This window comes from Shewanella sp. SP2S2-6, from assembly GCF_031931965.1.
Lineage (GTDB): Bacteria > Pseudomonadota > Gammaproteobacteria > Enterobacterales > Shewanellaceae > Shewanella > Shewanella baltica.
Window position 1 is genome coordinate 57,672 of record NZ_JAUOEQ010000015.1, and the last position, 52,705, is coordinate 110,376.

Annotated in this window: 51 protein-coding genes and 1 pseudogene (1 of these 52 running past the window's edge); 26 read left to right on the plus strand and 26 right to left on the minus strand. The window is 46.1% G+C overall.

Features of this window, described 5'->3' with window-relative positions; genetic code table 11:
• The 8 genes from Q4Q57_RS12085 to Q4Q57_RS12120 all read right to left on the minus strand — a co-directional run.
• Positions 1–558: the 5' portion of an ABC transporter ATP-binding protein gene (locus tag Q4Q57_RS12085; protein WP_311890959.1), read on the minus strand. 381 nt of this gene lie to the left of the window's left edge; only the first 558 of its 939 coding nucleotides appear in the window; it begins with the start codon at positions 556–558; the stop codon falls past the left edge of the window.
• A gap of 206 nt (positions 559–764) precedes the next feature.
• Positions 765–1,295: a hypoxanthine phosphoribosyltransferase gene (hpt, locus tag Q4Q57_RS12090; protein ID WP_011845844.1), complete on the minus strand. Its 531-nt coding sequence runs from the start codon at positions 1,293–1,295 to the stop codon at positions 765–767.
• Positions 1,296–1,302: 7 nt separating this feature from the next.
• Positions 1,303–1,962: a flavin prenyltransferase UbiX gene (locus tag Q4Q57_RS12095; protein WP_006080284.1), complete on the minus strand. Its 660-nt coding sequence runs from the start codon at positions 1,960–1,962 to the stop codon at positions 1,303–1,305.
• Between the two features lies 1 nt (position 1,963).
• Positions 1,964–3,355: a UDP-N-acetylmuramate:L-alanyl-gamma-D-glutamyl-meso-diaminopimelate ligase gene (mpl, locus tag Q4Q57_RS12100; RefSeq protein ID WP_311890960.1), complete on the minus strand. Its 1,392-nt coding sequence runs from the start codon at positions 3,353–3,355 to the stop codon at positions 1,964–1,966.
• Positions 3,356–3,802: 447 nt separating this feature from the next.
• Positions 3,803–4,441: a hypothetical protein gene (locus tag Q4Q57_RS12105; RefSeq protein WP_107949065.1), complete on the minus strand. Its 639-nt coding sequence runs from the start codon at positions 4,439–4,441 to the stop codon at positions 3,803–3,805.
• A 169-nt stretch (positions 4,442–4,610) separates the two neighbouring features.
• Positions 4,611–5,477: a sterol desaturase family protein gene (locus Q4Q57_RS12110; protein WP_107949067.1), complete on the minus strand. Its 867-nt coding sequence runs from the start codon at positions 5,475–5,477 to the stop codon at positions 4,611–4,613.
• Between the two features lie 142 nt (positions 5,478–5,619).
• Positions 5,620–6,651: a DUF2804 domain-containing protein gene (locus tag Q4Q57_RS12115; RefSeq protein WP_311890961.1), complete on the minus strand. Its 1,032-nt coding sequence runs from the start codon at positions 6,649–6,651 to the stop codon at positions 5,620–5,622.
• Between the two features lie 222 nt (positions 6,652–6,873).
• Positions 6,874–7,437: a porin family protein gene (locus Q4Q57_RS12120; RefSeq protein ID WP_107949071.1), complete on the minus strand. Its 564-nt coding sequence runs from the start codon at positions 7,435–7,437 to the stop codon at positions 6,874–6,876.
• A 146-nt stretch (positions 7,438–7,583) separates the two neighbouring features.
• On the opposite strand from Q4Q57_RS12120, the gene Q4Q57_RS12125 reads away from it, so the two are divergent.
• From Q4Q57_RS12125 to Q4Q57_RS12140, 4 genes are all read left to right on the plus strand, one after another.
• Positions 7,584–8,150: a YajG family lipoprotein gene (locus Q4Q57_RS12125; protein WP_107949073.1), complete on the plus strand. Its 567-nt coding sequence runs from the start codon at positions 7,584–7,586 to the stop codon at positions 8,148–8,150.
• 29 nt (positions 8,151–8,179) lie between these two features.
• Positions 8,180–8,764: a peptidylprolyl isomerase gene (locus Q4Q57_RS12130; RefSeq protein ID WP_261272263.1), complete on the plus strand. Its 585-nt coding sequence runs from the start codon at positions 8,180–8,182 to the stop codon at positions 8,762–8,764.
• A gap of 73 nt (positions 8,765–8,837) precedes the next feature.
• Entirely contained in the window at positions 8,838–9,158 is a 321-nt protein-coding gene (locus Q4Q57_RS12135) for a hypothetical protein (RefSeq protein ID WP_006080276.1), read from the plus strand.
• 316 nt (positions 9,159–9,474) lie between these two features.
• Positions 9,475–10,890 carry an AmpG family muropeptide MFS transporter gene (locus Q4Q57_RS12140; RefSeq protein WP_311890962.1) on the plus strand — a complete coding sequence of 472 codons (1,416 nt, stop codon included), beginning with the start codon at positions 9,475–9,477 and terminating at the stop codon, positions 10,888–10,890.
• Between the two features lie 121 nt (positions 10,891–11,011).
• On the opposite strand, the gene Q4Q57_RS12145 is transcribed toward Q4Q57_RS12140, so the two are convergent.
• Positions 11,012–11,497: a YajQ family cyclic di-GMP-binding protein gene (locus tag Q4Q57_RS12145; RefSeq protein WP_006080274.1), complete on the minus strand. Its 486-nt coding sequence runs from the start codon at positions 11,495–11,497 to the stop codon at positions 11,012–11,014.
• Between the two features lie 155 nt (positions 11,498–11,652).
• On the opposite strand from Q4Q57_RS12145, the gene Q4Q57_RS12150 reads away from it, so the two are divergent.
• The 4 genes from Q4Q57_RS12150 to Q4Q57_RS12165 all read left to right on the plus strand — a co-directional run bounded on the left by Q4Q57_RS12150 (position 11,653) and on the right by Q4Q57_RS12165 (position 15,003).
• Positions 11,653–12,015 (plus strand): VanZ family protein, encoded by a 363-nt coding sequence (locus tag Q4Q57_RS12150; RefSeq protein WP_006080272.1) that lies wholly within the window; start codon positions 11,653–11,655, stop codon positions 12,013–12,015.
• A gap of 49 nt (positions 12,016–12,064) precedes the next feature.
• Positions 12,065–13,003, plus strand: a complete 939-nt coding sequence (locus tag Q4Q57_RS12155) for a ketopantoate reductase family protein (protein ID WP_006084070.1) — start codon at positions 12,065–12,067, stop codon at positions 13,001–13,003.
• Between the two features lie 351 nt (positions 13,004–13,354).
• Entirely contained in the window at positions 13,355–13,693 is a 339-nt protein-coding gene (locus Q4Q57_RS12160) for a P-II family nitrogen regulator (protein WP_311890963.1), read from the plus strand.
• On the plus strand, positions 13,690–15,003 hold the full coding sequence (locus tag Q4Q57_RS12165) for an ammonium transporter (RefSeq protein WP_006084071.1): 1,314 nt from the start codon (positions 13,690–13,692) through the stop codon (positions 15,001–15,003). Before Q4Q57_RS12160 ends, Q4Q57_RS12165 begins: the two co-directional genes overlap by 4 nt.
• A 117-nt stretch (positions 15,004–15,120) precedes the next feature.
• Here Q4Q57_RS12165 and Q4Q57_RS12170 read toward each other — a convergent pair whose 3' ends face one another.
• From Q4Q57_RS12170 to Q4Q57_RS12195, 6 genes are all read right to left on the minus strand, one after another.
• Positions 15,121–16,641 carry an EAL domain-containing protein gene (locus Q4Q57_RS12170; protein ID WP_311890964.1) on the minus strand — a complete coding sequence of 507 codons (1,521 nt, stop codon included), beginning with the start codon at positions 16,639–16,641 and terminating at the stop codon, positions 15,121–15,123.
• A 173-nt stretch (positions 16,642–16,814) separates the two neighbouring features.
• Entirely contained in the window at positions 16,815–17,687 is an 873-nt protein-coding gene (locus Q4Q57_RS12175) for a DMT family transporter (RefSeq protein WP_311890965.1), read from the minus strand.
• 194 nt (positions 17,688–17,881) lie between these two features.
• Entirely contained in the window at positions 17,882–18,730 is an 849-nt protein-coding gene (gene kdsA, locus Q4Q57_RS12180) for a 3-deoxy-8-phosphooctulonate synthase (protein WP_311890966.1), read from the minus strand.
• Between the two features lie 64 nt (positions 18,731–18,794).
• Positions 18,795–20,042 carry a DUF819 family protein gene (locus Q4Q57_RS12185; RefSeq protein WP_311890967.1) on the minus strand — a complete coding sequence of 416 codons (1,248 nt, stop codon included), beginning with the start codon at positions 20,040–20,042 and terminating at the stop codon, positions 18,795–18,797.
• A gap of 154 nt (positions 20,043–20,196) precedes the next feature.
• The gene (locus Q4Q57_RS12190; protein ID WP_259567604.1) at positions 20,197–20,985 is read right to left on the minus strand and encodes a SirB1 family protein; all 789 of its coding nucleotides are present in this window, start codon (positions 20,983–20,985) and stop codon (positions 20,197–20,199) included.
• Positions 20,985–21,380, minus strand: a complete 396-nt coding sequence (locus tag Q4Q57_RS12195; RefSeq protein ID WP_006080263.1) for a SirB2 family protein — start codon at positions 21,378–21,380, stop codon at positions 20,985–20,987. Before Q4Q57_RS12195 ends, Q4Q57_RS12190 begins: the two co-directional genes overlap by 1 nt.
• Positions 21,381–21,498: 118 nt before the next feature.
• Between Q4Q57_RS12195 and Q4Q57_RS12200 the strand changes: the two genes are divergently transcribed.
• Positions 21,499–21,912 (plus strand): GNAT family N-acetyltransferase, encoded by a 414-nt coding sequence (locus tag Q4Q57_RS12200; RefSeq protein WP_311890968.1) that lies wholly within the window; start codon positions 21,499–21,501, stop codon positions 21,910–21,912.
• A 134-nt stretch (positions 21,913–22,046) separates the two neighbouring features.
• On the opposite strand, the gene prmC is transcribed toward Q4Q57_RS12200, so the two are convergent.
• Genes prmC through hemA form a run of 3 tightly spaced genes read right to left on the minus strand, consistent with a single transcriptional unit; the run spans position 22,047 to position 25,254 of the window.
• A complete protein-coding gene (gene prmC, locus Q4Q57_RS12205; RefSeq protein ID WP_107403806.1) occupies positions 22,047–22,895 on the minus strand; it encodes a peptide chain release factor N(5)-glutamine methyltransferase in 849 nt (282 codons plus the stop codon).
• Positions 22,896–22,897: 2 nt separating this feature from the next.
• Positions 22,898–23,989, minus strand: a complete 1,092-nt coding sequence (prfA, locus tag Q4Q57_RS12210; RefSeq protein ID WP_012090152.1) for a peptide chain release factor 1 — start codon at positions 23,987–23,989, stop codon at positions 22,898–22,900.
• A gap of 14 nt (positions 23,990–24,003) precedes the next feature.
• Positions 24,004–25,254, minus strand: coding sequence for a glutamyl-tRNA reductase (gene hemA / locus Q4Q57_RS12215; RefSeq protein WP_012090153.1), 1,251 nt, complete (start codon positions 25,252–25,254; stop codon positions 24,004–24,006).
• A gap of 253 nt (positions 25,255–25,507) precedes the next feature.
• Here hemA and lolB point away from each other — a divergent pair, with 253 nt between their 5' ends.
• From lolB to Q4Q57_RS12230, 3 genes are all read left to right on the plus strand, one after another.
• Positions 25,508–26,152 (plus strand): lipoprotein insertase outer membrane protein LolB, encoded by a 645-nt coding sequence (gene lolB / locus Q4Q57_RS12220; RefSeq protein ID WP_006080257.1) that lies wholly within the window; start codon positions 25,508–25,510, stop codon positions 26,150–26,152.
• A gap of 1 nt (position 26,153) precedes the next feature.
• On the plus strand, positions 26,154–27,008 hold the full coding sequence (ispE, locus tag Q4Q57_RS12225) for a 4-(cytidine 5'-diphospho)-2-C-methyl-D-erythritol kinase (RefSeq protein ID WP_259541389.1): 855 nt from the start codon (positions 26,154–26,156) through the stop codon (positions 27,006–27,008).
• A 112-nt stretch (positions 27,009–27,120) separates the two neighbouring features.
• Positions 27,121–28,068: a ribose-phosphate pyrophosphokinase gene (locus Q4Q57_RS12230; RefSeq protein WP_006080255.1), complete on the plus strand. Its 948-nt coding sequence runs from the start codon at positions 27,121–27,123 to the stop codon at positions 28,066–28,068.
• 198 nt (positions 28,069–28,266) lie between these two features.
• Here Q4Q57_RS12230 and Q4Q57_RS12235 read toward each other — a convergent pair whose 3' ends face one another.
• Positions 28,267–30,129, minus strand: a complete 1,863-nt coding sequence (locus Q4Q57_RS12235) for a methyl-accepting chemotaxis protein (protein WP_311890969.1) — start codon at positions 30,127–30,129, stop codon at positions 28,267–28,269.
• A 438-nt stretch (positions 30,130–30,567) separates the two neighbouring features.
• On the opposite strand from Q4Q57_RS12235, the gene Q4Q57_RS12240 reads away from it, so the two are divergent.
• Genes Q4Q57_RS12240 through Q4Q57_RS12250 form a run of 3 tightly spaced genes read left to right on the plus strand, consistent with a single transcriptional unit; the run spans position 30,568 to position 32,638 of the window.
• Positions 30,568–31,101, plus strand: coding sequence for an RNA polymerase sigma factor (locus Q4Q57_RS12240; RefSeq protein ID WP_311890970.1), 534 nt, complete (start codon positions 30,568–30,570; stop codon positions 31,099–31,101).
• Positions 31,101–31,685: an anti-sigma factor gene (locus tag Q4Q57_RS12245; RefSeq protein WP_311890971.1), complete on the plus strand. Its 585-nt coding sequence runs from the start codon at positions 31,101–31,103 to the stop codon at positions 31,683–31,685. Before Q4Q57_RS12240 ends, Q4Q57_RS12245 begins: the two co-directional genes overlap by 1 nt.
• Positions 31,682–32,638 carry a DUF4097 family beta strand repeat-containing protein gene (locus tag Q4Q57_RS12250; protein WP_311890972.1) on the plus strand — a complete coding sequence of 319 codons (957 nt, stop codon included), beginning with the start codon at positions 31,682–31,684 and terminating at the stop codon, positions 32,636–32,638. The genes Q4Q57_RS12245 and Q4Q57_RS12250 overlap by 4 nt, the downstream gene beginning before the upstream one ends.
• A gap of 72 nt (positions 32,639–32,710) precedes the next feature.
• Here Q4Q57_RS12250 and rsuA read toward each other — a convergent pair whose 3' ends face one another.
• Positions 32,711–33,463 (minus strand): 16S rRNA pseudouridine(516) synthase RsuA, encoded by a 753-nt coding sequence (gene rsuA, locus Q4Q57_RS12255; protein WP_311890983.1) that lies wholly within the window; start codon positions 33,461–33,463, stop codon positions 32,711–32,713.
• A 77-nt stretch (positions 33,464–33,540) separates the two neighbouring features.
• Between rsuA and Q4Q57_RS12260 the strand changes: the two genes are divergently transcribed.
• The 5 genes from Q4Q57_RS12260 to Q4Q57_RS12280 all read left to right on the plus strand — a co-directional run bounded on the left by Q4Q57_RS12260 (position 33,541) and on the right by Q4Q57_RS12280 (position 38,568).
• Positions 33,541–34,095, plus strand: a complete 555-nt coding sequence (locus Q4Q57_RS12260; RefSeq protein WP_311890973.1) for a sugar O-acetyltransferase — start codon at positions 33,541–33,543, stop codon at positions 34,093–34,095.
• A gap of 262 nt (positions 34,096–34,357) precedes the next feature.
• On the plus strand, positions 34,358–36,442 hold the full coding sequence (locus tag Q4Q57_RS12265; protein ID WP_311890974.1) for a M13-type metalloendopeptidase: 2,085 nt from the start codon (positions 34,358–34,360) through the stop codon (positions 36,440–36,442).
• A gap of 226 nt (positions 36,443–36,668) precedes the next feature.
• Positions 36,669–37,454, plus strand: coding sequence for a RelA/SpoT domain-containing protein (locus Q4Q57_RS12270; protein ID WP_311890975.1), 786 nt, complete (start codon positions 36,669–36,671; stop codon positions 37,452–37,454).
• 175 nt (positions 37,455–37,629) lie between these two features.
• Positions 37,630–38,037, plus strand: a complete 408-nt coding sequence (locus Q4Q57_RS12275) for an SMI1/KNR4 family protein (RefSeq protein ID WP_011845817.1) — start codon at positions 37,630–37,632, stop codon at positions 38,035–38,037.
• Between the two features lie 30 nt (positions 38,038–38,067).
• Positions 38,068–38,568: a DUF4447 family protein gene (locus Q4Q57_RS12280; RefSeq protein ID WP_259541398.1), complete on the plus strand. Its 501-nt coding sequence runs from the start codon at positions 38,068–38,070 to the stop codon at positions 38,566–38,568.
• Positions 38,569–38,678: 110 nt separating this feature from the next.
• Here Q4Q57_RS12280 and Q4Q57_RS12285 read toward each other — a convergent pair whose 3' ends face one another.
• Together Q4Q57_RS12285 and Q4Q57_RS12290 are read right to left on the minus strand one after the other, a co-directional pair.
• Entirely contained in the window at positions 38,679–39,311 is a 633-nt protein-coding gene (locus Q4Q57_RS12285) for a glutathione S-transferase family protein (protein WP_311890976.1), read from the minus strand.
• 159 nt (positions 39,312–39,470) lie between these two features.
• Entirely contained in the window at positions 39,471–42,029 is a 2,559-nt protein-coding gene (locus tag Q4Q57_RS12290) for a TonB-dependent receptor (RefSeq protein ID WP_311890977.1), read from the minus strand.
• Between the two features lie 243 nt (positions 42,030–42,272).
• Between Q4Q57_RS12290 and Q4Q57_RS12295 the strand changes: the two genes are divergently transcribed.
• From Q4Q57_RS12295 to Q4Q57_RS12310, 4 genes are all read left to right on the plus strand, one after another.
• Entirely contained in the window at positions 42,273–42,812 is a 540-nt protein-coding gene (locus Q4Q57_RS12295) for a PH domain-containing protein (RefSeq protein ID WP_311890978.1), read from the plus strand.
• Between the two features lie 151 nt (positions 42,813–42,963).
• Entirely contained in the window at positions 42,964–44,238 is a 1,275-nt protein-coding gene (locus Q4Q57_RS12300; RefSeq protein WP_311890979.1) for an Nramp family divalent metal transporter, read from the plus strand.
• Between the two features lie 152 nt (positions 44,239–44,390).
• Positions 44,391–44,855 (plus strand): DUF1456 family protein, encoded by a 465-nt coding sequence (locus Q4Q57_RS12305; protein ID WP_006080239.1) that lies wholly within the window; start codon positions 44,391–44,393, stop codon positions 44,853–44,855.
• Positions 44,856–45,128: 273 nt separating this feature from the next.
• Positions 45,129–46,817, plus strand: coding sequence for an NAD-dependent malic enzyme (locus Q4Q57_RS12310; RefSeq protein ID WP_006084095.1), 1,689 nt, complete (start codon positions 45,129–45,131; stop codon positions 46,815–46,817).
• A gap of 128 nt (positions 46,818–46,945) precedes the next feature.
• Here the strand turns inward: Q4Q57_RS12310 and Q4Q57_RS12315 are convergent, their stop codons facing one another.
• Positions 46,946–47,380 carry a DUF3069 domain-containing protein gene (locus Q4Q57_RS12315; RefSeq protein WP_006084096.1) on the minus strand — a complete coding sequence of 145 codons (435 nt, stop codon included), beginning with the start codon at positions 47,378–47,380 and terminating at the stop codon, positions 46,946–46,948.
• A 36-nt stretch (positions 47,381–47,416) separates the two neighbouring features.
• Complete coding sequence (locus Q4Q57_RS12320) at positions 47,417–47,941, minus strand: phosphatase PAP2 family protein (protein WP_311890980.1); 525 nt, start codon at positions 47,939–47,941, stop codon at positions 47,417–47,419.
• Positions 47,942–48,096: 155 nt separating this feature from the next.
• On the opposite strand from Q4Q57_RS12320, the gene Q4Q57_RS12325 reads away from it, so the two are divergent.
• The gene (locus tag Q4Q57_RS12325; protein WP_311890981.1) at positions 48,097–50,019 is read left to right on the plus strand and encodes a diguanylate cyclase; all 1,923 of its coding nucleotides are present in this window, start codon (positions 48,097–48,099) and stop codon (positions 50,017–50,019) included.
• Here the strand turns inward: Q4Q57_RS12325 and Q4Q57_RS12330 are convergent.
• The gene (locus Q4Q57_RS12330; protein ID WP_220776630.1) at positions 50,016–50,813 is read right to left on the minus strand and encodes an ABC transporter substrate-binding protein; all 798 of its coding nucleotides are present in this window, start codon (positions 50,811–50,813) and stop codon (positions 50,016–50,018) included. The genes Q4Q57_RS12325 and Q4Q57_RS12330 overlap by 4 nt on opposite strands.
• 176 nt (positions 50,814–50,989) lie before the next feature.
• On the opposite strand from Q4Q57_RS12330, the gene queG reads away from it, so the two are divergent.
• Positions 50,990–52,192, plus strand: a complete 1,203-nt coding sequence (gene queG, locus Q4Q57_RS12335; RefSeq protein ID WP_311890982.1) for a tRNA epoxyqueuosine(34) reductase QueG — start codon at positions 50,990–50,992, stop codon at positions 52,190–52,192.
• Between the two features lie 225 nt (positions 52,193–52,417).
• On the opposite strand, the pseudogene Q4Q57_RS12340 reads toward queG, so the two are convergent.
• A pseudogene (locus Q4Q57_RS12340) lies at positions 52,418–52,705 on the minus strand (5-methyltetrahydropteroyltriglutamate--homocysteine S-methyltransferase); the annotation flags it as partial.

The window sequence follows — 52,705 nt, forward strand, 5'->3', positions numbered from 1 at the left end:
ATTAATTTGTTTGAGAAACTCCCACATAGAGCGGCGTAGTTCAATATCCACACCTGCGGTAGGTTCATCTAAAATCAATAATTTAGGTTCGTGCATCAGGGCGCGAGCAATCATTAACCGTCGCTTCATGCCACCAGATAATTCCCGCGAAGGGCTATTGCGCTTTTCCCACAAATCCAGTTGGCTTAAATATTTTTTGGCACGCTCAAGGGCAACCGGTTTTGGCACACCATAGTAACCCGCTTGATTCACCACGATTTGCAGCACAGTTTCAAACTGGTTGAAGTTAAACTCTTGCGGCACTAAACCAATGCAGAGCTTGGCGTGTTCTAGCTGCTTATCAATATCATAATCAAAGACTTTGACCGAACCTGAACTCTTCTGCACTAAGGAGCTGATAATACCAATCGTGGTGGATTTACCCGCACCATTGGGGCCGAGCAAGGCAAAGAAATCCCCTTGATTGACGGTGAGGCTGATGCCTTTGACCGCTTCGACACCGCCTTTATAGGTTTTTTTAAGCCCTTCGAGTACCAGAGCATGGGTAATATTCGCCATATTTGTACCGATCCTTACACATTAGGAAGTAATAAGATGGTGCTAAAAAACACAATTACAATGATGGGTTGCAGAACTAAAGCAAAAAATTAGCTAATCAATTGAAAAACCAATCTTTAATGGTTCAATTATTTATACTATTTTTTATATAACCGTAAAAAGCAAAACTCCCGCCTGTTGCGGGAGTTTTAAACGATATCGGACACTTAATCGAGTGGCACGACTTTCGCGATGTAAGGCAGATTGCGATATTGCTCTGCATAATCAATACCATAACCCACGATAAACTCATCAGGGATAGTGAAACCGATAAAATCGACCTTCACATCCACTTCACGACGTTCAGGTTTATCCAGCAGGGTGCACAGTGCAAGGCTCTTAGGCTCGCGCAGTAACAGCATCTCGCGCACTTTGCTTAAGGTGTTACCTGAGTCAATCAAGTCTTCCACAATCAATACATCGCGACCGGCGATATCTGATTGCACATCTTTCAGCACTTTCACATCCCGTGAGCTGGTCATAGCATTGCCATAACTGGAAACCGACATAAAATCGATTTCAACATGGCCTTTAATTCGGCGACACAGGTCAGCCATAAAGACCACTGAGCCTTTTAACAAGCCTACCATCAGCAGACGTTCGCTGTGGGCATAATGGGCATTGATTAGCTCGGCCATTTGATCCAATTTCTGGCTTATCTCTTCCGCAGAGATCATCACTTCGGTGGTGTGTTTCATATAAGTCTCAATTGTCGAGGTCGCGGTTAGACTGTTTGTCATAACCCCAGCGACTCGTTAATGCATGGTCAACGCCCAAATGATCGAGAATTCGAGCGACCATAAAGTCTACCAGATCTTCAACCGATTTGGGATTGTGATAAAAACCGGGGGCGGCGGGCATAATGGTCGCGCCGAGGCGAGAAAGGCTCAACATATGCTCTAAGTGTATGGCACTAAAAGGAGTTTCCCTCGGCACTAGGATAAGTTGGCCGCGCTCTTTAATCACCACATCGGCGGCGCGTTCGAGTAAATTATTACTCATTCCGGTAGCCACAGCCGCTAACGTCCCCGTCGAGCAAGGGCAAATCACCATCTGTTTAGGTGCGGCGCTGCCCGATGCGGGCGGTGAAAACCACTCATCTTTGCCTAACACCACTAACTCGCCAGTGATAATCACGCCTTTTTCGTGCAGCAAAGCCAACAGCTGGGCATGGGCTTTGTCGCTGTTGGCGCTTAACTGCAAACCGTGTTCAGTCGCTAATACTACCCGAGCGGCACTGGAGATCATCAAAAACACTTGATAACCCGATACCAATAGACACTCGAGTAACTTAAGCCCATAAGGTGCACCCGAGGCACCTGTCCAAGCTAAGCTAATCGCCTTTGTCGACTTTGTGTAGCTCATCTTAAACCTGCTCTACAGTTGAACGCAGCTCTAATGCGGCCAGCAGCTTCTTATGTAAACCGCCAAAACCGCCGTTACTCATCACCACTATGGTGTCGCCCGCTTTGGCCGTTGCCGTTACTTTGGCGACCACATCATCAATTTGATGTAACACAGTCACAGGTATCACCGCCGCTTCCATGGCTTCTTTCATATTCCAGTCGATGGTATCGGCTTGATATAAAAAGGCTTCGTCGGCTTGCATCATAGAAAAAGCTAAAGTGTCTTTATGGACACCGCTCTTCATGGTATTTGAGCGCGGCTCGAGTACCACAGTAATCTTGCTCTGGCCGACCTTAGCCCGCATGCCTTTTAACGTGGTCGCAATGGCCGTTGGATGGTGGGCAAAGTCATCGTAAACGCTCACGCCGTTAACGATTCCGAGTAATTCGAGTCGACGTTTAGGTGGCATAAACTTAGCTAAGGCTTCAATTGCAGCGCTCGGCTTAACGCCCACGTGACGCGCGGCTGCAATGGCCATCATGGCATTTTCAATATTGTGCTGACCAATCAAATCCCATTCGAGAATGCCTTGGGACTTGCCATCAAAAAACACTTCAAAGCGATGGCAATCATCACTTAAGGCTTTGCCATACCAACCGCTGGTCGATTCGGCTAAATGATAGGTTTCTTGCTCGCTCCAGCACCCCATATCAATCGTCTGCTTAACAGCATGGGAATCGGCGGGCCAAACGATCTTTCCTTCGCCAGGTACAGTGCGAACTAAATGATTAAACTGTTTTTGAATCGCAGCCAGATCGGCAAAAATATCGGCATGATCGAACTCAAGATTGTTGATCACTAAGGTACGTGGATGATAATGCACGAATTTCGAACGTTTATCGAAGAAGGCACTGTCGTATTCATCGGCCTCAACCACAAAAAAAGCCGTCTTGCCTAAACGCGCCGACACACCAAAGTTTTGCGGTACGCCACCGATTAAGAACCCTGGCTCATAACCGCAATCCTCTAAAATCCAAGCTAACATACTAGAAGTCGAGGTTTTACCGTGAGTACCAGACACTGCCAGTACCCAACGCTCAGGCAAAATATGATCGGCTAAAAACTGCGGGCCAGAGGTATAAGGGATGCCAATGTTCAACACGGCTTCCACGCAAGGATTACCACGGCTCATGGCATTACCAATGACAACTAAGTCAGGATAATGCCCTGCTTCACCCAGCTGGCTGGGATCAAAACCTTGAATAAGCTCAATGCCTTGGTCCTCTAGTTGCGTGCTCATTGGAGGATAGACATTGGCATCCGAGCCCGTCACTCTGTGCCCTTTTGCCCTAGCCAATAACGCTAGACCACCCATGAAGGTTCCACAAATTCCTAAAATATGTACGTGCATACCGCTCGCTCTGATGTGTTGAATTCAATGCCATTCTAATCCATCGGGCGACAGATTGGCAGGTAACAATCGGGGAAAAGCACTGCAATCGCAAATGACAGTTTTTAAATCCGTGGATTTCACATTCGAGTTGCAGAACTGAGATTTCTAGATAACAGGTAAACTAACACAAGGCCGAAAACTGTTGCAATGCAGGGTACTATACCCAAACAACCTGAAGATGCAGGATTCAGCGGGAGTTTAACGCACTTTAGGCAAGGCGGTTATTTGCAGACCTAGCGGGCTAAGTTAAAAATAACCAACGCAGCATAAAGTGCGTTAAAACCCGCCGGGACGGAGCGCCTAGGGTGCTTCACTTCCGTGTTGCATCAATTCAAAAGGTGGCCGACATTCTGTCATTGATGCGCCTTGAATTGAAGCAGCCTAGGCGCTCTGAAACTCGTATCTTCAGGTTGCTTGGGTATAGCGTAAGTCTCGATAGAGTTGAGCATGCTGAGAGCGGTGACGACTAAATAAGAATTGACGTAACGCTTCACGTTCTTCGGTTTCGGCCTGAAACTTAACAAAGGCCAAACCTTTCTCACTACGGATAGGCTCAATATCGATACGTAAAGTCTCGCCATTAGGCAATTGTAATTGCAGCTCTTTACTGCCTAGCAATTGCTTAAATTGCTGCTGTGATTTAGCGCGAATAGCCATACCAGAACTGGATAACGAGACAACAGACCATTGCTCACCTTGGTCGTGGTCGAATATCCACACGTCATCGGCTTGGGTTAACCGCCAACTGCGTTCCACTCCCGAGGCATCGAGCACTTCAGGCACACCTAAAGTAGGTTGAAACTGTCCAAAGTCATCCACTTTCATCAGTAGCGGAAACCAGAGTTTATAGGGCCCGACTTCGGCCAATAACGTGAGTTTTGCCTTACCCAAAATCGAAGCGATAACTTGCGGCACTTCAGTTGTGACTGTGAGTACATGATTGACTAGGGGATCGTTGGTCAAGGCAGTGCCCACACGAGTCGGCGAAAAAAGTTCACTAAAACAAGCAAGCTCCTCCGCGGATAATCGAGGTTCATCCATCATGATAAGTCCTCCCAAGTTAAATGCCTTCCCCCAAAAAGTACCACCAAAGTATGATGTTGTACATTTTTACACCAAAATACTGGCAAAAAAGGGAATATAGGCTAGCAAGGCTAAATTCAAGAGGCTATTAGCCATTTGCGCTATTTAACTTGGAAAATACAGTGGATTGTTATTCCTCACTTTTTAAACTGCTGTTAGGCGGAGCAAACAAGATACGTAAGCGTTGTTTAACACTCAAGCCTGCCGCGGTAACCTCAGCAAACATGTCTCGCCATTCGCTAAACGTCACTTTAAGGGGATTAAAACTATTCACAGGCTTAGTGATACCGTAGATCACTGTCTCCACTTCGGGCTCAAAAGTACCAAACAGCTTGTCCCAAATAATCAACACACCCGCATAGTTTTTATCGATATATTGGGGATTGCGACCGTGGTGCACCCTGTGATGCGATGGAGTATTAAAGACCCATTCCAGCGGTCCGAGTGATTTAACCGCTTGGGTATGCACAAAAAATTGTAATCCCAGATTGAGTAATACCACAAACACCACCCAGTTTGGATCGAAACCTATGACCACCAGCGGTAACCAAAATACCCACATTCCCGCCAATGGATACATTAAACTCTGACGAAAAGCCGTACTAAAATTCATATTCTCAGAGCTATGGTGCACCACGTGAGCCGCCCACATCCAGCGCACTCTGTGGCTCGCCCTGTGGAACCAGTAATAACAAAAGTCCTGCGCAACCATCAAGGCAATAAAGCTTAATGGGCCCATTTCAATATCGAATAACTTCCAACCAAACACCGCTAGATACAGCTTAGCGATCAACAAGCCAGTGAGCAGATCAGCGCCTTGATGCATGGCCGCGAGGCTGAAATTACACAGCACTTCTTGGCCGCGATAACGTGCACTCAAAGGTAGTTTTTGTCTTTTATCGCCAAAATACCATTCCAGTAAAATACACACGAAAAACAACGGCGCGAGTACGAGCAGTAACACTTCGGGGTGCTGGATCAGCGAGGCGATATCCATATAAGGTCGTCCTGTTTTCTTGTTGTTTTATGATTATTTTTAGTGTTTTTATATCAATTCTGAGCGAGTGTTATAAACCGCATTAAACGCCACAACACAGGCAACAGTGGTCGGTTAGTCGCGTTTGACAACCCGCATTTGGTTACCAGCGGGCATAATGATCTTCGGCGAGTCCCAGCACATTATTCAATTGGTAACTGCGCCCTTGATTATCGGTAATCGTGCCGCTGAAATGACCGATGAATTGACGAAAATTACTCTTAAGCAAGAGCAAATTACGCTTTTCACTGCGGCAATTGCGCGCCGCAAACTGCAAATCCACTTGACCATTTTGACTGTAAACTCGCCAAACCTCGGCGCCGAGCGTGGCGTGTCGATCAAACTCAAACTGCACTGGTCCGAGTAAATGACGCTCGCCATTAATCCAAAAGACATTTTCAGTAGCGCCGGTTTCATTGACACCCGCCGCTAAATTAAGCCCCATTATGCCCTCATGGATCCGCGCGTTGATCGACGCCCAGCGCCAACTCGTATCGCGGCGCATGTAACCCGCCGAAAAGTCATAGCCAGCTAAAGCGTGATTCAGCGGCTGCGGTTCATGGTCTACAGTCAAACTACCTTTAACCGTCAAACCATTATGCTTTTGTGTGTAAGTCCAGCCGTTGTATCCAGTAGGACTACACATGGCCATAGGCAAACTTAAGGGAGCTGAGTGCAAAGTCACATCGGCTTGAATGTTTTTAGTATCAATCATTAACCGCCAACCGCCCTCTACGATCTCAAAACTTAACTGCGCTCCTTTACGGCCAATACGACTTTTACCCTCAGCGGGTGATGGTGTCATCTGATAGCCAAACCTCAAAGGTTTTAGCCAATCAAGCTGGGTGAGAGTGTTGGTTTTTATGTCGTATAAATAACAAAACGCACTGCCGACGTAAGCAATATCGGCAAGTGCGATACCAAGGACATAACGCGGTGTGACCAAAGAGACAAACTGAAATTGTTTATAATCGAAATGCTTGGCCCACGCTGAAGCGGGTTTATCCATAGTATCGAAGTAGGCAAAGTCCACTAAACCTAAGGTTTTAACTATGCCATCAAAATGGCCGAAATGGGGTAAGCCCTTGGGATTGATCAGGCTATCTGGGGCGATTTGCGTTGCTATCGTTAACATGACTAAGCCTTACAGAAAGGACGCGGGAGCATTTGTGCTCTCTCATTCTAAACATCGAATTTTTACTCTAACCTGTCCCCCTTTGCATTAAAAGAGTGCAAGGCTAAAATGTTGTCACTTTGTTGCGGGCGAGTATTCTGTTTACAGCTCTAATATCCAAGGTTCTAAAACGAAAAAAGCGCCAAGGGCGCTTAATTGAGGCTAATTGATAATATTTGCGAGTTAGAATCGATAACTCACGCCAAAGTTGACCCCTTGCAGCTCTAACTCTTTCATTGGCACATATTGGTACTCAAGATTGAGTCCAAAGCCAGAGCGAAAACGATATTGCCAACCTACAGCGCCGTAAAATCCTACATCATCCGAATCCATCTCTTGCTTATCCATCTCATAACTCACTTTGGTATAAGCGGCGCCGAGCTTGGCGTACAGACTATTACCACGAGACAACGCATATTCGCCATAAGCAGTGGTTCTGATACCTTGGTAATGTAAATCTTTGATTTCACTGATACCACTAATAAGTGCACTCGCCACTCCACCCGTCCCCGTTAAATACCCCGCTTCAAAACCAAAATGCTCATTAAGCATAAAGCGATAATACAAGTCACTGGTGAAGGTATCACCTGCATCATATTTACCGCTGTTGGTTTCAAATTCTTGAGTACCGTAGCCTAAACTGCCGCCGAGTATATGGGCGGAATCCCCCGCGAATGCATTGGTGCTAATGATGCTTGACGCCATTGTCAGACCCACAACAATCGAAATTAACGACAGTTTTGACATGTTTTGCTCCAGATGAAATGAACTAACCCATAGTGAACACTGGATGTTATCACTGTAAGCTGTACTCCAACTGAATCGAGGTGTTCTGTGGCATCAAAAGTGATTTCTGGTATGCTGTAGCCACTTTTACTTGTACGAGAGATCCCATGAAACGGCTATTACTGACTTTGACTTTTCCCCTGCTGTTTGCGGGCTGTGCCAGCCAAAACCCGACTCATATGGCTTTCAGTCCCCAAGTGCCCAATATCAGTCAACAAACGGCGCAATCTGTACCTATCTCTCTTGAAACCGTCGATACGCGCACCGTCGATTATGTTGCTCGTTTTATTGAAGAAGGGACAAAAACACGTTTGGTCGGCCCAAGTGAACCGCCTAAGTTGCTGCTCGATGAAGTGTTCCGCGCAGGCTTTAACCAAGCCGGTTATCAAATCGATCCTAGTGCAACCAATTCAGTGCAAATTCAATTAGAAGAATTGCAAATGGATGTCACTAAAAAGACTTTTGGCTATGAGGCAAAACACAGTGTATTAATCGCAGTGCAAGCCAAAAACTCAACCCAAGAACTGGTTAAACGTTATAAGGCAAAAGGCACCTTGAAAGGCCCTTTAACACCCGATTTTGCGACCTTGGAGCTGGATATGAATAAATTACTCGGCCAACTCACAGGCGAAATTCTCAATGATCCTGAGCTTAATCAGTTTCTACAACAATAACAGCGTCAGTTTATTATAAGGAAATCAATATGCTCCGTTGGATATCAGCCCTCTTATTTCTCTTTATGAGTCACAATAGCTTCGCACTCGACATTCAGGCCGATACCTTGTATCCCAGAGTCGAGTTTGACACTAGCTTAGGCAAAATAGTGATCGAACTAGATAGAACACGCGCACCTATCACTGTCGATAACTTTTTAACTTATGTCGTCAAAGGCGAATACGACAACACGATATTTCACCGTGTGATCAGTGACTTTGTGGTGCAAGGCGGTGGACTCACCCCTAAGTATGAAGAGCTGCCAGACGGCAAACCGATAGTCAACGAATCGGGGAATGGGCTCACCAACAGCATAGGCACTATCGCCATGGCGCGGGAAAATGAACCGCACTCAGCCACACGCCAGTTCTACTTCAACGTGGCCGACAATACTAAACTCGACCCATCCAAACGCCGTTGGGGTTATGCGGTATTTGGTGAAGTGATTGAAGGTAAAACTGTCCTCGAAGCTATGGCTGTCGTTGAGACAGGCACGAACGCTAAGCTCAATTGGCCCGATGTTCCTGTGACACCTATCATATTGAAAACCGCTAAATTATTACCAAAACAGTAATCCAAAAATATTTTCGAGCAAAAGCGCTAATTTTGCATCTATACTGTGATAGCAAACAGAAAGGAGGCAAACGATGACAGCAACTGAGTTCATCGATAATAAAGCGCCCCAACTCGCCTTTTATGGAAAAGCGTTTTTGAGTGAAGAACTCGACTTCCATGAAGTGCAACTTTACTTATGGGACACGTTAGAAGAATGGCAGCAATTGAATTCGACTGGCGAAGCGCAAACGGAAACTGAAAAAGTGTTTTGGCACTTGCTTCACAGCTTTAACAGGTGGCCTGACTGTGTGATCCGCGGTAATCAATATCTGCGTAAGCAAGTAAATGATTGCTGTGACTATCTGAGTTTAGGCGGCCGAGTGCCGCAGGGATGCGTCGGGATAAGACCTTAAGTTCTGCATGCCTATCAATAGAAAATGGCCCTGTTATCAGGGCCTTTTTATATCGCGTAATTGATTCCTCCCCCTTCATTTTTGTCATTTTTTCTATTCATACAGGCAATCAATCCCGATGATTAATCCTGACGCTTAACACTGACGATATAAACCCGCGGCTCACGCTTAGCAACAGAAGATTAACGCTTAAGCCATATTCAATCACCAAAATGCGCCAAAACGAGAGCTCAATATAAAAGGAATGCCATTAGCCCTTGAACCCTATGGCACCTTACCCGTAAGCTAGGCGGATTAAATACCTAGACTCATACCTATGTCCGCAACAGGTTTTATTCAACGTACACTCGATGCACTCAGTGTCTATTATCATAAGCGGGTTTTGATCCTGTTATTACTGGGTTTTTCCGCCGGCCTACCATTAATGTTGGTATTTTCAACGCTATCCTTTTGGTTGCGTGAAGCCGGTGTTGATCGCACTTCAATCGGTTATTTCAGCTGGATAGCCTTGGCCTATGCGTTTAAATGGGCTTGGTCGCCCTTAGTCGATCGACTCTCGCTACCACTGCTAACTCGCTTTCTTGGCCGCCGCCGTAGCTGGATGCTGTTCGCTCAGTTGTTATTGGTCGGCGCTATCTTAGGTATGTCATTCAGCGATCCGCTCAAGGATCTCGAACGCTTAGCGCTATTCGCATTAATGGTCGCCTTTGCTTCCGCCACCCAAGATATTGTGATTGATGCCTTTCGAATTGAATCCGCCCCAGAAAAGATGCAAGCCGCATTAGCCGCCGCCTATCAAGTGGGTTACCGCAGCGCCATGATAGTCGCCACCGCAGGTGCGCTCACGATAGCGGCTTGGGTCGAACCCGGTAACACAGCATACAACTTAGTGGCCTGGCAAACCTCTTACCTGATTATGGCGGGCTTGATGTCGGTGGGGATTTTGACCACGCTTTTTAGCCGAGAGCCCAAAGTCGATACCCGCGCCGCCGATGCCACCGAATTAGTGCTAAAACAACGTTTAAGCGCCACTTATCCAAGCGTTATCGCCGCTGGCATGTCTTGGGTTTACACGGCCAGTATTTTGCCTTTTATTGATTTTTTCAAACGCTATGGCCGCAGCGCTATCCTCATCCTATTGCTGATTTCTTGCTACCGGATCTCAGATATTGTGATGGGCATTATGGCGAACGTCTTTTATGTGGATATGGGCTTCACTAAGGAAGAAATTGCCTATTTGAGTAAGATCTATGGCCTGATCATGACCTTAGTCGGCGCAGCCTTCGGCGGTATTTTGTTAGCGCGTTATGGCACGATGAAGATCCTTTTCCTTGGCGCTTTGTTGGTTGCCGTAACCAATCTGTTATTCGCGTGGCAGGCAGTGATTGGCTACAACGTACCCTTTTTAACCTTTGCCATTTCCGTAGACAACTTTAGTGCCGGAATCGCCACGGCGGCTTTTATAGCCTATCTATCGAGTCTCACCAGCAGCGGCTACAGTGCAACGCAATATGCCTTACTGTCTTCGATTATGTTGCTGTTCCCTAAGTTTATCGCGGGCTTCTCGGGGGCCTATGTCGACGCATTTGGCTATGTGAACTTCTTTGTCGCCGCCAGTGTGATTGGTTTTCCTGTGTTGTTTTTGGTTATCTTAGTCAACAAGTATGCGCCGCACCCCAGCACATCATTAATGGATGATTCGTCAAAAAGTGCAGCAGCAAAATCGGATTAAGGTCTCATAGCACTTATGTCATCAATATAAAAAAGCCCTCACACCTTAGTGTGAGGGCTTTTACATTTAAAGACGAAATTACAAACGCGATACTGCATCACGTTAAACCAAATTTGCTCGATTAATCTTTAAAGTTATCAAATTGGAAAGGCTGGCCTAACTCAGACTCACGTGCCAACGCCATGACAGCTTGTAAATCGTCACGTTTTTTACCTGTAACTCGTACTTTCTCGCCCTGAATAGACGCTTGCACTTTAAGTTTGCTGTCTTTAATTAGCTTGACCAGTTTTTTAGCGATTAAGGTTTCTATACCTTCTTTAAACTTCACTTTTAGGGAGAAGGTTTTACCGCTGTGGATGGCTTTCTCATCGACTTCCATCGAAGACGGATCCACATTACGTTTGCTCAGTTGCATACGTAAAATGTCCACTAATTGTTGGCATTGGAAGTCATCTTCAGCGGTTAACGTGACCACATGATCCTTATATTCCACGTCAGCCGTTTTACCGCGAAAATCGAAACGTGTGGCCAGCTCACGCTTGGTATTATCAACCGCATTACGCAGTTCAACTTCATTCACTTCTGACACAATATCCATTGAAGGCATAGTTTTTATGTCCCATATCAAATTAATATGCAGCTAGTTTACCCACACACAGGCCTAAGTTGAAGGTAAAGCCTAGAATAAAAGCGTAATCATGGATGACTTTAGTGGTGGATTTTCCTATCATTGCCCCACTCTAAGCTAATGCAAACATATTTGTGATAACTAAAAATACCCTATTTAAGCTGGCTTTAGCCGTAGCCTTTGTCGTGATCAGTTATCTGGTATTTTCCAGACCAACCTATTCGCAAAGTATTCCGAATATCGACAAGGTAGGCCATCTTGGGAGCTTTTTTTGCCTCTCCTATCTCTCCTACCTCGCTTTCAAACCTAAGTGGTATTGGCTATCGCTCACATTGGCAAGCTATGCCATTTTAATTGAGCTAGTGCAATCGCGTTTGCCCTACCGTAGCGCCTCTGTGGCGGATGTCATTGCCGACTTTGCGGGCATAGCGCTGTTCTACTTTTGTAATTGGGCCTATGGCAAATACTTTCGTGCGGCTCAGTTGCGGGAAGATTAGTTCGAACGCTTTAAATGGGCGCTGATACAGAAATCTTAAGGCTGCGAATATGACTCATGCTGTGGATATTGCCATTTTAGGTGCAGGTGCCGTTGGACAACTGATCTGTCGCCAATTAACAGTTGCGGGCATGAATATCGGTTTTATCGGCCGTAATGCCCTCGAAGCTAGCCAGCAGGTCCTGAGTTTCACCCCATTAGCGTCTGCCGATGACAAGCAACAGCAGATACACGCTATCCCGTATTCGGTGCCTATCTTAACTGCCGATACGCTCGACAATATCCGTCTGGTGATTGTCTGCGTTAAAGCCTATCAAGTGCTTGATGCGCTTTCTCCCTTACTCAAGCAACTGCCTAATCAATGTCATATTTTGTTATTACACAATGGCATGGGACCTCATTTAGCACTAGCACCGCTCATTGATGCACAAGCCAATGGCAGAGGGCTAAGCTTAGGGACAACGTCTCAAGGGGTGTTACGCCAAGCCCCTTGGCAGATTAAGCAAACCGGACAAGGGCTGACTCAGCTGGGGCATTTCACAGGCGCTGAACTGACGGAGCATTATCGCAACGCTTTGCTGGCTGCCATTCCGAGCAGTGAATGGGTCGATGCGATTGTGCCTTGCCTGTGGCAAAAACTCGCAGTCAATGCCGCCATTAATCCGCTCACGGCGTTATATCAATGCCCCAATGGCAAACTGGCTGAGCCAGATTTTAGTGGCATGATAAATAGTATTCTCGATGAGTTAGTCATGGTTGCCGCACATGATGGTGTGTCGCTTGATAAATCATTTTTGCACGATAGGGTCTACCAAGTGATCCGTCTCACTGCGGGGAACTTCTCGTCGATGCACCAAGATATTGCGCATCAAAGGCGAACCGAGATTGACCAAATTAACGGCTATATCTGTGAGCGCGCACAAGCGCACGGTTTAAGTGCGCCAGTCAATGCCGAGCTTTGGGCGCGAGTCAAACAGCTAGTAGTTTAACCGAGTACAACTAGCCTAGTACAACCAAAGTTAAAATATTGTTTAATCATGATAATCTGTAAATAACGATTTAATTTCCCGCACTCATGCAGCGTATTAAAACGCTGATTCCCCTCGCTCTATATCTGCTCGAGACTATCTGCACTGATACTTGTCAGCAACACTTAGCTTGCACCAATAAAACGCACCAAATCAGGGCGATTAAATTCTGTCTTGCACCGTTTTGCATCAACCTTTCATGCAATTTCGGTGCGACTGAATGTTAACACAATGATAATAAATGCTTTGTTTATATGGCCTGATTCCTGCTTTATTCCAATAAATTGAGCCTGAAGTTTGTTGGAGAGAAAATTGAAACTGGTCACTGCAATCATTAAACCGTTCAAATTAGACGATGTACGTGAAGCCTTAACTCAGCTGAACGTCCATGGCATGACTGTTACTGAAGTGCGCGGCTTTGGCCGCCAAAAGGGCCATACAGAATTGTATCGTGGCGCCGAATACGCAGTGGACTTTTTGCCTAAGATGAAGCTCGAAGTCGCCATTCACTCAGATCAAGAAGAAGCCGTTATCGAAGCCATTATTACCGCTGCCCATACGGGTAAAGTGGGCGATGGCAAAATCTTTGTGACCGAACTCCAACAAGTCGTGCGCATTCGCACTTCGGAAGAAGGAGTGGATGCCCTATGATGCTAGCGAACTTCAGACTCATTTTTAAATATCTATTGATATTATTCAGTATGTTGGCGACCAATGCTGTCGCCGATGAGAGTCAGTTCAGCGGCGCAAATACCGCGTGGATCTTAAGCTCATCCGCGCTGGTGTTGTTGATGACCTTACCCGGATTAGCCTTGTTTTACGGCGGCTTAGTGCGCAGCAAGAACGTGCTCTCGATCTTGATGCAATGCTTCTCGATCGCCGCCCTTGTCTCAGTTTTATGGTTTGCCATAGGTTATTCACTCGCCTTCGATACAGGTAATGGATTTATCGGTGGCTTAGGTAAAGCATTACTGTCGGGCATTGGCCGAGATAGTCTCAGCGGGGATATTCCTGAGCCCCTGTTTATGCTATTTCAAATGACCTTTGCCATTATAACGCCAGCATTGATCATCGGTGGCTTTGCCGAGCGAATGAAATTTTCGGCCGTGCTCATCTTTTCTGGAGCTTGGTTATTATTGGTTTATGCGCCGATCACCCACTGGGTGTGGGGCGGTGGCTGGTTAGCACAGCTAGGACTGTACGATTTCGCGGGCGGAACCGTAGTACATATTACCGCCGGGGTTGCAGCGCTCGTGGCGGCTAAAGTGCTAGGTCCGCGCAAAGGATTTTTAAACTCGGCGATTATGCCGCACAACCTGACCATGACAGTCACAGGTGCGGGCATGCTGTGGGTCGGTTGGTTCGGTTTTAATGGTGGCAGCGCGCTCGGCGCCAATGGCACCGCAGCCATGGCGATTTTAGCAACTCATCTCGCCGCTTCTATGGGCGCGATGACCTGGGCAGCAATCGAGTGGATTAAGTTTGGTAAACCCAGCGCCCTCGGTATAGTCACTGGTATGGTAGCAGGCTTAGGCACTATCACGCCGGCGTCAGGTTATGTTGGCCCAGCGGGCGCATTAGTGATTGGTTTACTCGGCGGGATCGTGTGTTTTTACTCAACGGTTTATATCAAACAGAAACTTAAGATCGATGACTCCTTAGACGTTTTCCCCGTACACGGGGTTGGCGGTATTCTCGGAACTCTTTTGGCCGGCGTGTTTAGCTCGACCCAATTAGGCGTCTTTAGCGGCTACGGTTTTGCAGCCGTGAACGAAACCATGATAGACCAACTTGGGGTACAGATTATCGGGGTCGCGGCAACATTCACTTATACAGCTGTGGTCACTTGGTTGCTATTCGTGATCATCCGTAAGCTAGTTGGCGGCCTTCGTGTCAGCACAGAACAAGAAGTTAACGGCTTAGATTTATCGGAACACGAAGAAACTGGCTACAGTCTTTAAATGCTATAGTCTTTAAGCGCTATAGTCTTTAAACGCTTTAGGCTACAACTTGAGCTATAACGCCTGAGCAGCAATAAGGGCACCTAAGTGCCCTTATTGCTGACTAGTTTGATGATGCTAACGTTTAAAATGCTCGACTAACCATAACTTTAAATCAGCCAGCTTCATCGGCTTAGCAAAAAGATATCCTTGTAAAAAATGCACTTGGCGACTGGTTAAATAATCCGCCTGCTCCTGCGTCTCAACCCCTTCTGCCACCACGACATAATTCATCTTATGGGAAAGTTCAATAATAGTATCAAGCACATGGGAAGTGACAGAATCTTGTCCTATGGTATCGATAAAGCATTTATCAATTTTCAGATAGTCTAACGGCATCGTTTGCAGCAGGGATAAAGTGGTTTGCCCAGTACCAAAGTCATCAATTGCCACTAGAATCCCTAACTGTCGCAAGCTTTCAATACACTGGCAAATATCCGGCGTTAGCAATTGCCGTTCGGTGATTTCAATCAAGGGCTTAACCCCAATACGCTCCAGTGAATCCCGCAGATGAATAAATTTCGACTCAATATCATCCTGCGTAAAGTGTTCTGGCGCCACGTTAAACGCAATTCTAAAGCCCAGTTCGACCTTCATATCGGCAAAATCTTTTAATGCCCGCTCAAAAATATAGTTGGTCAATGGGACAATTAACTTGCCCTCTTCGGCAATGGGAATAAACAAATCAGGCCGCACTAAGCCCATTTGTGGGTGCTGCCAACGCACTAATGCCTCAACGCCTTTTGCCTTGCCGTCCTCGGCACAAATCACTGGCTGATAAACTAAGAAAAACTCTTCGTTCTCTATCCCACTGCGAATGTCATCGGCAAGGGAATGGCGAGTAACCCTTGAATAAAGCACAAATAGGATAGTCCCCATAATCAAGACTATGCTAACGGGTAAAGAAATGGCCAAAAATATCCAAAAGAAATGCCAGAAAAAGGCTGGCGACATTTCTAGTAACACTGAAAAATTGTGCTTATCAGAATCGAGCGTCATCACCTCATTTTTCATGAATCCGAGTGACTCTGGAATCGTTTTACCATTTATAGATAAAGCGACATTAATCACTGCGCTAGGGAACACATCGGGCTGTACAAAGGAATCTACTAAATATTTCCCTTCAATAATCACAGCGGCGCCGTGCTGAGATATCGGTTCCCAGTTTGATGCCACTATCGCTGGCACCTCAGGCATAAAAGGCGTGCCGCCAATAATAAACTGGTTAGGTATTTCAAGATTTTCAGTGGCACTGACTATGCCTAAAGGTACGTCGATATCACCTGTTTTAGATGAACAATAAACACGTTGCGAATCAAATATTAAAGCCGAGCGAAAGTAAGGTTGGAACAACATATAGTTGTGTAATTCTCTGCATTCAGTGTCCTTCAGCGCCAATGCATAATGGCTGATTTCATCGGCATGAGAGATCAACGTATCTATGTGATCTACATAAATAGCCCCTACACCTTTGACTTTATCTTCCACAAAATACTGTGCAGAAAGATAACTTGCGACAACAGCAACCCCAATGGGAAACAATATCACTGCCAGCCATTGCCACAATGGCAGATTTAATTTTGCTATTTTTATTCGCATAGTTCTCTGTTTAGTTCCTTAACTCGCACTGCGCTCGGTTAAAAATGGTATCAAAATCTAAGCAGCAAGACGTGTATATGTTTGTATCTCAGTTCATGTCAACTTGATATAAACTGGCTAAATCGCGTTTTATTCTAGTATAAAAAATCAGAATGACATCAAGGAGTTTTAAACTATTCCCACATCACTAAAATGGCGGCCATAGCGATCATGACTAACCCTAGCATATCTTTTATCTGTACTTTTTCCTTCAGCCAAAAGGTGACAATTAAGATCATAAAGAAGACTTCAACTTGGCCTAAGGTTTTAACATAAGGCACAGCCTGCAGCGACATTGCACTAAACCAGCCGATAGAACCTAAACAACTGGCGGTACTAGTGAGTAAGGTTAGCTTAGGTCGCTGCCATAACGCGGCCAGTGTGGATTTATCCTTAAGTAACAGATAACTGACTAACACTAAGGTCTGTAGACTAATCACGAATAACAGCACCCAAGCGGCGCTATGGGGAAAGCCGATATTCAAACACAAACTCGCCTCCCGCACCCAGAGCGATGTCAGCGCAAACGAAGTTCCACAGGCTAAACCAATCAATACCGTATTGAGCGACAGACTTCGAAGACCTTGTTTGGCACTCAACAGAAAAATCGCCACACCACCCAGTAATACACCCGACCAACCTAATGGTGATAAATGAGTGCCAAAAAACACTGTGCCTAATATCGCCGCAACCACAGCTTCACTCTTAGCCAGCCCAGCCCCAATAGCAAAATTCTGTTGTTTGAACAGTTTCACCATCAAGCCCGTCGCGAGGATTTGCATCGCCGAGGCGCCTAAGATAAAACCGATAAAACGGCCGCTAAAATCGGGGATACCGACATCCTGCCAAAGATATAAACCCGCCAGATATATGGCAGCAATCGGCCCAGCCCAAATAAAGCGCGCTAAGGTCACGCCCGCAACACTGACCTCTTTACTCAGCTGGCTTTGAAACGCATTACGCCAAGCCTGCATAAATGCCGCCAGCAAAGTTAATAAGATCCACATGAAGGTATTCCGTTAAGAATGAGTCGGCAATAAAGACGAGAGTTAGGCAAACCTCATCATAAAACATTAATGTTTCAGATAGCTACGGGGTTATAGCCATCGGATTATTTCAGCTGAAAAACAAAAGCCCCGAACGAGTCGAGGCTTTGGGATTAAATCATTAAGTCACTAATTCATTAAGTCTTAGCTTGCGATTACTTGCTAGTATCGATTGGCTCGAAAGATTTAACCAAATCGTCAATTGCTTTCATTTGCTTCAGATAATTTTCTAACTGATGCAAAGGTAAGGCACATGGGCCGTCGCACTTAGCGTTATCAGGATCGGGATGTGCTTCAATGAATAGACCCGCTAAACCTAGCGCCATACCACTTCGCGCTAATTCGCTCGCCTGTGCACGACGTCCGCCCGCTGAATCGGCACGGCCACCAGGGCGTTGCAGCGCATGGGTCGCATCGAAAATGACAGGGTAACCAGATTGTTTCATCTCATCCATGCCCAACATATCAACGACTAAGTTGTTATAACCAAAGCTTGAACCACGTTCACACAGGATGATCTCGTCATTGCCCGCTTCGTTAAACTTAGTGATGATGTGGCGCATTTCGTGCGGCGCTAAAAACTGTGGTTTTTTCACATTGATGATAGCGCCGGTTTTGGCCATAGCGACAACCAAATCTGTCTGGCGGGCTAAGAATGCTGGCAACTGAATGATATCAACCACTTCAGCAACAGGCGCACACTGGTGCACTTCATGCACGTCAGTGATCAAAGGTAAGTTAAAGGTCTTTTTGATTTCTTCAAAAATCTTCAAACCTTCTTCCATGCCAGGGCCACGGTAAGAGTTGATTGAAGAGCGATTCGCCTTATCAAAGGACGCCTTAAACACATAAGGAATACCCAGTTTTTGGGTCACTTCGGCGTAGGTTTCAGCAATCGACATAGCGAGATCGCGAGACTCAAGCACGTTCATGCCACCAAACAACACGAAAGGTTTATCGTTGGCAATCTCGATTGAACCTAGGTTTATGATTTTATTACTCATCGCAACTTCTCTCTAAAATGCTGGAACCTTTCCCAGCGATGAACTGAATATAGGGCTAAGGCCGCTATGCCGCAACTGCTTGTAAAAGCTGACCACAGAGCCACGCCATGTAAGTCCCTAACGCATAACCAAATACGGCTAACAACACACCAACAGGCGCTAAAGCGGGGTGAAATGCCGCAGCAACAACAGGGGCAGATGCCGCACCGCCGACATTTGCTTGACTACCCACGGCCATGTAAAACAGCGGCGCTTTTATCAACTTAGCCACCAATAACATAAAGCCAGCATGCACTATCATCCACACAATACCGATTAAAAAGTACAAAGGTGTGTCGAGCACTTTACTCACATCCATATGCAGACCAATCGTCGCCACTAAGATGTAAAGGAAGGCCGACGCCACTTTCGATGCCCCCGCCGCCTCTAAATGGCGTACTGGGCTGAAGGACATCGCCAAACCAATGGTTGTGACTATCACCACTAACCAGAAGAACTTAGAGGTTAAGCTGTAATCTTCAGTCCAAGGATAGTTCGCTTCAAAAAATGGCCCAAGGAAGTCGGCGGCCATATGGGCGATACCTGTGATACCAAAACCAACGGCGACAATCAGCATAAGATCGCGCAGATTAGGAATGCGGGCATTTTCAGCGTGATACTTCTCAACTTTGTCTTTTAACGCTTCAATTGCTGAAGTATCGGCACCCGTTCTCGCATCAATCTCTTTCGCCTTTGAGGCCATAAATAACAATACGGCCATCCAGATATTGGCGACAATCACATCGACTGTCACCATCACAGAGAAAATATTGCCACCTACCGCATAGATTTCTTTCATCGCTGCTTGGTTTGCGCCGCCGCCAATCCAGCTTCCGGCTAAGGTCGTCATGCCGCGCCATACCGCATCAGGACCATCAACTCCAATTAAAGAGGGCTCGATGATCGACACTAACAGCAAAGCAATCGGGCCACCGATGACGATACCGACAGTGCCGGTTAAAAACATGATTAAGGCTTTCGGCCCTAAACTTAAAATCGCTTTTAAATCAACGCTTAAAATTAATAAGACTAAACAAGCTGGCAGTAAATAACGTGACGCCACAAAATACAGTTGTGAGGTATTACCGTCGATCACCCCAAAGGTATTCAATAAAGAGGGCAAGAAATAACACAATAAAAGGGCGGGAATAAAACGATAAAACTTCTGCCAAAAAGGATGACTACTGCTACTGGTATAAAATACAAAACCTAGAATTGTCGCGAGTATCCCTAACGCCGTGGCATCGTTCGTCACTAAAGCCGTGCTTGTCATGCTAATTTCTCCCTGTTAATACAGTTATTATTTTATTTTTATTAGAGACTTAACCTTTAAGTCCCTGGGTCAAACTTCCATCTGCCCAGTATTATTATTTTTGCTGATTGGATTGAACAGTTGATAAATAAGAAGAGCCCCGAAAGGCTCTGCTTTAATGGTAAATCTCGGCGTGCTCATTTAATTCTTTGAGCTGCATCTTCACGATTTCTATCACGGGATCGTGGGGGCTGTTATCGACAAAGTGCTGCAAATCAGCAGCCGCCACATTAATACAACCTAGCTGCTGGGCGATAAAGGCTCGCTCACGATTGAGGTGCACATCATCACTATGCCATTGCAATAGCAGGCTGCAACATTCCATCGCCGCCTCAAATTGATGCGACACTATGCAACCGGCTTTTAGCTCATGCAGCATGCGCGTCAGCAGTTTTTTCACCGTTGCTGGCTTTAAGTAACTCGCCTTAAGCTCGGCCGCATTGCCTAACTCGCCGCGCACTAACACATGCAACTGGTGACGGTTGAGCTCCTTGCCTGTCAAAGGATCCAGATAACTCACTTCACCGGCAATCTTGCAACGCAGCACAGTATTACCAGGTAGCAATATCGGTTCAAGCTCAAGATCTAACTGCTTCGCCAGTAACATCAAGACAGTTGCCAGCGTAGTGCTATTCCCTTGGCGGCTAATCAAGCAAGTGCCTAAATCCGCCGCCTCAGTACTGAAGTAGTTATCACGGACACAAAAGCCTAAATCCTCGTAAAACCAATGCAACAGCGCATTAAAACGCTGTTGTTGGTCAACCAAGTAATGACTTAATACGGCTCCCGCCATTTCAAACCAAGCCCATTTAGCGGCTTCTAGTTTAGAAAATCCAAGGTGCGCACCTACATCCAATGCCGACTCGGGCAATGAAATGCCATCTTGCAGAGTGTAGTTACCCATTAACCCAATAATACCGCTTGTTTAAAATGAGCCAATTTAGCAGCATAAACCAGCCAGCCTATCGCGCCTAAGTAAGCAAATACTTTGAACAACTTGTTTCTGTTTGCCTTTATGGCAATCGCACCTAGGACAATGTAAGCAACTACAGCACCGATTTTTTCGGTCATCCAAGGATCCACAAAAGGAAATTGTTGGATCATAAAACACAGGGTTAAACCCGACAGCAATAAGAAAGTGTCGATAACATGGGGCGCTATCTTGAGCAGTTTCTTCTCCATCAAAGCCGATTGGCGCAGATGCAGAACAAAGCGCACGGTAAGCAGCAACACGCTCAACGCGATAAAGGTAAAATGCAGATGTTTAACCGCAGGATATAGACTGTAAAAAGTTTCCATTACGATACTTATGGTCAGTGACAAAGGCGCTAGTTTACCCTAATCCGTGACGGCATACCAATGCCTATCAGCCTGATAGTCAGAGCTAACATCATAAAAAATCAAACGAGAATAGACGATGAATTTAAGCTTAATTAACGACGAATCAACCGAGTTCGCCGATGCCGTAAAACAAAAAATTGTCGAGTTTAACCAAGCCCAATGGCAAGGGCTTAGCCGTAAGAATCTCGGCCTCAAATTACAAGATACCGAAGGCAAACTGTTAGCAGGAATAAGCGGTAAAACCTTCGGCAATTGGTTGTTAATTGATTACCTGTGGGTCGATGACGCCCTAAGACACCAAAAAATCGGCACGCGCTTGCTATTAGAGGCAGAAAGCCAAGCAAAAGCGCGCGGCTGCCAATTTGCCCTACTCGATACCTTAGATTTCCAAGCTAAGCCCTTCTATGAGCGCCACGGCTATCGCGTACAGTGGATACAACAAGCCTACCCAGAAACCGGCAGTAAATTCTTTATGGTGAAAGCGTTGTGATGTTTAAGGTTTGCGATTGTCACCCTACATCTGCTTAAGGTGACTCTTTAGAAAACAAAAACGCCATTGGCAATAACCAATGGCGTTCGATAAATCGGTATAACAGGGTAAATACCTTCACTTAAAGCAACGCGTTATTCTGCCCATTTACCCATAGTGCATCTGTCATTGCTGCCAAAGTCTCGCACTGTGGCGACATTTTCATAGCCCAGTTCAATAAGTTTAGCCCTGAGTTTTACCGCCTGTTCAAAACCATGTTCCAGCAGAATATAGCCATTAGGCTTTAAGTAATCTCGGGCAGTGTTGGCAATATAGTAAAGATCGGCAAAGCCTTCCTCGGCGGCGGTTAACGCACTTTGGGGCTCGAAACGCACATCACCTTGGTGCAAATGTTCGTCTGCTTCATCAATATAAGGTGGGTTTGAGACGATTAAGTCAAAGTCACGCGACTTTACCGCGCTAAACCAATCGCTTTGAAGAATGTCGACCTGCGGCAGCTTTAAATTCTCACGGTTCGCGATAGCCAAAGCCACGGCATCATCGACTTTATCGACCGCGGTGATTTGCCATGACTCACGCTCAGACGCTAACGCCAACGCAATAGCCCCAGTGCCAGTACCTAAGTCGAGCACTTTGGCATAGGTTGAAAGCGGCAGGTTCAAAGCGGTTTCGACCAGAATTTCCGTGTCAGGACGCGGGATCAAAGTCGTGTCGTTAACGATAAAAGGCAGCGACCAAAATTCACGCTCACCAACAATATGTGCCACAGGCACGCCCTTTTGGCGTTTCTGTACCATTTGCTGGAAGCGTTTCCACTGCTCAACCGTCAGGGATTTTTCAGGCCAAGTATATAAATAGCTGCGACTTTTATTGAGGCAATATAACAACAAAACCTCTGCATCCAGATGAGCGGATTCAGAGGTTGATGCTAACTGCACATAAGCCCATTGCAGGGCTTCGGCTATGCTAGATTGATCTGACAAAACTATCCCTGCTCGTCAGCCAGTGCGGCTAACTGATCGGCTTGATGCTCTTGCATCAGAGGCAATAAAATAGCATCGAGATCGCCTTCCATTACTTCGTTCAAGCGATATAAGGTCAAGTTGATGCGGTGTTCGCTCACGCGGCCTTGCGGGAAGTTGTAAGTACGTACACGTTCGGAGCGATCACCACTGGCAACCAGACTACGACGGGTCGATTCTTCGGCGCTACGGCGTTTTTCGTCTTCAACAGCTTGAATACGTGCGGCCAGAACACTCATGGCTTGGGCACGGTTCTTATGTTGCGAGCGTTGATCTTGGCATTCCACCACTATCCCTGTTGGAATGTGGGTAATACGAATGGCAGAATCAGTTTTGTTAACGTGCTGACCACCCGCACCCGATGAACGGAAAGTATCGACTTTCAGATCGGCAGGATTGATTGAAATCGCTTCCGCTTCAGGTACTTCATGCAGTACAACCACAGTCACCGCAGAAGTATGCACACGACCTTGGGATTCGGTTTCTGGCACACGTTGTACGCGGTGACCGCCGGATTCAAACTTAAGTTTGCCGTATACGCCTTCACCGCTCACCTTCATGATCACTTCTTTAAAGCCACCATGTTCGCCTTCGTTACAGCTCATAATTTCAATCTGCCAGCGATTTGCTTCGGCATAACGGCTGTACATGCGGAACAAATCGCCCGCGAAAATCGCGGCTTCATCACCGCCTGCACCTGCGCGGATCTCAACGAAGGCGTTTTTATCGTCGTCGGGATCTTTTGGCAGTAAAAGAATTTGCAGTTCATCTTCAAGATGCTCGAGTTTGGCCTTAGCGGCTTTCATCTCTTCCTGCGCCATTTCGCGCATTTCTGCATCGTCTTCTTCCAGCATTTCTTTGGCAGAATCAAGATCAGCCTGCGCTTGCTGATAGGCTTTAAAGCCAGCAACAACGTCTTCTAACTGGGCATATTCTTTCGATAACGCACGAAACCTGTCTTGATCAGAAATGACGCTAGCATCACCCAGCAAAGCCATGACTTCTTCATTGCGCTCGAGCAAGCCTTCCAGCTTGCGGATAACGGATTCCTTCATTTAACTCGCTAACCTTAGTGTTTATCTAATCCAAGCGCTGATCTTAACTGACCGAGAGTATTCAAATCGCCCTGACGACTCGCTGCCGTGAGGGCCTGTGTCGGTGCGTGGATAAGTTTATTGGTCAGGCGATTGGCTAGTTCAATCAATACCTGCTCAGTGTCTGAGCCCTGGGCTAGTTTATTCAGGGCACGTTCTACTAACTCATCTTTTACCGCCATGCTCTGGCTGCGATACTCGCGAATACTGTCGACCGACTCTAAAGAACGGATCCAATCCATAAATAGGAAAGATTGTTCTTCAGTAATTACTTCAGCTTGCTCGGCGGCTTCTTTTCGAGAAGCCATATTCTGTTCAATAATGCTATGCAGGTCGTCCACTGTATACAGAAACGCGTCATCCAAATCGGCGACTTCCGGCTCAATATCCCGGGGAACTGCTATATCAACCAATAACATAGGTTGATGGCGACGCTGCTTTAGCGCTTTTTCGACCATGCCTTTACCTAAGATAGGCAGAGGGCTGGCGGTAGAGGATATCACGATATCGGCTTTTGGGAGATAATCTGGTATCTGTGCCAGTGTAATTGCTGTTGCGCCAAACTCCTCACACATGCCTTGGGCGCGCTCTAACGTCCGGTTTGCTACGACCATAGACGCCACGCCGTTGTCTTTAAGATGTTTAGCAACCAGCTCTATGGTTTCACCAGCACCAATCAACAGCACTTTTGTGGTCGATATCGACGAGAAAATATGTTTCGCCATGCTCACCGCGGCAAATGCCACAGACACTGCGGCGGCGCCGATTTCAGTGTCGGTACGGACTTTTTTGGCGACAGAAAAGGTATTTTGAAAGAGTCTGTCTATTGTTAGTGCAACAGTTCCAGCCTCTTTGGCCTTAACGAATGCTTGTTTTACTTGGCCGAGAATTTGCGGTTCACCCAAGATCAACGAATCGAGCCCAGAGGCCACACGCATCAAATGCCTGACGGCATCCTGACCGTGATAATTATAGAGACAAGGCGCGACGTCCTTATGATCAAGGCCGTGATATTCTTCAAGCCACGCAATAATATCGGCCTCATCGCCGTTGTTGCAATACAACTCAGTGCGGTTACAGGTCGAGACAATAACGGCTTCACCTGAGCGTGTACGACTGGCCAGACTCTTCATAGCGTCATGAATTTTGTCCGGAGAGAAGGCAACTTTCTCACGCAGGTCTACCGTGGCTGTTTTATGGTTAATACCGATTGCTACAAGGCTCATCTGACTCTTTCTAGATTCTTGGCGACTCTCTTAATAAGGGCATTCTACTGAATCGGCCCAACTAAAAACAGAATACGCTTAACAAAACCGAATAAAGGTCTAACTTCTTACCTAAATTTTCTATCAATGATAGGTAAGGCAGGATTTGCCCCGAAGGAGCAAATCTAAGTGACCGCCGATGGAAATTTTACGTTTGGCATTGGTATTCTTTCCAAGCCCTCGTATCATAAGGACTTTGGTATATCAGTCATAGATGAATAATTTGAAGCGCCTCACAAAAACCATTTTCTCTTGTTTTACCTTAAGCGCCCTACTCTTGCTGGCGGGGTGTGAAACCTTGCCGCCGATGACTGACCTAAGCCCAATCACAGTCACGGATGCGCGCCAAGCAACCGCTTGGGAATTACAGGGTAAACTGGCGATAAAAACCCCTGACGATAAGCTCAGCGCTAATATCTACTGGCGCCACAGTGAAGATCGCGACGAACTGACACTCACCACTATGCTAGGTACGACGGTGTTGACGCTTAACTCAACCCCGAACTCGGCCCATTTGCATATCGATGGCAAAGACTTTCGCGACGATAATGCCCAACGTTTACTTGAGCGTGTCAGCGGTTGGTCGATCCCCTTGGCCGATTTACCTTTGTGGATCACAGGCCAAGTTGGCCCCAATGATCAGGTCATCGTACGCGATAGCCAAGGCAAACCTAAACAGCTAACCAATACTCAAACCCCGCCACCTTGGCAGGTCGCATTTTTAAGTTGGCAATCCCAGAGCGGCGCCAGTGTGCCCCATCAATTAAAGCTTGAACGTGGCGATTTACAACTCAAACTACAACTGAATCAATGGCAAGCTCTTGGCAAGCCCGCGATCTTAGTCGGAGAACAACCTTAAGATGCCCGCTGCAATTTCCCGCAATTGGCCTGCGCCAGCCAAGCTCAACTTGTTTTTACACATTAATGGCCGCCGTGCCGACGGTTACCACGAACTGCAAACCTTGTTTCAGTTTATCGATTGCTGCGACATGCTCGATTTTAAGGTCACTGAAACCCCTGAACTGATTTTGCACTCCAATATGTCGGGCGTTGTCGCTGACAGCGATAACTTAATTCTGCGAGCCGCAAAATCATTAAAGCAAACCACGGGCTTTAACGGTGGTGCTGAGATCTGGCTGGATAAACGGCTGCCCATGGGCGGCGGTTTAGGCGGCGGCTCGTCCGATGCAGCGACCACATTAGTGGCGTTGAACAAGTTATGGCATACCCAATTATCGACCGAAGAATTGGCTAAAATCGGCCTTAAATTGGGTGCCGATATTCCTGTTTTTATTCATGGTTTCGCCGCTTTTGCCGAAGGTGTGGGTGAACGCTTACAAGCAGTAAATCCAAGTGAGCCTTGGTACTTAGTCATAGCACCCGATGCCCATGTTTCCACCGCCGACGTATTCCAAGATCCACTTTTACCGCGTGATACCCCGAAACTGGCCATAGATACCTTAATGAGCCAACCTTGGGCAAATGATTGTCAAAAACTAGTCGTTTCTAAATACCCTCAAGTTGCCAAGGCATTAGGCTGGCTGCTAGAATATGCGCCGTCGAGAATGACAGGAACAGGCGCATGCGTGTTCGGGGAATTCACACAACAGCAACAAGCTCTCGCAGCCTTGGCGAAATTACCGTCTGAAATGCAAGGATTTGTTGCACAAGGGATGAATCTTTCGCCGCTCATCACGCGACTCAGTCACCCTTAAACTACTTTCTTCTAGGGTAACCACTTAACGATAACGCCTCGGGTTCCTCCCGTCCCTATATCGTCGTTACTCTAGCCACTAAAATATAAAGCAAACGCCTGAGGTTCATACAGTGCCCGACATCAAGCTCTTTGCTGGGAACGCCACCCCCAGTCTCGCTAAAAAGATAGCCGATCGTCTATTTTGCAAACTCGGAGACGCAGTGGTTGGTCGTTTCAGCGATGGTGAAATCAGTGTCCAAATTAACGAAAATGTACGTGGTGCCGATGTGTTCATCATCCAATCCACTTGCGCACCGACAAACGACAACCTGATGGAACTCATCGTTATGGTTGACGCGCTGCGCCGTGCATCTGCTGGCCGTATCACAGCTGTTATTCCTTACTTTGGTTATGCTCGTCAAGACCGTCGCGTTCGTAGCGCCCGTGTACCTATTACTGCAAAAGTGGTTGCCGATTTCCTGTCTAGCGTGGGTGTTGACCGCGTTCTGACCTGTGACCTGCACGCTGAGCAAATTCAAGGTTTCTTCGACGTTCCTGTTGATAACGTATTTGGTAGCCCAGTGCTACTAGAGGATATGTTAGCGAAGAACTTAGATAATCCAGTCGTTGTTTCTCCAGACATCGGTGGTGTTGTTCGCGCTCGCGCAGTAGCAAAACTGTTGGATGATTCTGATTTAGCGATCATTGATAAACGTCGCCCACAAGCGAACGTTGCGCAAGTTATGCACATCATTGGTGATGTTCAAGGTCGTGACTGCATTATCGTTGACGATATGATCGACACAGGCGGCACTCTGTGTAAAGCGGCTGAAGCCTTAAAAGAACATGGTGCGAACCGCGTATTTGCTTACGCAACTCACCCAGTGTTCTCTGGCAAAGCGGCTGAAAATATCGCTAACTCAGTGATTGATGAAGTGATTGTGACTGACACTGTTCCTTTAAGCCCAGAAATGTTGAAAGTGGCTAAAGTAACTCAGTTAACTATGTCTGCGGTACTGGCTGAGGCAATTCGTCGCGTAAGCAACGAAGAGTCTATTTCTGCCATGTTCCGTCACTAACTGTTCCGTCACTCATAGTAGTCACTGAACGTTCTGACTAATCTGAGTGGTTCCGATGCACAGTGTGCTGTTTTAACGAATAACTAAGCTTGCAGAGCTAATCACTCAGACATAAAAACGCACTCCTCGGAGTGCGTTTTTGTTAGTGTATTTTCTAAGCTAGCTTTTGCTCATCAGATTAGCATTGGCTTTTAAATATTAGATTTTAAAATTACTGACTGCACGGAATAAGAATTCAGCCTGCGCTTTCAGCTCGTCCGATGCCGACGCATTCGCATCTGCCGCATGGGAGGATTCCTCGGCGATATCGCGGATCACTACCACGTTCTTATTCACTTCGGCCGCCACCATGCTTTGCTCTTCAATCGCCGCAGCAATTTGAGTACTCATATCCATGATATTACGCACATCGGTATTGATAAGCTTAAGTAAGGCACCAGCACTTGCCGCTTGCTCCGCACTCTCAACACCTTGTTTTTGGCTCGATTCCATCAATTGCACAATCGAGCGAGTCCGCGTCTGTAAGGTCTGAATAATGTTCGCAATCTCTTGTGTTGACGATTGTGTCCGCATCGCTAAGTTACGCACTTCATCGGCAACCACTGCAAAACCACGGCCCTGTTCACCTGCACGTGCCGCTTCAATCGCGGCATTCAAGGCTAAAAGGTTAGTTTGCTCAGCAATGCCGCGGATCACATCTAACACACTACCAATAGTCTCACTGTCACGCTCCAATTCACCGATGACCGCAGCAGAACTATTGAGCTGCTCAGCAAGCGACTGAATTTTATGAATCGTTTGCTCAACTTCTAATTGACCGCTTTGCGCATTATCATGCGTCTTACCCGCTTTTAACGCCGCTAACTCAGTTGTTTTAGCAATTTCGTCAATGGTTGCGCCCATTTCTGTTATCGCCGTTGCAACCATATCGGTCTCATTGAGCTGTTGGCCCACGCCTTCAGAGGCAAGCATGGCATTTTCAGATACGCGCTTACAGGAAGTGTTAATCGTCGCGACCGACTCAATCACTTGCTCAATCAGTTGCTGGAAGCTACTCACCATACTATTGAAATGCTGTGCAATTTCGCCAAGTTCATCTTGCGTGGACGCATCGCATCTCAAGGTCAGATCTTTACTCACTTCGATGCGAGCAATGATCTGCGTGATACGCTCAACCGGCGCGATGATACTGCGGATAATCAGATAGGTGATGAAAGATAGCAGCAACGTGATAAAGATAAACACAGCAATACCTACATTAACGCTGCTGCTCTCAGCATCATCAATCGCCTTAAGCGCTAGGTTATGTAAGTCATTCGCGCTGCTTTCAATTTGTAGGTTGGCAGCGACAAGACGCGCCATAGTGCCATCTTTCTCGGTTAAACCGAGTTGCTGCTCTTTATTGGTTAAGCTTTTAAAATCTTTCTGATACTGAGTAATAAGCTCTGCAATTTTATTTTGAGTATCAGCATCTAAGCTCGAAGAACGCAGCTTGTCATTGAACTTGCCAATATTGGCATCGAAGGTTTCAACATAACTTAGCTCACGGCGCAGCATAAAATCTTTTTCATTACGTCTCAGTTGCAGCATAGCCACTTCGAGTTCGAGCTGATTATATTGCTTAAGCAGCGTTTCAACATTGTGCACCGCCGTACGCAATGTGCCGTACAAACCTGTTTTAGGCGTTAAGCCAATTTCCTGCTGTAGCTGCACCACTTCAGAAAAAGCAGCTTGATACTGATTTAAATTACTGTCAAAACTTTCAAGCGATGCCGTCGACACACCGTAATCTTTAAACACTTTCTCTAAATCGGGGACAATACCGTCGATGGCCATGTGGCTTTGTTTATGTAATTCAACATATTTTAAATCCTTGCGAGCGAAGAAATCCTTTTCGTTTTTACGCAACATCAATACATCGCGCTCTAACTCAAGCACACTTTGAGCGGCATGCGAGAGCTCCGACTTAACCGAATTTGAATGGAGTTGTAATCCAAACATGGCAACTAATGCCGAAATAGACACAGCTGCGCTGAGTAACAACTTTGAGCGGATTAGCATAGAAAGTCCCCGAATAAATAACCTATCTTAAAAAGATAGCTGCAAATTAAGCCTTTAACAGCGCCAGTGTAGCAATACATGAAAAGTTCATATCAAATACTCTGATAGCTTGTTGATTAAAAGCTCACATATCGAAAGCACCTCATTATTTCTAGCTTAGTTCATCAAGATACTGTCGGCATATTTTACAAAGTAATGCGTGTTAACCTTGGTAACGATACCGTTTAAACGCCGATAAAAACGTTAAAGTACCAATTGGTATAAAATGAATAACTTCATCAACTTAACTGTAAATTTCGCGCGGATTCTACTACAGATTACAAAAATGTTACGCTGAATAATGAATCTTAATAAAATATATTTTTTACGACTCCAAACCTTTTGCTGCATTCAGTGCGTCAAAACTACAACACTTAATAATTATGGCAGGGAATGACAGTGACAGCAGGGATACTCCCACTCAATAGCGCAATGTCTGACTTTGAACTGGCCACCTTAGCCAGCCAAGGAAACAGAACCGCCTTTAAATTGCTGTATCAAAGCCATCACCAACGTATCTATGCCCTATCACTGCGCCTTTGTGGTCATAAAACCATGGCGGAAGACATTACCCAAGAATGCTTTATTTTAGTGTGGCAGAAGTTGCCGCAATTTCGAGGTGAGAGTCAGTTTTCCACTTGGTTACACAGTATTTGTGTCAATCAAGCCTTGAGCAGTATCCGTAAACAACAATCATTTTGGGCACGATTTATCCCGCTGGAAAATGAAACTGAACCTATGAGTTCAGATGAAAGTTATAGCGGATTAGACAAGTTGATTTTCAAACTGCCGCAGCGGGCTCGCATAGTGTTCGTACTCTGCGCCATTGAAGGTTATCAACACGATGAAATCGCTGATTTACTTGGCATTGCGGTCGGTACTAGCAAGACCCAATACCATAGAGCTAAGCAACTACTACAGGAGATGCTGTAATGACATTAACGCCGCTTTCCCGTGAACAACAGCTTGAGCAACTGATCGATAGCGCCCCCAAAGAAATGTCGCCCAGCCATGATCTGTGGCAGGGCATTGAAAAGCGCATGGACAAACCGCTTATGTCGCAAACGCGCCAATCCCAGCACGGCAGACTGTGGGCAATAGCCGCCTCCTTTATCCTTCTGGTGGCATTGGGGTATACCCAATTACCCTCTTTCAATCCATTAACCACGCAGCAGACAGAGCTTGCTCAGAACTCAGCTATGCCAGCGCAACCAGGGGATGCGGCCTTACAATTATTACTCACTCAAATTGCAGCATCGCACCAAGTGCAAGTGGATAACCTAGAGCAAACAACGAATGCACTAGCTTGGCAGACCAGCAGCTTTAGCGCGCCCGTTGAGCAAGGTTTGGCTGAACTAAGACGGGCGGCAACTCAGATTTACCAAGCTTTACAAGCAAATCCAACCGATAAACAACTTTGGCAACTCTGGCTTTGGGTGCAGCAGCGTGAGCTCGACCTATTACAACAGGGCCAAAAATTACCCATTAAAAACTCGACACAAGGAAATACCCTATGAGTAACCTCAATCTCACTAAAACCAGTCTATTAGTTTCGACACTCTATTTAGGTTTAATGGGCAATGTGTTCGCAGCGCAAAGCGTTGATAAACAGCTCAGTATTGGCAGCGACACCCAATTGCAGATCAAAGTCCAGCGCGGCGATGTGACGATTCAAACCTGGGATAAGAGTGAAGTCAGTGTCACAGGCACACTCGATGAATTGAGTGAAGGTTTTGTGTTCGAGCAACAGGGAAACAGTCTGAATATCGAAGACAAGATGCCTCGCCACTATAATGGCAATAATGACAAGGGCTCGCAGCTTACCATTAAAGTACCAAAAATAGTAAAACTCAATGCAGACACTATTTCAGCGAATCTGCAAGTTGCCGAAGCCCAAGGTGAACTCGATTTAAATACCGTCAGTGGCGATATAAAAGCTAACAACCTCAGTGGTAAACCTGAGTTAAATACCGTCTCTGGCGATATCACAACCAAAGCACTTGATGGGAAAATCAAATTAGAAACCGTATCCGGCACGATTCAAGACACTGACAGCAAAGGGGAAATGAACTATCGCCTCGTAAGTGGTGACTTAAAAAGTCAAACTAAGGCCGAAAAAGTGATGGTTGAACAAGTTTCTGGCGAAGTGAATGCTAACTTTAGCCTCGCAAAGGAAATCGTACTCAGAACCGTCAGCGGTGACTCAAAAGTATCACTGGCGAAAAACTTCAACAGAGCCAATTTAGAAAGTGTGAGCGGCGATATCATAGTGACGTTTGCCGATATGCCAGATGCCAGCTTTGACTTAGACGGTGGTCCTGGTGGCAAGATCAAAAACACCTTAACCCAAGATGAGCCTAAAAAGCAGAAATACGTGCCACGCGCCGAGTTATCATTCCAAACAGGCTCTGGTGCAGCCAACGTGAAGATGAATACCATCAGCGGTCATCTGATTTTAAAGAAACAGTAATAAAAGCTATTTAGCACAAATAAAAAATGCCGCCAAAGTAAAACTCGGGCGGCATTTTTTATATCAAACTCATCAGACTGAAGCTATCTCTTCAGCCGTCAAATATCGCCATTCACCCAGTGCTAAGGTGGGGTCTAATTCAATTTGCCCTACACTTTCACGATGCAACCCTTGCACATGATTGCCCACAGCGGCAAACATACGCTTCACTTGATGATACTTACCTTCGGTGATGGTTAATCGCACTAATTGTGGATCAATAATCTCCAGTAACGCTGGCTTAGTTAGACCATCTTCACCGCGCAATTCAACGCCAGCGGCAAATATTGCAATCAAGCCCGTATCCACAGGATCGGCGAGTTGCACTAAATAGCGTTTACCGCATTCTTTCTTCGGTGAGGTGATTTTATGCGACCACTGGCCGTCGGTCGTGATCAGCACTAGCCCTGTGGTATCGGCATCTAAACGCCCAGCAATGTGCAAGGTTTCAGGCTTGGGTACATCCACTAAGCTCAATACTGATGGATAGGTTTCATCAATCGTTGAACAAATCGTATCGACTGGTTTATTGAGCATTAAATAACGTACGCCCACTAAGGCAATCGGCTCGCCCTCAAGGCAAACACGCATATCTTCAGTCACTTTAAAACCCGAGTCTTTGACGACTATGCCATCGCAAGTAATGTCACCGCGATGCAGGGCTTTTTTCGCTAATGAGCGAGTCAGTGGGGTACTCTCACAGATAAATTTGTCTAAACGCACGTTAATACTCAACTTCAATAAAGAAAACTGCCATATTATGAGGCCGGCCACTTCAAAGGGCAAAGAATTGCTGCTCAGCACACGATGTGTTTCTGTTTAGCCCTTACGCATTAACGACAGTCACCCTAGGGAAAGATGACATGACTGAATTCCAAAAGATGATCACAGGCCAAGAATATGATTGCCTTGCCTGCGAACTATTAAGTTTACGAGCTCAGCAGCAACGGCTGAATCGACAATTAAATCAAATAATTGACCAAGATACCCCAGAGTACAGCCAACTCTGCCAGCAGCTCATTCCCCATAAATCATCAGCCGCAACGATATCCACGCCGATTTTTATCAGTTATGGCGCCAACCTATCCCTTGCTGACAAAGTGTTTATCAATGTGAATGTCACCTTACAGGATAATGCGCCCATTTCTATTGGCGAGCAGACCATGGTCGGCCCCAATGCACAATTTTATACCTCGAGTCACCCACTCGATGCCGAGCTGCGTTGCTCAGGTATAGAAACAGCGAAAGCAATTAGGGTCGGTAAACGGGTATGGATTGGTGGCGGCGCTATCATAATGCCAGGCGTCACTATTGGTGATGACGCCATCATAGGCGCAGGTGCTGTAGTCACAAAAAATGTGGCCGCCAAAACCGTGGTCGCTGGTAACCCCGCGAAGCCGATCAGGCAGCTAATTTGATCGCGTGTAAAAAAGAGAAAGCTAAGTGCTCGCTTACCTCAAAAGGCTTGCATACGGTAACTTTGCCGCTAATGAGCTTAAGACTGTAATTGGTAACCTTTAGTTACATATGACTCAAGATAAATCCGCGATAAACACTGTAATGACCTTGTTTAGATTCCTAGTAAGGCATTAACATAGTTCATTGCGCCTGAAGCGATCCCATTTTGCAAAAAATAACAGCCCCAATAATGGGCACAATAATAAACTCGAAGGAAACGACATGAGAAAAGTACTCATTGGGGGACTGTGTGCCTCACTTATCGCAGGCCTGACTGCCTGTAATGACAAGCCAGCCGACGTTAAAGTACCTGAAACCGCTAAAACAGCCACCGCAATTGCTGTAACTCAAGTACTGGGTTCTGGTATTGAATTCGCTAATTTTGATAAAGCGGTTCGCCCACAGGACGATTTCTACAAATATGTTAACGGCACTTGGTTGAAAAACACTGAGATCCCAGCCGATCGCACTAGCATTGGCGCTTTCTACGATTTACGTGAAAAATCACGTGACGATGTAAAAGCCATTATCGAAGAAGTGGCAGCAACGCCCAATCTGGCCGTTGGCACAGACGAGCAAAAAGTGGCCGATTTATATCGATCATTTATGGATACTGACACACTCAACAAACTGGGCGTGACACCAATCCAAGGTGAGTTCGATGCCATTAACGCTTTAAAAGATAAGAATGAATTGGTGAAGTACTTCGCCCACAGCCAAATCGCTGGTGCGGGTACACCTATGGCATTTTATATCGATATCGATGCGAAAAACTCTAGCCGTTACGCGACTCATCTCTATCAATATGGCCTAAGCCTGCCAGAAAAAGACTACTACTTTAACGAGTCAGAACGCTTCGTTAATATCCGTAAGGCTTACCTAGCCCACATAGAAAAGATGTTTACTCTTGCGGGTCTTGCTAATCCTAAAGCCAGCGCTGAGTCTATTCTTGCCCTAGAAACGGCCATTGCCTCTAAGCATTGGGATGTGGTTGAAAACCGCGATAGCACGAAAACTTACAATCTATATCAAGTGAAAGATCTGCCAACATTGGCACCGGATATCGATTGGACTGTTTACTTAACAGCGCTGGGTGCGGATAAGCAAACCGACATCATTGTTAACCAGCCTAGCTATATCCAAGGTCTGAACGAGGTGTTAAAAACGACCGATTTAGCTACTTGGAAAACCTACATGCAATGGCAAGTGCTGACGCATGCAGCGAACTATTTGAGTGAAGCGCTGGACAACGAAAACTTCGATTTCTTCTCTAAAACCTTAAACGGTCAAGAAGAGCAAGAACCACGTTGGAAACGCGGCGTAGCCTCTGTTAACGGTATGCTGGGTGAAGTTGTCGGCAAAGTGTACGTTAAACGTCACTTTACGCCTGAAGCCAAAGACCGCATGCAAGCACTGGTGGAAAATCTTCGTGGCGCTTACGGCGAGAGCATCAAAGATTTAACCTGGATGAGCGACAGCACTAAAGTGGCTGCGGCAGATAAGTTAGCAAAATTCAACCCGAAAATCGGTTACCCGAACAAGTGGGAAGATTACAGCAAGCTGAGCATTAAAGCTGACGACTTAATCGGTAACGCTATTCGTGCCAGCGAAGTTGAACATGCTAAGTCATTAGCCAAACTGGGCGCGCCAATCGACAAAGACGAATGGCACATGACCCCACAAACGGTTAATGCTTACTACAACCCAACCATGAACGAAATCGTCTTCCCTGCGGCCATTCTGCAACCGCCATTCTTCAATTTGGCGGCTGATGATGCAGTCAACTACGGTGGTATTGGTGCCGTTATCGGTCACGAAATGGGCCATGGTTTCGACGACCAAGGTGCTAAGTTCGATGGCGAAGGCAACATGCGTGACTGGTGGACTGAGCAAGACTTGAAAGAGTTCTCTGCCCGCGGCCAAGCGCTGATTGCACAATACGACGGTTACTTTGTGTTTGACGATTTGCACGTCAACGGTGGTTTAACGCTAGGTGAGAACATTGGTGACTTATCAGGTGTGACTATCGCATACCGCGCCTATAAGAAATCACTCAATGGTCAAGAAGCGCCGGTCATCGATGGCTTAACGGGCGATCAACGTTTCTTCATCGGTTTCACTCAAATTTGGCGCGCGAAAGCCAAAGAAGAAGCGATGCGTAACCGCGTAGCGACCGATCCACACTCACCTGCGGAATTCCGTGCTCTGGGTGCTCTGTCTAACATGCCTGAGTTCTACACCACATATGATGTGAAACCCGGTGATGCTATGTATATCGCACCAGAAAAACGCGTAAAAATTTGGTAAGCCAGATTTAAATCGCCGCTCGGCTGCATAAGCTGAGCAACAACAATGGCGCTCACTGTCACAGGTGGCGCCATTTTTTTTGGCTAAACTCCTCAATCCTGAGTGATGAATGTGAACCCATGCGCAAGATGAACAAGTCTTAATGATTGATTCAGCTTTAATTAAGCAAAAGAAGCCTATGGTGGATGGGTGACCTGTACAACTCACCCATAAGGAAGTAGGCCGCATGACTAAGTTATTTCGTACCTTTTTTATTTTTCTACTCTTATTATCGAGCCGCGCTGGTGTAGCAAATTCTCTCGACGTCAGTGACACAAAAACAGAACGTGGTAATTACAGTGCAAGACAGGCACAAAGCCACGATCTACAAGGTCTATACGCACTCAGCAGTCAGACCTTTGATGCGCCTCGTCAAACCTCGAATGACTTATCCGTTCTCCATCACCAAGCCTATGATGCTCAGGCTGAGCTGGCTCAGTTGCTTACCCGAATTGGCCATCATTCACAGACGCAAGTGATTATTCCTCCGGTGAAAAGTTATCAAAGAGCTGCCGACAAAGTGGCGACAAAATTTAACGGTGATGCCAGTCAAATCACCGACCTTGCAAGGGCAAGTATCGTGACCGACAGCATTCAAGATCTGATGAAGGCTTATCAAACTTTGAACGAACAGACCCAAGTGGTAAAACAAAAGAACCGCTTTGCTGAACCTAAAGCATCTGGCTATCGCGATCTCAACTTGCTGGTACGTTTACCCCAATCTGGCATGATTGCCGAGGTGCAATTACACTTGCAGGATATCGCCGATATCAAAAGTGGCCCAGAGCACAAGGTATATGAAAAAGTGCAAAGGATTGAAGCCAATGCCCGTAAACAGCAAAGATCACTCAGTGAATTTGAGCTGGCACAGATTGCCCAATTACGCCAAGAATCACACAAGCTGTACCACAAAGCATGGCTTAACTATAAGCGAGTCGATGAAGCCAGTTTATTAAGAGTCTCAGTCGCTTAACCCACAACCGCTTCCACTGTTGCGCTGGTCTCCTGCAAAGGTGCCAGCGCTTTTTTTATATTTTACAGCGCCTGAAAAACCATATTAAAAATCAGCTGAAAAAAAGCACTCTCTCGCATCGAACGTCTTTTTAAGTATATAATCCCGCGCCATAGCCATATCAGCAGGAAACGCCATGCACGACATCATTGAGCAACTCCAAGAACGCAGTGAAACTGTTCCTGTACCACTCGAATTACCCACATTTGAGCAGCTCGTCGAAGTCGAAGAGCAAATCCTGATTTCATTACCACGGGAGCTAAAAGAATACCTGCTGTATGCCAGTGATGTGATTTACGGCACGATAGAGCCAGTAACCGCATCGGATCCTTACTCACACACTTATCTGCCTGAAGTCACTTGTTATGCTTGGTCTATCGGCATGCCAAGGGACATGATTGCCATTTGTCAGCAGGGCGATGCTTTTTACTGTATCGACCAAGATGGCCAAGTGCATTTCTGGAAAAACGGCGGCTTTACCGATATCTATTGGGAGTCGTTCTGGGAATGGGTTGAAGAAATCTGGCTAAAGATTAAATACTAATTTTACTTTTATTGCATTGAGAACACGATTATGTCTAAAAACATTGGCTTGAATGCCATCGAAATTAGCTACTTACGCCAATCATTGAGCTTAAGTGCGGCTCAAGTTGGCACGCTAACTAACCATAGCGAAGCCGATGTATTAGCCTGGGAAAGTGGCGAACAAGCAGCACCTGAGCTGGCGCAAAAGAAACTGCTTGATATTGATGACATCATTGAGATGCAAGTGCTCAACACCTGCGATGGTATCGAAGAACTATTTAAAAAAGAACCTAAGCGTCATTTAGCTTTTGTGGTGTACCCCACTCAAGCCATTTACACTCAATACAACCCCGAATTTTTAAGTTCATTGCCTTTTACTGAGCTGTACAACACGGCAGCTTGGCGCATCAAGAAAGAGTGCAAACTGGTCCTAGAAGTCGACGTCAGCTTAGTCGCACTGGACGTGGAAGCCTATAAAGCCTTCCGTGAACCGACCAAAATGAGCGAAAGCCGTGAAAGCCGTGCTAAATGGGCCGCAACTCAACTATAAGCATGCAAATCCAGAAGCTTAGTACTCGCATTAACAGTAAGGGCAGATATCACTATCTGCCCTTTTCATATTCTCATAATGATTTTCAGATAATCAGTGACTTAGAATGATTATCCCTTAGCGGCCACCACAGCATCCATCTTCTGTAAAGCCGATTGACGCGACGGCAGCGCAGACAACCTATCGCGATAAGCGGCGAGTTTAGGTGGAATGGCTTGTTCAAACAATGTGCCCCACATTAAGGTATGGGCCAATAAAATATCCGCCACCGAAACGTCATCACCGAGCAAAAAATCACTTTCAGGCAACATGGCTTCGGCCAATGCAGCCGCCTTATCAAACTCCCATACCGCACAAGGCATGATCTGCGGATGACGCTGCTCCTCCGGTAAAGCAAACTTATGCTTACCCAAAGTCCAAAGCGGCTGCTCAAGCTCAGTAATGATGAAGCTCACCCATTGATGGTGCAAACCCGATGCGTTACTCCCCGCGGCTGGCAACAACTGACCCTCGCCATACTTTTCTGCTAGATAAAGGCAAATCGCCGCTGATTCAGATAACACTAACTCAGCATCCGTTAGCACAGGCACTTTACCGCAGGGGTTTATCGCTAAAAATGCCGCGCTGCGATGCGCACCCTTAGTCATATCCACAAAGGAAAAATCCCAATCAACGCCCAACTCTTCCAACACCCAAGCAACTCGTAATGCGCGACTGCGCGGTGTGCCATATAAAGTGATCATTGCAACGTCCTTTTAGTCCGGTTAATTCGTGTCCTAACGAAGATACACTGAGTTTGAGTTAGTGCAAATCTGCCCATAAAAAACGGCGCTTAATGCGCCGTTTCGATTTCACTACACTTTGATATAAAGTACTTAGCTATAAAGCACGTAGGCTTAATATTAGAAGTTCATAGTGAGTTTAGTGTAGATGTAGCGACCCATAGGGTTATGTACTGAGGTCACGTAACCGTAGAGGTCGGTATCGCTATCACCGATAGCAAATGATGGCTCTTCGTCAAATACGTTGTTCACGCCTAGTGTCAGCTTGAACATCTCATTGAAGCGATAAGTACCTGACATGTCGACTAATATTTGAGCATCAATTGTACGAGTTTTGTCAAAATCCTCAAATTCACCGATATAACTCAAGTTTATATTGGCGGCAAAGTTATCCATAGTCCAGTTGGTTGTCGCTAACCAACGGTTCTTCGGATACTTATACTCTCCGGTATAATCGACCACTTGATGAGTATCATCTTTTTCAAAGTTATGCAGATAACTCCATTCAAGACCGAACTTAAGGTCGCCATAACTATCGAGTTCGAGGCCATAATGGGTCGATACATCCATACCCTGAACTTCTTGCGAACCTAAGTTAACAAAGCTTGAATGGAGCACATCAATAGTACCGAATGTTTGACCGGGTTGGGGGGCTAAGCGCACACACACTGTACTGTTCTGATCGTTACAATGAGCATCATAAATATCCTGCAGTAACAACTTATCGATTTTATTATCTTGAGTGATGCTGTAGATATCGAAACCAATATCGAACTTCTGGCTTGGTGCCCAGATCATGCCGACGTTCCAAGTCTCAGACTCTTCCGCTTTTAGATTAGGATTACCTGCAAATTCAGTAGTAAAATCTGATTTAACACAATCAAGGCCATCCGCATCACAACGATACTTATCTTTTAAAAAACTACTCTCATCTGATGGGCCTAAACCAATTTGTGCCAATGAAGGCGCACGGAACCCTGTTGACCATGAAGCACGCGCCGTTATCTCATCACTAATACCCCATTGGAAAGCAATCTTAGGATTAGTGGTTGAACCAAAATCACTGTAATGATCATATCGACCCGCAAGTTGCAGCTCGAAGTTATCCGTTACTGGGATAGAAAATTCAGTATACGCCGCCCATTGATCGCGATCGCCCTTCGCAGACACAGCTTCGGTACCAAAAATCAATCCACGTTGAAATTGCTCATCAGGCTCGTCGCTAATAGCTTCTTCACGGTATTCAACTCCAGCCGCCATCATGATATCGCGATCAGCAAGGGTAAATGCTTGACCTGAGATATTCGCGGCATAGGCGGTCATTGTGGACAGACCTTGGCGCACTAGACTGGTGGTAATATCATCAATGACATCTTGGGAGTTCATGGTGCCACCGAAAGGATTGTAGCGACCTGCATCGATTTCACGTTGCAAGTAATCGGTTCTGACCCAACCTTGGCTGCGATCACCCGTTTGAGTGGACTCACTGCGACCTTTTTGCACCGAAGCTTCCCAATCCCAATCTTTAACTACGCCACGCAAACCTGCGACTAAACGTAAAGTATCGGATTCAATATCCCAACGACGCGCACCCGCATCAACGGTGCGGAAACGACCGATTTCAATATCTTTCCCCCACGGGTTATTTGGATGACTACCTGGTACAGTTAAGCCTGCTTTCTCATCAAGTGGCGTCGGCGCACCGCCCGCTTCCGATGTGTTGTGCTGGGCAGCTAACTCTAGGAAGGCGGTTAAATCATCATTAAAGTGATATTCGAATTGACCAATAGCCCCCACACGTTCAGCGGCAGGCACAACAAGGTTATACGGTCCATAATCAAAGACACAAACTTCACCGTCTATATTGCGATCTGCAGGGCAAGCTGGGTCAACTGTCTGCACCCCATCAACATAAAAATACCCCGGGAAACCTCGGGAAGAACGCAAATCCTGGCCACCATAAGGTGTCTGATCTGCAGTTCCAAAACGGCCTAAATCCGTTGCAGCTAAAGTATCATTTTTAAAATAGTCGAGAATGATAGAGGCACTGCCCTTATCTGATTTCATCCCCCAAACCATGTTCGCCGTAGTTTCATTGTAACCCGTACCTGAAGCATCACCGTAGCCTAGGTTGACTTCAATGCCCTCAATGTCTTTCTTCAGGACAATGTTGACCACACCGGCAATCGCATCAGAGCCATAAATAGCCGATGCACCGTCCTTGAGTATGTCGATACGTTCGATCGCTGAAACAGGGATATTATTGATATCAACGAAAGAATTAGTAATACCTTCAGCAAAAGCACTCGCAGCAACCCGGCGGCCATTAATTAACACTAAGGTCGCATCAGGACCTAAACCACGCAAACTGATAGACGCGCCACCGTTGGCAGTTGAGTCTTGGCTATTACCACGGGTAGAAAACGCACCAGCACCGTTCGCAGGCATACGTTCGAGCAATTGCTGTAGGTTATCGAACCCCATATTAGCAATATCGTCTTTGCTGATCGATTGGATCGGGGAAGGGCCTTCGATATCTGTACGTTTAATACGAGAACCCGTTACTTCAATACGTTCAACTTTTTCTGCGCCTTTATCGGCTGCATGGACTACTGTTGGCGCAAATGCTAAAGCAATCGCGATGGCACAAGCACTGGGTAGAATCTGAGGTCTGTTCATACATATCCCTTGTTTTATCTATTTTATTAAAATTATATTAACCATTAGAAAACCATAAATTAACAATACACAAGGTAATGAGTTACAAACCAAAGTCAATGGGATCACAATGAAAGTTAAACTTTTGTTACATGTTGAGACAATATGCTTTCCTTCTGCGAGAATCAAAAAGGTCTAGGCACTAGAACATTCCACTCACGTGACAAATCGTGATGCTTGAATATCAGAATTTAAGGAAAAAACATGGAAGACAAGATCATTCATCGAGCAGAGTTTGCGGCTAATCTAGGTTTGTATTGGTTGCTTTCAGGGGCCGCCTATTTCAGCCTCAGCATAGTCGGCATTCCCTTGTTATTACTTTGGTTCCCAATCGGGCTGTGGGGAACCCGCCGCTATATTCGCAATATGAGTGCCGAGCTCACCAGTAATAAGCTGATTGTGCGCCGAGGAATATTAACCCGCACCGAAAACTCTGTGCCTTTGGACAAAATTACCGATATGGCATTGATCCAAGGCCCAATTATGCGCCTATTTGGTCTGCATAAACTCACGGTAGAAACCGCAGGGCAATCGGGCGCGGGTGCCTTGATAAGCTTAGTCGGCATAGTTGATGCGCCTCAATTTAGAACCCGCGTATTAGAACAAAAAGAGCGTCTTGCTATGCCCTTACATTCAACGAGCCCATCGGTACAACCTGATGATGCGTTATTACAAAACGTAGTCGAAATCGCAGCAAGCCTAAAACGAATTGAAGCCTTGCTCAGCCAACAATTAAATAGATAAATTAAATAAAACGACTTTCAGTTCAATCACTTTACCTTTAATGTTGAACAACTATCTTAGCGTTAGCTCAGCTTTAACTTGAGTACAGCCTTAACATAAGGGCGTGTTCGATTCCCAAGATTAATTTTCAATAGGTATTTTTGATAACGACATGACAGAATCCTCGGTAACCTCTTCTTCATCCTCTTGGATGACGCACCTGGCGCTTGGCATTAAAGCTATGGGTCCTGGTGTGCTTATGGCCGCAGCGGCGATTGGCGCATCGCATTTAGTTGCCTCGACTCGGGCCGGCGCCGAATTTGGCTGGCAATTAGCATGGGTGATTTTAGGGGTGAATTTACTTAAGTATCCTTTCTTTGCCGCTGGCGCACGCTACACCGCCGCAACAGGTGAGAGTTTACTGCACGGTTACCTCAAACAGGGCCGAGGTTATTTACTGCTATTTACGGGACTGAATGTGATAGCCGCCGTTGCCAGCACTGCGGGTGTTTGCATGCTCACCGCCGCTATGTTGACCCAATTTATTCCGCTTCCCATCGATTGGTTAGCCCTATTGGTATTGCTAAGTTCTTTGGCTTTGCTGATCTTAGGCCATTATCAACTGCTCGATAGACTCACTAAGATCATCATGTTCGCCCTAACCTTAACCACATTAATTGCCGTGGCCTTAGCTTGGGATCATGCTCAACCATTAGCGAGCAATTTTGCCTCTCCTTCACCTTGGCAATGGGCCCATGTGGGATTCCTGGTCGCCATGATGGGCTGGATGCCAGCACCGATTGAAGTCAGCGCTTGGAATTCTCTCTGGTTGCTCGAAAAACAAAAAAGCCAGACGGTCACGAAAGCGCAGGCACTGCTCGACTTTAACTTAGGCTACATCATCACTGCGATCCTCGCGATCGTGTTTCTGTCCTTGGGCGCCTTAGTGATGCACGGCAGTGGTGAGCACTTTTCCGATTCGGGCGCGCAATTTGCTAATCAATTGATCAACCTTTACAGCCAAGTGATGGGCGGCGAGAGTCGTTATCTTATTGGTGTTGTGGCATTTCTGTGTATTTTCAGCACAACAGTAACAGTGATCGATGGCTACAGCCGCACCTTAGATATGGGCTGGCAATTACTCACCTCAAAGGCCAGTTCAGACAAACGCCTCACAGGGATCATGCTCGCCATCAGTGCCTTTGGCTTATTGCTGATCCTCTTCTTTAAAGGCGCACTGTTGCCGCTACTTGAGTTTGTGATGATTTTGGCCTTTATGACCACTGTCATTTTTGCTTGGTTAAACTACCGCTTAATGACCAGCAAACAGCTCCCCGAAGCCGATAGGTATGGCACTAAGATGAAGCTACTCTCTTGGTTTGGCCTAAGTTATCTGCTGATTTTCGCGGCACTGTTTATCTATTGGTACAACGTCATTAAAGGTTGATTGCTAAGATGGCATGACAGCTATTTATGCCAGAATCATAAATAGCATTCGCTACGCTGCGTTAAATTCCGGCTAAATTCTGCTTTTGAGGCGGTTTGGGTATATAATACCGCCTCTTAAACCAGACAGCGCAGCCGCGCCAAGAGATGACCATGATTAATAATGATATTTTGCGCCGTTTGCGCTTCGTGTTTGATTTCAACAATGCCAAAATGATTAAAATTTTTGCCAAAGCTGGAAGAGAAGTGCCAACAGAAGAGATCATTGCTCTGCTGCACAAAGAAGAGGAAGAAGGTTACAAAGCCTGTAATGACACCACTTTATGTCAGTTCCTAGACGGCCTTATCATCGAAAAGCGTGGCCTACGTGAAGGTGCAGAAATTCCAGCGCCAGTATCGCGTTTAAACAATAACTTAATCTTCAAAAAGCTCAGAGTGGCACTCGAAATGCGTGAAGAAGACATAGTTGCAGCCTTGGCTCTAGCCGAAGTGCAAATGTCAAAATCAGAACTGAGCGCGCTGTTCCGCAATCCGGATCATAAGAATTTTAAAGAGTGTGGCGATCAAATCCTGCGTAACTTTATTCGCGGCTTATCACTTAAGTATCGCGGTGAATAACGCAACACATCAGTTTTTCATATCAAACGCAGCTTAGGCTGCGTTTTTTATATCCGATTTAGCTATACCTAAAGCTGCTTAGGCATAAACAACAGCATAACAATTCCATCTGAAGTACCTCATAAATCCTGTTTAAAACAGCGGACTTTTTTACTGCTGCAAAAAAAACCACAAATACCTCGTTCCACGGACAACAAAGATCACATTTCATGATAACCTTACGTGACTTACAGCACGTATTGACCACTTAAACAATAACTCAAAAGGTTACCCATGGACGATAATAAACGCCCCCTCTATCTTCCGTTTGCAGGACCTGCCATTCTTGAAGCCCCACTGATTAACAAGGGCAGTGCATTTTCTGAAGAAGAGCGTATTTTCTTTAACCTCGAAGGCTTAGTTCCCTATGCCATTGAAACGATTGAGGAGCAGGCTTCCCGCGCCTACGATCAATTTAGAAGTTTCAATAACGACTTAGACAAGCATATTTACCTACGTAATATCCAAGACACTAACGAGACCTTATTTTATCGTCTAGTGCAAAATAATATCAGCGAGATGATGCCCATCATCTATACGCCGACGGTAGGTTTGGCTTGTGAACGTTTCTCGAAAAACTACCGCCGCAACCGTGGTTTGTTTATCTCCTATCCGAACAAAGATAGGATCGATGACATTCTCAATAACTCGACTCGCCAAAAAGTTAAAATCATCGTTGTTACCGACGGTGAACGTATTTTAGGCCTTGGCGATCAAGGTATTGGCGGCATGGGGATCCCTATCGGTAAGTTGTCACTCTACACTAGCTGTGGTGGCATCAGTCCGGCTTATACTCTGCCTATTACATTAGACGTAGGCACAGATAATCCGCAGTTATTAGAAGATCCTATGTATATGGGCTGGCGCCATCCGCGCATCGGTGGCGAAGAATACGCCGAGTTTATCGAAGCCTTTATGCAAGCCGTACATGTGCGTTGGCCAGACACTTTGATCCAGTTCGAAGACTTTGCCCAAAAGAACGCCATGCCGATCTTAGAGCGTTATAAAGATCGCTATTGCTGCTTTAATGATGATATTCAAGGTACCGCCGCCGTTGCCGTCGGTTCATTGCTGGCCGCTTGTAAAGCTGCAGGTACTGAATTAAATCAACAACGTATTGCCTTCCTTGGTGCGGGTAGCGCGGGTTGCGGTATCGCCGAAGCTATCGTGGCGCAAATGGTGTCCGAAGGGATCAGCGACGAGCAAGCTCGTACGCAAGTATGTATGGTTGACCGTTGGGGCTTATTGCTAGACAACATGCCTAACCTGTTGCCATTCCAGCAAAAATTGGCGCAGAAATGCACCAATATCCAAAACTGGAGTAATTTCAGCGACAATATTTCGTTATTGGATGTAGTTAACAACGCTAAGCCAACCGTGCTGATTGGCGTGTCCGGTGTACCGGGTCTGTTCACCGAAGAAATTATTCGCGCTATGCACAGCCATTGTGCCCGCCCGATTATTTTCCCACTGTCGAACCCAACCAGCCGTGTTGAAGCGACGCCAAAGGACATTTTGCATTGGACCTCAGGTCAAGCACTCGTCGCCACGGGTAGTCCGTTCGAGCCCGTTGTGGTCGATGGTGAAACCTATGAGATTGCCCAGTGTAACAACAGCTTTATCTTCCCAGGTATTGGCTTAGGCGTTTTAGCCTCTGGTGCCCGCCACGTTTCCGATGCCATGTTAATGGCATCAAGCCGCGCACTTGCAGAATGCTCGCCACTGGCAATCGACGGTAGCGGCCCATTATTACCTAAACTGGAAGATATCCACGCGGTCAGTAAACACATCGCTTTCGCCGTAGGTAAAGTCGCAGTTGAACAAGGTTTAACGCTGCCAATGAGCGATGAAATCTTACAACAATCAATTGAAGGCAATTTCTGGAGTCCAGAATATCGCCGCTACAAACGCACTTCGTTCTAAGCATAACGTTGCCGCGACTTAAGTCGTGGCAACGCAGCTTTAGCTAAGGGTTTGTGCCAGCAAAAAGCCCGTCACTGCAAAGTGACGGGCTTTTTAATTTTCAGACTCAGCGCTTATTTCAATAAAAACTAAGGCGCCATCACCTGTTTAAAGCTATTGAGCATAGAGCGATCGGTACGTGCTTTTTTCAATTTGCGTAGACTTTCTTTGAGCGACTCATCGGCTAAACGGGTGAAGATACCGTTATATTCTTGCTCTTGGATTTCACCATCGGTATCGGCCTGCTCAGAAATCTCTTGGGCAACACGGCTCAACTGCAACCAAGCATTCGCAATATAAAAACCGTGGAATGCGGCTTGCTCCATAAGATTACGCGCGCTAGCAGGCAAAGATGCCCAAGCTTGGCTAAATTTGCCCTCTCTGTCTTCCAACAGTTCAGCGCACAGGCTTTGATATGCAGCCAATAATCCATCCGGAAGTTTTGCCATTGGCAGCACTTTATTCGCAACATTGTAAGAAATCTGCTCGGCAGTTTCACGGTAAACAGCTGATAATTCACTCATAAAAAATCTCGATTAACATTCATTCAAAAAATAGACTTAAAACTGACCACTCACATATAAACCATAAACGCCGTTACCTGCTATCGGTGTGACAGTAATTCCTTCATAGGGCTGAGTAAAATACCAACCCGCTAGTGCGCCAATTGCAGCACCCGCTAACACGTCTTCTAGGTAATGTTGATCGCTCGCCACTCGGGTATAGCCAACATACGATGCAGCGACATAGGCGGGTAAACCATATTGCCAGCCATAACGCTGCTGAATAAACGTCGCCGCCATAAAGCTATCTGAAGTATGACCCGATGGGAACGAATCGTCGCCACTACCGTCGGGTCTGTCTTTGCTCACGCCATATTTTAGGCCTTCAACAATTAATCGACTCGATACTGCCGCCTGAATGAGTTGCCAGCTGCCGTCGTAACCGTCTTCATAGAATAATGTCGTGCCCATTGCCGTTGCGGGGAGCAATAAGTGCAATACATCGCCCGAGGTTTCTAAATCTGAACCAGCCCAACTATTGCTGCTTATCATAAGTAGGGCAGCACAAAGTAATTTTTTCAAGGGTGATTCCTTTTTAGAATAATTTTCAAGGCGAAGTTTATACCTTGATCACTAGCCGAATGCAAAATTGAGATACATCTATATTCAAAATGAACAAACAAGTTATGCTAAGCTCATTATTACCTATTGATTTTAATGCGAACAGGAAACCTTTTTTGCTACGTCCATTCCGATACTTATCATTTACCTTGTTGCTGCTCTTGCTGCCGCTCAGCCTCGCTATGGCAGAAGAAAAGACTCAGGTTGATAAAATATTTGAAAGACTTGAAAGCGGTGAGCCCATGACCCGCGAAGCAATTGACAACGATCTTGCGTTATTGAGCAAACTGATTGCAACCGACGATGTACTACGCAATGAAAAGCTACAGCTACTAAAATGCTGGGATCAAAGTGCCGAAACGGATACAGACATAGCACAGGCAGTTAAGAATACGAGTCAAACACTCACCCTTATTCCACCAACGGCTTCCGCGCATTTCATCACCGACCTCATGCTTTGTCATTCTTGGTTTTTGCAGTTAAATGGTGATGTAGATAGCGCAATGGAAGGCTTTAACCTCAGCGTTAAGCGTGCCTATGAGCATGAGGATCTTAAACTCATTGCCGACTCACGCAGCCTTCGCGGCGCTCTGTATTCCTATATTGGCGATTTTTCTGCGGCATTAGACGATCTGATAACTGCACAAGATCTCTACGAGTCACTGAATTTAACCGGCTGGGCTAACATCAATCTTGCCGATATGGCCACCAGCTTTAGACGTTATGGCGATCCCCAAAGTGCAATCCGTTACTACAATAAACTCAAAGCACTCTATTTAAAGAACAATAACCAAGAGCAGGCAATGTATGTCACCTCAGAAATAGGTCTGGCTTTAGATGAACTGGGTGAACATCAACAAGCTATTGATCATTTCTTGCTCAGCTATCAATACTTTAAGGAACATCAGCTAGAAAAAGTGGCCGCCACTATGGCGACGGACATTGCCTTTAGCTTAATCAAACTCCATCGTCTTAATGAAGCGGAAAAATATTTAACTGAAGCCGCAGCTGTGATTAGCGAAAAAGATTATGCCGCTTATAGCTTTATGAAACTCTTTACGGCCAATATCAAGTTTCAACAAGCACGTTATAAAGAAGCGCTTACTGAACTCGAACAAGGGGAAAAAGCCTTTAGAACTCTGCAAAATGATCGGGGACTCACCCAACTATTACAGCTGAAAAGTGATGTCTATGCGGCGATGGATAATTTACCTGCGGCCTATGGCGCACTGCAGGAATTTGTCGCCCTCACCAAAAAAGTCGATGACAACTCCTTCTCTCATCAAACCACAGAATTAAAAGTGAAGTTTGATACCACTAGGATTGAATCTGAAAATCAACGTTTGATTGAAAACCAAAACCTTAAAGAACAAGAACTCGCGCTACTCGAGAAGAATAAATCATTACAACACATTATTTTATTATTGACGGGCTTTATCCTGACAATAGTGTCGATATTTGCGTATAAACAAGTACAGAGAAATCGCCAACTGCAGGTCATCGCCCTCACCGATTACCTCACCAAACTCCCTAATCGTCGGCATATTTATGCCCAAGCCGCGCAGTATTTTCAGCAAGCCTTAAAACAACAAAACCCTTTTTCGGTGATTATCTTTGATGCGGACCACTTCAAGAAAATTAACGATAACTTCGGCCATGAACTGGGCGATCGCGCCTTACTGACGATCGCAAGCGCAGGTAAAGCCCTAACAGGTAATAAAGATCTTATTGGCCGTATCGGTGGTGAAGAGTTTTTAATTCTCTTACCCAACACGGATGCTGAACGTGCTTGTGAACTTGCCCATCAGTTGCAAGCTCATATTAGCCGCCTAGGCGCAGGGGATTTACCCGCTGAACTCAAATTGACTGTTAGCGCAGGAGTCGCAACCTTAGCGCCGCAGCCCAATAGTGACAACACCTATCAAGACAAAGACTTTGCCAGCCTACTGAAACGTGCCGACGACGCCCTTTATGAGGCTAAAAATGCGGGAAGAAATTGTGTTAAAGCCGCCAAAAATGAGGCTGCGAGTGAGAGTTAAACACTTTTATGCCAAAACACTTGATGCTGTAAGGGCGGTGGCAGAGCACCAAACCATGTCTGATATAAACGACTAAATTCCCCTGAGTCTTTCATTTTCTCAAGCTCTGTTTGCCAACTCGTGACCGTGACCGCCGAGGTCCCTTTAGAAAAGGCTAAGTACAGATTAATCTCAGATACGACATACACTTGGCGTATATCGGCCTCACTTGCGCCAACCTCTTCTAATATCTGCTTAACCGCAAGATCCGCTTGGCACCAGAAACGAATTCGAGAAAACAGTAACTGCTTTGCCGATTGCTGTGGAAAACTCGCCACCAGTAAGTTATCGACACCCGCTTGTTGTAACAGCTGTGCTCCAGCGGATTCTCGATAAACCCCGACAATATCTTTAGATTGCAGTTCAGCAAGTTGCTCGAGCACTATGGGATCTGCCGCCCTCGCATACAAAGCAATTTTGCTGGTTGCAATCGGGCCAATGAAATCGAAATGATCTTCACGCTCGTCATTAATAGACGTCGCAAAAAGTAAGACATTCGCCGAAGTATTGGCAATCGAATACGCCCGTGCCCAAGGTAACACCTCGATTTTCTCGCTCTGTCCCAGCCTCGATTGCAGGGTATTCACTAAGTCCACAGCAAAACCATGGGGAACGCCATCTTGCTCGTAACTCATGGGAGGCCAAGCTTCGGTCACCAATTTCAACTTATCAGGCGCAGCAAAAACAAGATTAGGCATTAGGCCTAACAGACTCATCGCAAGAAAAAATGCCCTAGGAGAAAACGCACTCAGCATACTGATACCAAAAGCGAAACATTAAACCTAATCATAGACTCAATCTCAGCTGCAAATAAACATATTGCCTAAAGAAAATCGCGCCTCATTCATGCTCACTGAGTAAACTCGTCCGCAACAAGTGAAAACTTGCTATCATATTGCCACCTAGCCAAGAGCCTCGCTGCAATGAATCCATGTCGACTTTAGCCAATCCAATCCCTAATCAATCCTATGCCAGCACACTGTCGCGGCTCGCGCTGCAAATAAAAACGTGGGGAAAAGCACTCGGATTTGCGCAGGTTGGCATTTGCGATACAGATTTAACGGCCGAAGAAGCCAAACTCCAAGCATGGCTAGACAAAGGGTTTCATGGCGAAATGGCGTATATGGCCACCCATGGCATGATGCGCGCTCGCCCGCAAGAATTGCATCCGGGCACAGTGCGGGTGATATCCGTACGGATGGATTATTTACCACCCGAAGCTGGCTTTGCTACGAATCTCACCGATCCCAACTTAGGTTATATTTCCCGTTATGCGGGAGGTCGCGACTACCACAAGTTGATCCGCGCTCGGCTTAAAAAGCTGGGGGATCAAATCAGTGCAGAGTTAGTTGCGCTCGGTTTCGATGCCGCCGATTTCCGTCCCTTCGTCGACTCAGCGCCCGTACTCGAGCGCCCATTAGCCGAAAAAGCCGGTATCGGCTGGACAGGTAAACACTCACTCATACTCAACCATGAGGCGGGTAGTTGGTTCTTTTTAGGTGAGCTACTGATCAATTTGCCTCTGCCTGTGGATATTCCAATCCAAGAAGGCTGTAACAGTTGCGTCGCCTGCATCACCTCCTGCCCAACAGGTGCAATCGTAGAACCCTATGTGGTCGATGGCAGACGCTGTATTTCCTATCTCACCATCGAGCTGCAAGGCGCCATTCCTGAAGAATTTAGGCCACTCATGGGCAATCGCATCTATGGCTGCGATGATTGTCAGCTCGTGTGCCCTATCAATCGCCAAGCGCCGCTCACCGCCGAAACCGACTTCCACATTCGCCCTCAGTTAAAACAGCCCGACCTTCTCAGCCTTTTTGCTTGGAGCGAGGCCGAATTTCTAAAGCAAACTGAAGGCAGCGCCATTCGCCGCATTGGCCATAAACGCTGGTTACGTAATATCGCAGTCGCACTGGGTAACGCCCCCGCAAGCCCAAGTATTATTGCCGCACTTAACGCCCGCAATAACAGTGACGATATCGATGAGATAGTGAGTGAACATATCGAGTGGGCGCTCAATGCGCAACAATCGCGCCTTGCCGATATCGCAGCAATTGAACAACAAAAAGCACGCCGCAAGACTGAACGCATGGTGCGTATTATCAAAAAAGGCTTACCACGAGATGCTTAACATCTAACAAGGTTATCAATAGCTTACTACTGATTAATTAGCCTAAACTAAGAATCGTTATTCGCTCCGTACGTCTATTGAACCTTGATATTAAACATGGCCAATAGACAGTGGCGTTTCCCTTATTCGCAGCGAATAAAAGACACCGGAGGCATAAACATCCGGTGTCTTTTTACTGAGTAAGCTCAATAAGTTCAGTTAAGAACTCTCACTCAAGCAGTGATATTAACCAAGGCGGCGACGTAGTTCTCGCGTGGCATCGACCATGTTTTTCAATGCAGGTTCAACTTCATCCCAAGTTCGGGTTTTTAGGCCACAATCTGGGTTGACCCATAATTGACGCACGGGTACTTTCTGCGCCGCTTTCTCGATTAACTGCACCATGGCCTCCACACTTGGGATATTTGGTGAGTGGATGTCATACACACCGGGGCCGATTTCATTTGGATATTCAAAATCTTCAAAGGCGTTGAGTAACTCCATCCGCGAACGCGACGTCTCGATTGTGATCAC

Coding starts and splice junctions, on each gene's coding strand:
- hpt (WP_011845844.1), bottom strand. CDS start 1,295: ATGAAACACACCACCGAAGTGATGATCTCTGCGGAAGAGATAAGCCAG.
- Q4Q57_RS12095 (WP_006080284.1), bottom strand. CDS start 1,962: ATGAGCTACACAAAGTCGACAAAGGCGATTAGCTTAGCTTGGACAGGT.
- mpl (WP_311890960.1), bottom strand. CDS start 3,355: ATGCACGTACATATTTTAGGAATTTGTGGAACCTTCATGGGTGGTCTA.
- Q4Q57_RS12105 (WP_107949065.1), bottom strand. CDS start 4,441: ATGATGGATGAACCTCGATTATCCGCGGAGGAGCTTGCTTGTTTTAGT.
- Q4Q57_RS12110 (WP_107949067.1), bottom strand. CDS start 5,477: ATGGATATCGCCTCGCTGATCCAGCACCCCGAAGTGTTACTGCTCGTA.
- Q4Q57_RS12115 (WP_311890961.1), bottom strand. CDS start 6,651: ATGTTAACGATAGCAACGCAAATCGCCCCAGATAGCCTGATCAATCCC.
- Q4Q57_RS12120 (WP_107949071.1), bottom strand. CDS start 7,437: ATGTCAAAACTGTCGTTAATTTCGATTGTTGTGGGTCTGACAATGGCG.
- Q4Q57_RS12125 (WP_107949073.1), top strand. CDS start 7,584: ATGAAACGGCTATTACTGACTTTGACTTTTCCCCTGCTGTTTGCGGGC.
- Q4Q57_RS12130 (WP_261272263.1), top strand. CDS start 8,180: ATGCTCCGTTGGATATCAGCCCTCTTATTTCTCTTTATGAGTCACAAT.
- Q4Q57_RS12135 (WP_006080276.1), top strand. CDS start 8,838: ATGACAGCAACTGAGTTCATCGATAATAAAGCGCCCCAACTCGCCTTT.
- Q4Q57_RS12140 (WP_311890962.1), top strand. CDS start 9,475: ATGTCCGCAACAGGTTTTATTCAACGTACACTCGATGCACTCAGTGTC.
- Q4Q57_RS12145 (WP_006080274.1), bottom strand. CDS start 11,497: ATGCCTTCAATGGATATTGTGTCAGAAGTGAATGAAGTTGAACTGCGT.
- Q4Q57_RS12155 (WP_006084070.1), top strand. CDS start 12,065: ATGACTCATGCTGTGGATATTGCCATTTTAGGTGCAGGTGCCGTTGGA.
- Q4Q57_RS12165 (WP_006084071.1), top strand. CDS start 13,690: ATGATGCTAGCGAACTTCAGACTCATTTTTAAATATCTATTGATATTA.
- Q4Q57_RS12170 (WP_311890964.1), bottom strand. CDS start 16,641: ATGCGAATAAAAATAGCAAAATTAAATCTGCCATTGTGGCAATGGCTG.
- Q4Q57_RS12175 (WP_311890965.1), bottom strand. CDS start 17,687: ATGTGGATCTTATTAACTTTGCTGGCGGCATTTATGCAGGCTTGGCGT.
- kdsA (WP_311890966.1), bottom strand. CDS start 18,730: ATGAGTAATAAAATCATAAACCTAGGTTCAATCGAGATTGCCAACGAT.
- Q4Q57_RS12185 (WP_311890967.1), bottom strand. CDS start 20,042: ATGACAAGCACGGCTTTAGTGACGAACGATGCCACGGCGTTAGGGATA.
- Q4Q57_RS12190 (WP_259567604.1), bottom strand. CDS start 20,985: ATGGGTAACTACACTCTGCAAGATGGCATTTCATTGCCCGAGTCGGCA.
- Q4Q57_RS12195 (WP_006080263.1), bottom strand. CDS start 21,380: ATGGAAACTTTTTACAGTCTATATCCTGCGGTTAAACATCTGCATTTT.
- Q4Q57_RS12200 (WP_311890968.1), top strand. CDS start 21,499: ATGAATTTAAGCTTAATTAACGACGAATCAACCGAGTTCGCCGATGCC.
- prfA (WP_012090152.1), bottom strand. CDS start 23,989: ATGAAGGAATCCGTTATCCGCAAGCTGGAAGGCTTGCTCGAGCGCAAT.
- hemA (WP_012090153.1), bottom strand. CDS start 25,254: ATGAGCCTTGTAGCAATCGGTATTAACCATAAAACAGCCACGGTAGAC.
- lolB (WP_006080257.1), top strand. CDS start 25,508: ATGAATAATTTGAAGCGCCTCACAAAAACCATTTTCTCTTGTTTTACC.
- ispE (WP_259541389.1), top strand. CDS start 26,154: ATGCCCGCTGCAATTTCCCGCAATTGGCCTGCGCCAGCCAAGCTCAAC.
- Q4Q57_RS12235 (WP_311890969.1), bottom strand. CDS start 30,129: ATGCTAATCCGCTCAAAGTTGTTACTCAGCGCAGCTGTGTCTATTTCG.
- Q4Q57_RS12245 (WP_311890971.1), top strand. CDS start 31,101: ATGACATTAACGCCGCTTTCCCGTGAACAACAGCTTGAGCAACTGATC.
- Q4Q57_RS12250 (WP_311890972.1), top strand. CDS start 31,682: ATGAGTAACCTCAATCTCACTAAAACCAGTCTATTAGTTTCGACACTC.
- Q4Q57_RS12260 (WP_311890973.1), top strand. CDS start 33,541: ATGACTGAATTCCAAAAGATGATCACAGGCCAAGAATATGATTGCCTT.
- Q4Q57_RS12265 (WP_311890974.1), top strand. CDS start 34,358: ATGAGAAAAGTACTCATTGGGGGACTGTGTGCCTCACTTATCGCAGGC.
- Q4Q57_RS12270 (WP_311890975.1), top strand. CDS start 36,669: ATGACTAAGTTATTTCGTACCTTTTTTATTTTTCTACTCTTATTATCG.
- Q4Q57_RS12275 (WP_011845817.1), top strand. CDS start 37,630: ATGCACGACATCATTGAGCAACTCCAAGAACGCAGTGAAACTGTTCCT.
- Q4Q57_RS12280 (WP_259541398.1), top strand. CDS start 38,068: ATGTCTAAAAACATTGGCTTGAATGCCATCGAAATTAGCTACTTACGC.
- Q4Q57_RS12285 (WP_311890976.1), bottom strand. CDS start 39,311: ATGATCACTTTATATGGCACACCGCGCAGTCGCGCATTACGAGTTGCT.
- Q4Q57_RS12290 (WP_311890977.1), bottom strand. CDS start 42,029: ATGAACAGACCTCAGATTCTACCCAGTGCTTGTGCCATCGCGATTGCT.
- Q4Q57_RS12295 (WP_311890978.1), top strand. CDS start 42,273: ATGGAAGACAAGATCATTCATCGAGCAGAGTTTGCGGCTAATCTAGGT.
- Q4Q57_RS12300 (WP_311890979.1), top strand. CDS start 42,964: ATGACAGAATCCTCGGTAACCTCTTCTTCATCCTCTTGGATGACGCAC.
- Q4Q57_RS12305 (WP_006080239.1), top strand. CDS start 44,391: ATGATTAATAATGATATTTTGCGCCGTTTGCGCTTCGTGTTTGATTTC.
- Q4Q57_RS12310 (WP_006084095.1), top strand. CDS start 45,129: ATGGACGATAATAAACGCCCCCTCTATCTTCCGTTTGCAGGACCTGCC.
- Q4Q57_RS12315 (WP_006084096.1), bottom strand. CDS start 47,380: ATGAGTGAATTATCAGCTGTTTACCGTGAAACTGCCGAGCAGATTTCT.
- Q4Q57_RS12330 (WP_220776630.1), bottom strand. CDS start 50,813: ATGCTGAGTGCGTTTTCTCCTAGGGCATTTTTTCTTGCGATGAGTCTG.
- queG (WP_311890982.1), top strand. CDS start 50,990: ATGTCGACTTTAGCCAATCCAATCCCTAATCAATCCTATGCCAGCACA.